This is a genomic window from Streptomyces sp. NBC_01474 (assembly GCF_035918215.1).
GTDB lineage: Bacteria > Actinomycetota > Actinomycetes > Streptomycetales > Streptomycetaceae > Streptomyces > Streptomyces aureus.
The window spans coordinates 9805612-9861204 of sequence record NZ_CP109449.1 but is presented as its reverse complement, the minus strand read 5'-3'; the positions used below and the strand labels follow the sequence as shown (position 1 = coordinate 9861204).

Genomic DNA, 55593 nt, shown 5'->3' with positions numbered 1-55593 from the left:
GCTCACCGCAAGTGATCCCAGCACCAGCAGCTGGGTGCCGAATGCGAGAATTCCCCATTTCTCATGCCAGTTGGCCGCGTCCCGGGCCCCGAAGAAGTTGCCGATCGCCGCTACCACCAAGGCGGTGGCCACGGTATCGCTGGTGATCACGGTACGGCGGTACCGCTGTTCCCAGTCGCTCGCCGGCTGGCTGATCGCCCCGTTCGCCAGACGCTCGCGCGCCGACGGAAAAGGGCCGACTAATCCCCCCTGCCGCACAGAACCCCCCTGGTCCCCATTGGTTCGACGTGGTCGCCCAACACTGCCCCTCCCCCCGGGAGGCCCCCACCCCCCGCACGCTTCCGCCCCTCGGGAGGCCCCCGCCGCCCGCGCCGCGCTGTTCCCCTCCGTGGGAGGCCCCCGCCTCCGCACGTGACATCCCGACTACTTCAGCGCCACTTGAACAACCCGCCCCAACGGCAGCAGGCACGCATGTCCAGCCGGACTCTCGAGGTACGCGCGAACCCGTCGAAACCTCAGGTGCACCCCGCACCCAAAGCCCCTCTCGGGCTCCAAGAATCGATCACCCCCACGTCTGGCGCCACGGACGCGGCTGCTGCCCGTCCGTAGCGCCGGACCTATAGATCATCTTTTGTCGCCTGGTGTCCCACCATGCGAAGCACGGTCAATCTAGACCATGAAGGCCCCCCTGAAGAGAGGGATGTGTTCAATTTGTGCTGAAGCTTTGAAGGAGGATCCACAGAAAGGTCACGCCTGCGGGCGCCTCGACGACGAAGAGGGGCCCTGTGACCTGTGATGACGCGAGCTTTCCGGGCTGCCGACACCGGCAAGCCCGTGACGTCCCGCACGGCCAACTGGGCCGCATTCAGGGCCTGTCCGGCGGATCTTGTCGGCGTGTACGGGGCAATGGTCGCGGATGCGGGCGGACCAGCACGCCACCGGACCCCACCCAAACGGACCCTGGCCGGCAAGCCGCATGACCACGCCCTCGGACGCTCCCGCGGCGAACCGACCACGAAAATCCACCTGGCGGCCGACGGCCGTCACCACCAGCTCGCCTTCCAAGCAGGCCACGGAGGCACTGGCCTCCACAGATCATGACCGTTTGCGTATGCACAGGCGTGAGTCGCGACGTCGCCCGTGCAACTCAATGTGCCGCCCGCCGGCCCCACCGGAAAGACCTTCGGCCGCGTGGGGTGAGATGGACAGGAAGCCAAAGGCGTCGTTGCATCGCCCCGCGCGGTTAGGGGCCGCCAACGCATGAGCCACGTCCTGGCATCGGACGGCCGAGGAGTGGGCCACCTACCGATAGGCCTCCAAACGCATTGTTTACGACTCGCTCTCCTGCGAATGGGCGGCACGCCACGCTGCCGTCTACGCGTTCCACTCGTCACCGGACGGCCCGGTCAGCGACGCCGGGAAGAGCCCGTCCTCTTCCTTGGCGATGTCGCGGTGCAGCGTCGACCGCCCTGTCGGGCAGGACGTCTGGAGGCCCCTGACCAGGATGATGACGAATTGCCTGCCCTCACGCTTCCCGCAGCCTGCGAAGCAGTTGGTCACCGATCCGGCGGGTCTCCTCCTTGTAAGGAGTGTCGGACAGCACGAAGTGCGTGATGCCGAGCGCACGGAAGGCGTTGAGTGCCGCAGCCACGTCGTCGGGTGAGCCGACGAGCCACGTGGTCGCCGCTCCCCCACCGCCGAACCTGCCCGGCGCGGTGTACAGGCAGGTGTCGAGGACCTCGCCGCGTTCGGTGAGGTCGAGCAGCCGCCGTTGGCCGACCGCTGTCTTGCGGTTGCCCATCCAGGTGTCGATCTCGCCCGCGTCGGCCGCCAACTTCGCGACCTTCTCCTCCGCCGTGCGCCACGCCTCCTCCGTGGTGTCACGTACCACGGTGGTGATCCGCAGTCCGTACTCCAGCGGCACATGGCGGCGCCCCACCTGCTCGCTCAACTCCTTGAGTCGGGCGATGCGTTCGGCGATTCCGTCGAGCGGTTCGCCCCAGAAGAGCTGGACATCGGCTTCGGCCGCCGAGACGCGTTCGGCGGCTTCGGACGCGCCGCCGAAATAGAGGGTCGGCTGGGCCCGCTCGGCGGTGACGTAGGGGCGCGGGCTGACCGTGGAACCGGTGACCTGGAAGTGCTCGCCGTGGAAGGTGACGTTCTCCTCGGTCCACAGGCGGCGTACGAGATGCAGGAACTCCTGGGTGCGGGCATAGCGCGCGGCGGGTTCGACGGTGGTGTCGCCGTAGGCGGCCGGGGTGTCCAGGCCGCTGACGCTGTTGACCAGGACGCGCCCGCGGCTGAGCTGGTCGAGAGTGGCGGCCGCACTCGCGAAGTTCGCGGGCTGCCAGTACCCGGGGCGGACGGCGATCAGGGGCTTGAACGTCGTGGTGCGCGCGGCCAGGGCGGTGGCGACGGTGAAGGTGTCCGGGCGTCCCCATCCGGTGCCGAGCAGCGCGCCGCCCCAGCCGTGGGCCTCTGCCGTGCGCGCGAGTTCGGTCGAGTACTCGATGGATCCCCAGCCAGATGTGGTGTCGTCACCACGGTGTCCCGGCTGGACGGTGTTGGGGATGTACCAGAGGAATTGCGAAGTCATCATGCTTCCGATCGTTGTTCGGGTGATGGCGGGTGGCGGCAGGGGTCGCCACTAGCGGCGCTCGGGAGCAAGTGAGCTTGTGAGCATCGCCCCCGGCGCGCTGACCAACAGGCCGAAGGACCAGCCCAGTTGGAGGCCGAGACCCGCGACGAGCGCGCCGCCGAGTGGTGACCCCAGGGCAGTGGCCACGCCTGCCGTCACCGCGCACAGGCACAGCGCTCGACCCCGGTCCTGGCCGCGGGAAGTGTCCTGGAGGGTGCCGATCACCTGGGCGTCGACGAGCCCCGCAGCGGCGCCTTGCACCAGCCGCGCGGTGATCACTGCGCCGGCCCCGCCGCCGGTCGCGGCCGCCACCCCGCGAGGAGGAGGAAGACGGCCACGCCGACGAAGAAGACCGCTTGCCCCCGTACCCGTCACCGAGGCTGCCGCCCTGCACGAGCGCCGGACCGAAGGCCAACGACTGTCCGGCCACGATCCACAGCACGTCGCCGGCACCCGCCCCCAGCAACTGTCGCATGCTCGGCACGGCGATGTTCACAACTGCCGGGTCCAGCATCGTCGTCGCGCCCGTGGCCAGGCAGACCAGCAGTACGCGCCGGGCGGCGCGGCCTTCTCCCCCGGGAGCATTCAGGAACGCGCCTCCGGCACGCTGCCGGCTTCCGGCTCCACGCCGATGACCTTGCGGTAGACGCGCGCCCCGTCGCCGTAGTCGTCGACGGCGTAGTGCCAGGTGGCGCGGTTGTCCCAGAGGACGAAGTCGCCGGGCTGCCAGCCGAAGCGGATCGTGTAGTTCGGCGAGGAGGCGTGTCGCAGCAGGTGATCCAGCAGGGCCTTGCTCTCAGCGGGGGTCACGCCGGTGAGGCCGATCGCCGAGGTGCTGATGAACAGGCCCTTGCGGCCGGTAGCCGGATGGGCCAGGACGACCGGGTGCTCGACGTTCGGTCCGCTCGCGGTCTTCGTACTGCCCTGCGCGTAGTTCTCCGCGTTGCCGTCGTACACCGCGCTCACGGACTCCAGGAGCTCCTTGAACGGCTCCGACAGATCGTCGTACGCCGCCTGCAGGTCCGCCCACAGCGTGTGGCCGCCCAGCTCGGGCACCACCTCGTACGTCAGCGACTCGATGGCGAAGACCGGGTCGCGCCACAGACCGCCGATGTGCCAAGTGCTGGCCTTGCCGGTCTGCCGCACGTTGTACGGGTAGACCAGCGGATTGGCAGCGTCCTTCGCGGCGGTCGGATGGTCGAAGGGCTCGGCGAAGAGCCGTACGGCGGCAACGTGCTGATCGGGGGTCAGGTGCTGACCGCGGAACACCAGCACCTTGTGGTCCCGGAAGGCCTGCCGCAGTGCTTCGGCGGTGGTCTCGTCGACGGGGGCGGTCAGGTCGACGCCGGTGATCTCCGCGCCGAAGCGCGGTCCTGCCCTGAGGATGTCGAAAGTGGCGACGGTGGTCATGGCTTCTTCTCCTCTTTGTACGGTGTGGGTTGTGCCGGGGTGAGAAGTGCTGGGCTCCCCCGGCCGGGGGCGGTCAGCTGGTTGCTTCCACGCCGAGGCGGGCGAGGAGACGATCCCGCAGCGCCGCGTACTCCGGGCCTCCGTGGCTGCGCCGCGCGGACAGTTCGACCGGGATGTCGACGGCGATCCGGCCCTCGTCGAGGACGGCCACCCGGTCGGCCAGGGCAATGGCCTCGTCGACGTCGTGGGTGACCAGCAGCACGGCGGGCCGGTGCCGCTCGCACAACTGGCGCAGCAGGGTGTGCATCCGGATGCGGGTGAGGGCGTCGAGTGCGCCGAACGGTTCGTCCGCCAGCAGGAGTTGGGGTTCGCGGACGAGGGAGCGGGCGAGCGAGACCCGCTGCTGTTCCCCGCCGGACAGTTCGAGGGGCCAGGCCCGCTCGCGGCCTTCGAGGCCGACTTCGGCGAGGGCGGTGCGGCCCTGCTGCGCGGCGTCCGGGCCGGGCAGGCCCAGAACCACGTTCTCGAGCAGCCGCTTCCACGGCAGCAGCCGCGCGTCCTGGAAGACGACCGACACGTCATCTGGGGCGGCCAGTTCGCCGCTGCCCGCCACGTCGTGGTCGAGGCCGGCCAACGCCCTCAGCAGGGTGCTCTTGCCGGAGCCGCTGCGTCCGAGCAGGGCCACGAACTCGCCCGGGACGATGCTCAGTTGGAGGTCGTCGAGGACACGGCGCCCGCCAAGCGTGCGTACCAGATTCTTGATGCGGACCGTCGTGCGGTCCTCGGTTGCGGTCAGCCCGCCAGCGTCCGCCGCCATGCCAGGGTCCTCCTCTCCACGAGCCGTACCAGGGCGTCGGAGACCAGCCCGAGGAGTCCGTACACGACGAGACCGACGATGATCACGTCCGTCTGTCCGTAGGTCCGCGCGAGCTCCATCATGTAGCCGATGCCGCTCGTGGCGTTGACCTGCTCGACGACGACCAGCGCCAGCCAGGCGGCGGTCACCGCGAACCGCAGTCCCAGCAGGAACCCGGGCAGGGCACCCGGCAGGACGACATGCCGGACGAACTGGATCCTGCTCAGCCGCACCGTTTCGGCGAGTTCGGAATAGCGGTTGTCGATGGTGCGCAGCCCGTTGTGGGTGTGGATGTAGATCGGAACGAAGACACCGAGCGCGATCGTGATGACCTTCATCGTCTCTCCGATGCCGAACCAGAGGACGAGCAGAGGGATCAGCGCCAGCGAGGGGATCGCCCGCTTGATCTGCACCGGCCCGTCGACGATCCCCTCACCGAGACGGCTCAGTCCGGAGACGAGCGCGAGCAGCAGACCCGCTGCCGTGCCGAAGAGCAGTCCGAGCAGGGCACGTTGGGCGGAGGTCGCGAAGTTGGACTGCAGCCTGCCGTCGGCGATGAGGTCGCCTGCGGTGCCGGCGATGGTCCATGGTGCGGGCAGACTGCGGGCGTCGATGAGTCCGGCGCCGGAGCCGGCCGCCCACAACGCGAGGAGCAGCAGCGGGCCGAGCGTCCAGCCGTAGGGGATGGGGCGGCCCGGCCCCAACCTCTTGCGTGCCCGTGCCCGTGCATGCGGGCGAGGAGAGGAGACCGCGGCGTCGTCCGTCGCCGTCGCGGCCGCCGCCCTCGGGTCGAAAGCCGTGGTGCTCATGGCGTCTTCCTTTCACCGGCAACGGCGTCGGCGGCGACGCGTTCGTATCGGCGGTCGAAGAGGATCCCCGCGTCGAAGGCCTTGTGCTTCTGCTCCTTCGCCAGCAGGTCCACGGTCTGTTGCTGGCGCTCGATGGCACCGGTCCAGTCGGCGGGAAAGTCCGGGTGACCGGACCTTTCGACGAGGTATTCACCGTCCTCGTGGCTCAGTCCCTGATTCTTGACGTAATAGCCGTCGATCCATTGCTTCGGGTGATCGTCGATCCAGATCTGCGCTCGCGCCCAGAACTTGATGAGTTCTCTAATGGCAGCGGACTTCTGCGCATTGCTCACGGAATCGGTGAGCGCCCACAAGTGCCCCGGGTCGTCGCGCAGACCGTGCTTGATGGTCGTGCCGCCGTCCCTGCCGTATTTCGTCAGATAGCGCTTGATATTGACGTCGGCGATGGGCGCGGCATCCACCTGACGGTTTCCCAGAGCGGTGGGATAGACATCACCGGTACTGGCCAGTTCGACGAGGTCGACGTCCTGCTGGGTGAGACCGGCCTTCTTGAGGATCCGCAGCACCAGCGCCCCCTGCGCCTGCCCAGGGCTGTAGGCGATCTTCTTCCCGCGCAGGTCGGCGAGGGTCTTGATGTGAGCGCCCGGCGCGATCCCCAGCTCGTAGATCGGGTACGCGATCGGATTCTTGCGGAACTTCGCCGCCACGAGCTTGGTGTCCAGGCCCGTCCAGTGGGCGTTGATCGACGGAATCTCCGCCGACGAGCAGATGTCGAGCGCGTCGGCCCGGAACGCTTCGGAGCACTGTGGTCCGCCGCTGATATTGGCCCACTTCACCTTGAAGGGCAGCTTGTCGATCTGACCCGACAGTTCCAGGGCGACCTTGAGATCAGGCGCGCCGACGGTCAGCGAGGTGCCGGCGGAGACCTTGGCCGGAATCTTCTTCGCCGCGACATTCTCACTGGTAGCCGTGGATTGCGCGGTGCTCACACAGGCGGTCAGCAGAAGGGATGCGGCGACAGCGGTCATCGCGCCGATGCGCGGGGATGCGGGTATGGCGGTACGTAGCGACATTCGTGCCTTCACGGGACGAGGGGCACGCCTCAGCGCACAGCGAAAAGGAGGGGAGGCGTGAAAAGGGAATCGAGCGGAGCAACGCGGCGGGGCGCCGAGCGACCGGCTCAGCGCAGAGAGGAGGTCAGCTACACACCGCGGTGGCGACGCGCATCAGATCGATGGCCCGTCGCTTCCGGAACCGCCTGCAGATCCACATGTCACCGAAGCTATCCACCGGCCAAGCCCCCTTCAAGAGTGAGGAGTTGACTGTCACCGCGCTGCAATACCACCTTCATGGCCCTGCCATGTGCGCGCAGTCGGGTTGTTCCCGGTCCGCGCCGCCGTCCGACAGGCCGACCCCGATCCCGTACGGCGTGCCCAGCGGCGGATGATGACGGCGGGTGACGGCGCGGGTCGTTCATGGTGGCACCCGTCGCATCGTGAGCGGGAGGGTTGGGCGCGGGCATCGGCGAGCCGGCGCCGCGCGGCGACCAACTGATCCTGCGCGTCCTCCAGGTCCTGGCGGGCGGCACCTAGCGCGGCAGCGGCCTGACTGGACTACAGGTCCGTAGGTGGCCGCCTGCCGACGCGCGTGTTCAGCCGGTGACGGCGTTCCAGTCCGGGGCTGGATCGGCGCCGCGCAGGAACGAGAGGATCAGCGAACTGACGAGTTCTGGGCGCTCGAGCGGGAGGGTGTGCGTGCCCGGTTGCACTGCCAGACGCGCCTCGGGCAGCGCGGCAACGACGGCCAGGGAGTGTTCGACGGTGACCTCGTCCCGGTCGCCTTGAAGCACCAGGGTGGGGGCGGCGATTTCGGCCAGAGTGTCCAGCGCCCCGTTCGCTCCACCCGCCCAGGTGAGCCGGCTCGCCGACTTCCCGGTAACCCAACGCGACGCGACATCGTGCCTTCATGACTGACGAGCAACCCACCAAGAAGCGACCTGACGGCACTGGGCGTTAGGCCGCGGTCCGCCCGGAGGTGCCGCTCCTCGCCTCCGGGCGCAACTCGCTGGACAGGTCACCCCGCGTTGTCCAGAGCGCGCCTGCACAGGTCGCGGCCCCAAAGGACGCGGCAAGCCCCAGGAGAGCACCGTGCACCGGGGCCTGCGGTCGCCTTACGGCGTGTAGACGGCGTCACTGCCGTACAGCTCCCTGGTGAATGCGGAAACATCGGCACTGCGATCAGCGCCGTCGAGGTTGTACGTCAGATAGACGCCGTACCCCTCGCTGACGGTGCGGCGGGCGAGGTCTGCAGTTGTGCTCTGCGAGGTCCGGCCGATCTCGACTGCCGCCGGCGACAGCTTCGACTTGGGCAGGGCGATGCCGGGGACCTGCCAGCTGCCGTAGTACGGGTTCCAGGCGTAGTCGAACTTGGACGAGACGTCGACGCCGCCGTAGGAGAGGCGCGTCGCGGACGGGCCGATGTTGTAGAGACTAATGATCTTGTCCGGCATGTTCGCGCGCAGCGCCGTCACCAGGTACACGAACGAGCTGTCGTTGGGCTGGCCGGTGCCGTTGTTGCCGTACTCGGCGTACTCGTCGTCGATGTCGATGCCGTCGAGACCGTACTTGGCCACGGTGTCCGACAGTTGTTTCGCGAACGCCGAAGCCGTCTGCTGGGACGGGAAGTTGGCGAAGCCCGCGCCCTGGTGGTTGCCGAGCACCGAGAGGACCACCTTGATGCCCTTCTGCTGCAACGGCCGTATCTCCGTGGCGGCATTGTCGAGGACGCGTTGCACGTTCTCGTTGAAGTACAAAGACCCCGTCTTCGTGCCCGGGTCGTAGTTGATGTTCGCCGCAAAGATCACGGCGACGTCGAAGACGTTGCCGCCGCCGTTGGCGAGGGTGTACTTGCCGACGTTGAGCATGCTGTTGTTGTTCACCTCGACGTACGCCACCGAGGTCGGCCCCTCTTTCACGGGAGCGGGAGCGGGAGCCGGAGCTGGGGCCGCTGCCGCACCGGTGGTGGCGGTCGTTCCGAAAGCGAGGGCCGCGACGGCCGAGAGCGCGAGCGCGGCCGCCCGCACTCTGCTCCGCATCAGAGTGAACATCGTTGATCGGTCTCCCATCGCATGGGTCGGCGCCCGACCTGTTCGAAAGCGCCGAGTGAGCCCTCCGAGTTTTCCGCTCCCATGACCGAATCCCGAGAATCATGCGCACACTCTTCACGACTCCCACGCACGCCCCACCCCCAATCCGGCACGCTTACAAGGGAGTTGAAGCGTCCAGCTGTACAGTCGACATGCTCCTGATGAGGACCGCCGACGGGCCCCCGGGGACCCGGACCGTGTTGCGCAAGACCGGTAATGACGTGACGCGCACGTCACCACCAAGGTCGTCGCCAGCCGCAGCCGAGCCGCACTGGCCGAGATCGATCCCGCGCTGACACGGCGCCTCGTCCAGGAGGCCGTCGAACACGCCGATGCCGAGGACCGCTCCGACTTCCGCGGCCTCCTCGCGCCGGCGTTCGCCACTCTCGGCGACCTCGACCGCCTCGTCCAGCACCTTGCCACCCTGCACCGGGACGGCAGGAAACGAGCCCCCCTCACCGCCTGCAGCGAGCGCCTCCCGAGCGAGGCTCTCGCCCTCATCGACGACCTCGAGGACGACGCGGTTTACTGCCTGGCCCTCACCGCGGCGGTCACCTCCCCGACCTCCCCGCCACCCGTCGGCCTGGTCAAGCGCTCCCTGGCCCACGGCTTCGCCGAGGACGTCATCGCCCCACTGACCGCCCTGAACACGGCGCGCCTGCAAGAGATCGCAGCTCAACTCGGTTTGTCCGGCCGCCCGCCGAACAGATGGAACAGTTCATGACCAAGCGACTGGAAAACTCTGATGAAGGGCTCCATCCCACGATCGCCAAGGGCCGTCGAAGCAGCGGTTGAGGGACCGCGTCCGCAGACGGGAGCCCCCTTCGGACGGCGCCGGACCGTCGCCGTCCGCGAAGCCCGACGGCACGGACTCATCCCACTGATGCCCGCCCACGACAGGCCCAGCGATGCCGAGTACCGCGACGGGGACCGCCGCTGGCCGTTGGAGAAGGCCGGTGAATGACGTCACCCCGAGCCGGGCGGCGGCACCTCACCGGGGCTGTCGTCCGGCTCCACAGCCGGAGGGGGAAGCGCCTCCTCAATCGCCTTCCGGCGGTACGACTTGCCCCTTGCCATTCCGGCAGCGGAACGGGCCAACTGCGCTTGCAGCTGGTCGAACGCCGCCGGACCTGACAGGTCCCGCAACCTGCGACTTCTGCTCATGCATGTTTCAACGCCCCAGCGCGCCGTCCGTAACTGCAATACCGCCGAATGGAGCATTCGGCGACGTCACATCCCCCGGCTGCCCCCTCTGCCATCGCGGCCCGCAAGCCGATGGCCCTGGTCGGCCTCCAGATGCTGGCATCCACTGAGGTTGGGTGGCGCCTGTCGGGGCATCGGCCCGATCAATCGGGTTCGGGAGCGACAGGGGCGGCGAACGATGAGACAGACAGGTGGGCTAAGTTCGTGGTCGCCTTCACATTCCCCACTGCCTGAGGAACTACCCGTGTCCCAAGTACCGCCCCCGGGCGGCCTGAACGCCTCGTACACCTCGGCGCAGATACGACGCAACCGTCTCATCTTCCTCGGTCTGGTCCTGGTACTCGCGAGCATGGTGGCGTTCTGGGCCTTCGGCCCGTACGACACGAAGGACCAGTCCGCGACGCTCAAGCGTGGCGACTGCTTCCAGAACATCGGGACGGACAAGGAAGCGAAGACCAAGAAGCTCGACTGCACTGACCCGCACGCCGACTACAAGGTCCTCAAGATGGACAAGGACAGCGTCGTCGATACCTTCTCGTGCTCCGACGTTCCGGGCACCACCGGCTCACTCACGCAGTCAGGCTCCGGAGAATGGTTCGTCGTCTGCTTCAAGGAAAACGACGACAAGGGCAAGAAATAGCCCGGCGCCCCCTGCTAAGAGTTGTCCCCGTAGTGGCTGGTCACACGTGCACACAATCTTGGTGTGGCTCAAGCGTGCCGACGGCAGGCACTAGTCCCTCCTGAACAGGCTGCTGCACCGGAACGGTCACCATGGCCTCCGGCACCGGGATACGGTCGAGCAGCGGCGCGACGCAATCCCTCAACCATGCTGCGAAAAGGCCGAGTTGGAGGTGCGTCTGGGCGGCGCGGTGTCCGACCTCAGCTCGACGCCATCGGTGCGCAGCCTGGTGGTCGACGAGACCGGCGACCTGAAAAAGAGCACGCACACGGTCGGCGTGCGGCGCCAGTACACCGGCACCGCCGGGGGCATCGAGAACAGCCAGGTCGCCGTCTACCTCGCCTGTTCCACCCCGCGACTCGTCCTGTCGGGCAGGCCGTCTCTCGTCCCGGGTTGGTCCGACTGGTCGGATCTTCCGGTGGGTCGCGCCGGGACGTTCCGGGCGGCGGCAGACCCGAGGTTATGAATGCGTCACCCGACCATCCATGAGCATCAACCTCAGGAGCCACACGATGCGCCCCGTCAGAGCAGCCTGCCTCGGCACGGCCACTGCCCTGGTCACCCTTCTCGCCTGCGCCCCTGTCGCAGCGGCCGCGACGGACACCGCTCTCGTCCACGCCAAGGGCGGAGACCGAGTCATCACACTCTTCGGTCAACTCGCGAAGCAGACGCGCTTCCCCATCAACCCCGGCGGCGACCCCGCCCAGGGCGATCGGACCGCCTTCCGCTCGGTCCTCTACTACGACGAGGCCGAGACCCATGTCGCCGGCGAAACCAACGGTACCTGCACCACCACCTGGGTCCCCGAGGTCAACCACCAACCCGACGTCGACCACCAAGCGGAGGTGTGCGTCGTCACCTACACCCTCCCAGGCGGCCAACTCGCCGTACAGGGGATGATCTTCGGCAATCTCACAGCGACCCCTCCCCCTCCGTTCGACAACGCGATCACCGGCGGCACCGGGGTATTCGACCGGGCTCGTGGCATGGTCCACGCCGAAACGGTCGGTCCGGGCAAGAGGCGCTTCACGATCGACCTCGACAACTGACTGCCCCTGCCCCAGCCCTGTGAGAAGGCTGGGCCGTCCACTGGCACGGCCCACCGGCTCGATTGGTCCCGCTGGCGACGCCGCCACCACTCGATCCCAGGCCATCCACAATCAGCGACAAGCCGCCCAGGCATGAAGATCACGAGCTACAGCTGGAGTACTAGGGTCATCCAATCTCGCAGAGTCGCAACAGAGCGACTCTGCGAGATTGGATGCCACCGTGGCGCCGGCCTGAGCTGGCCCCCTGGTTGAATCTATTCGCACTGCTCGACATTGCAAGGGCGTTTCTTGTTGCCACCCGTGCCTGTCTGGCGTGGCCGGTGGACCTCAACTCCTGACGGCTTCTGCGATCTGCAGGGCGGCCTGGGCGGGCGTGAGATGCGTGGTGTCGACGACCTCGGCCTCGCTGTGCAGCCACGTGCGGGCTGCTTCGGCGTAAGGCTCAAGGTATTTGAGACGGAAGGGGGAAGGGCCGAGAACAGTGTCCCCCTCGATACGCCCGCGGAGGGTGTCCTGGTCAGCGTGGAGGACGAAGTGCCGTACGGGAATGCCATGTTGGGCGAGCCCTGAGCTGATCTCGCGCCAGTACTGCTCGACCAGGACAGTCATGGGCATCACCAGAGTGCCGCCGGTGTAGTCGAGTACGCGGCGGGCGGTCTCGACTACGAGCGGGCGCCACGGCGCCCAGTGCTGGAAGTTGTCCGTCCCTGGCAGCCCTGGCTTGATGTCCATGAGTGTCTCGCCGACTTTCTCGGCGTCGAACACCCGTGAATCCGGGATCAGGGGCTGCAGAAGTGCACTGGTCGTTGTCTTGCCTGCGCCGTGGGTGCCGTTGAGCCATACGATCATGCGGCCGACGTTAGCGCTGTGCGGGTCGCGGGAACGGGCACAGCAGAAAACCGGTACGGCTTCGGCGTATTCCGTGACGGGTGCGGGGTGGCGCCAGGACATGGTGTTGTTCCTCCCCCCCAGGTGCCCGCGCAGCAGCAGCCGCGCAATGAGCCGCGGTTGGGCGTGTGTTCATCGGTCTCGCGTCTGGTCAGCGCGGTCCGCGGATGCTGTCGATGATGCGAGTCCAGTTGTCGCTGCCATGTCCGTCCTTGATTGCGCGCCGGTAGTGGGCCTGCACGGCCAGTGGGAGCGCGAGGTCGAGGCCGAGTGACGTGCTGGTCTCGACGATGTGGTCGGACGTCGCACCCATCATGGTGACCGTGCTGAGGTCGCCGGGATGCTTTCCGGCATCAAGTGCGGCGCCGGGGTTCTCTTCGCCGGCCCTCAGCATGGCGCCGATCGAGTCGGCGGCGGACAGCAACTCCGGCAGCGCTTCCTTGGCGTTCAGTCCTGCGGTGCCGAGCATCGCGGTGGCGTGCATCAGTGCGGACAGGGTGGTGAGGAATACCGCGAGTTGGGCTTGGTACATCATCTGGGCGAGACCCGGGTCTTCGCCCAGATGCTTTGGTGTTCCGAGCGGTGTCAACGTCGCCAGGTGGCTCTCCATCGCCTCACCCCGGCCGCTGTAGTAGACATACGCTGCCTCCGTGCCGACCATCGGCGCAGGGACCATGACACCTCCGGTGAGGAAGGTCGCGTCGTGGCCCGCCGCCCAGGTGGCCGCCTCGCGTGTGCGGTCAGGAGTGTCAGAGCTCAGATTGACCAGCGTCCGGCCGGCGAGCGATTCGGTGGCGCTGCCGAGGACGTCGTACATCGCCTGGTAGTCGGTGAGGCTGAGGATCACGAGGTCACTCGCTTCGACCGCCTCGCCGGGTGTCGACGCGAGCCTTGCTCCGGCGGTGACGACACCGTCCGCACGACTGGCGGTGCGGTTCCAGACGGTGACCGGGTGGCCGGCGGTGAGGAGGGTGCGTGTCATCGCCTGGCCCATCGGGCCGAGCCCGATCACGGTGACAGCGCTGTTCTGCCTGGTGGTGTGGTTCTGTTGTTCGTTCACCCCTCCATGCTCGGAGAGCGTCACTAATCTCGGAAGTACCCACTATTTTCTGCGGTACTTACCTTTTTGTAAGGGGATCAGTGATGGCCAAGGCGCCGAGGAGCGGGCCCTACATCTGCGGAATCGACGCTGCGCTCGACGTGGTGAGCGGCAAGTGGAAGGGGCTGATCCTGTGGGAACTTGATGCCCACCGCGTACGCCGCTTTGCTGAGCTGCGTCGCGGTCTGCCAGGAGTGAGCGAGAAGATGCTGACGCAGCACCTGCGTGAGATGGAGGCGGACGGTCTCGTGCTCCGGAGGGTTTATGCCGAGGTGCCCCCGCGGGTGGAATACTCCTTGACTGAGCACGGGCGCATGCTCAATCAAGCGCTCGGGCCTCTCGGCGCGTGGGGGGCTGAGCGGATACGTCGCGAGGGCCACGAAACGGCCGACGTGGCCGAGACATTACGAGACTAAGTATCCGGGTCCCCAACCCCCATTGGTGCGGGCGCGCGGTTCCTGAGGTCTGAGTGTTGCGGGCTGCCGCACTGTACAAAGGCGTCGACAGCATCCCACGCGGTACGGGAGTTGCACGGTTCGTGACTCTTCCGATCGGTCACCGGTGACTGATCGGAAGAGTCACGAACCGGCCCCTGAAGGGGCATGGAAACGGGGAGCCTTCGGGCGGCTTCGTCCCCTAGGTTTCACCCCATGGCCTCATCCGTCGGTCCTGAGGACCGAGTTGCCGAGGCGCGGCCGCGTCTGATGACCCGCCCGCTGCTGCTGCGCTTTGTGACGGTCGTCGGCTCCTCGGCGAGCTTCTTTCTGCTGCTGTCGGTCGTCCCGGTGTACGCGCAGAGCGCGCCGGGCGGGGGCAGTGACAAGGCGGGCCTGGTCACCGGTGCGCTGATGCTGGCCACGGTGGCCGGCGAGCTGATGGCCCCATGGCTGGCCGCACGCTGTGGCTGTCGCGTGATGTTGGGGGCTGGGTTGTTGTTGCTGGGTGCCCCGGCACTGGCCCTGACCGTGTCGCGGAGTCTGGCGTGCATCGTGACGGTGTGCCTTGTCCGGGGGCTCGGCTTCGCGTTCACCTTGGTGGCGGGTGGGGCGCTGACGGCGTCGCTGATCCCGCCCGAACGCCGCGGGGAAGGACTGGCCCTGATCGGCGTCATGGCCGGTGTGCCGTCGCTGGTGTGCCTGCCGCTCGGGGCCTGGCTGGCGTTGCACACGGGGTACGGGCCCGTCTGCTGGGCGGCGGCACTGATCGCACTGGTCTCCCTCGCCGCCGTCCCGGGCCTGCCCGGCCGGGAAGCGGCGTCGGGTCCGCCCTTGGGAATTTTCGCAGGGGCCCGTTCCGGCGCGCTCGGCCGCCCCACGGCCGTGTTCGCGGTGACGGCTGTGGGCGCGGGGATCGTCGTCACCTTTCTGCCGCTGGCCGTGGCACCGGGCAATTCCGGCGTGGTCGCGGCGGCACTCTTCATCCATCCGGCCGCCGCGACCGCGTCCCGCTGGTTCGCCGGTCGGCGTGCCGACCGGCGTGCCGACCGGCGGGGAGCCGCCGGGCTGATGGTGCCGGGGCTGGTCGCCTCAGCCGCCGGCATCCTCGTCGTCGCCCTCACGGGCGTTCCCGTCGCGGTCGTCGTGGGTGCGGCCGTGTTCGGGGTCGGCTTCGGCATCGCCCAGAGCGCAACCATCACGCTGATGTACTCCCGGGTCCCGGCCTCCGGGTACGGGACGGTGAGCGCCCTGTGGAATGTCGCCTACGACGCGGGCATGGGCATCGGCGCGGTCGGCTTCGGCACGGTGGCCGGCCTGACCGGCTACCCCTGGGCATTCGTCCTGACCGCGTTCCTGATGCTGACAGCGCTCGTCCCGGCCCGGTGGGACCTGACAGCAGCGCGCAAACAACGTGCGATGGGCAGGGAGGATCAGGCTGTGGCGGAGCAGGGACAACGGTGAGCCATTGCCTGCACACTGTTCAACTACCGCAGACTCGCAAAATGAGATGACTTGTAGGTGCAAGGAGTAACCGGCATGACGAACGAAGTGCGGCTGGTATGACCACAGCAGACGAACGTGCGACGCGGGTTCGCGAGGTACGGCGCCGACTCGCACAGGAAGGGCCACCGCGGACGCGAGACCACGAGAGAGACTTCGAAACCGTTACGGTGCCCGAACGCCACTGCGATCAACTGCGCGATCTGCTGGTCGCCGAGGGGGTCGAGAAGGTTGTCGAGATCGGTCTCGCGTACGCCAGTTCTGCCCTCGCCATCAGTGAGGCTCTGGCAACGGTCAATCCTCCGCTCCCCCGGCATGTCATCATCGACCCGTTTCAACAGCGGGAGTATTCCAACGCCGGTTGGGATCTGCTGTGCTCTGCAGGGCTGGACTCGATCGCCACGCTCATGCTCACCCCGTCGTCGACCGCGCTCCCCCAGCTCCTCAGCGAAGGCTTCGTGGCTGACGCGGCATTCGTGGACGGCAGTCACCGGTTTCACGAAGTCTTCGTTGATCTCTACTTCTTGCGCAAGATCGTCCGGCCCGGGGGCCTGATCGTCATCGACGACGACTGGTGGCCGTCCGTGCACACGGCCGCGCAGTACTACGAGCAGAACACGGGATGGAAGGCGATCCCCGACGCCTTTCCCGGCGAAACGATCGGTGTCGGCCCTCAGGGCGAACAAAGGCCACGGTGTGTGGCTTATCGCCTGCCCAACCCCTCGTTCGAGCCTTCCTTCGAAGACTTCCACGCGTGGTTGCGTACAGGGAAATGAGGTACGGGTTCGACCTGATCCGGGGGTTTGCTCCTGCGCCCTGAGCGGGGCTGTCCCTCGACTCCACGTGGCCGAGCGCCGCCCCGACCGGCCGGTACCGCCGATGGCCGGTACCACCGCGATCGGGGCTGTTGTGCATCTGCCGGCCACCGCCATCGAGGAGGGCCGGGAGCTGTCCTCGATGACGGCATCCTGGCCGACACCGCCTACCGTCTGCTGCTCGCCAGACGGCCCGGCCTCACTTCAGGTGTCGGTCCAAGAAGCGGCACCCGTCCTCCAGCTCGAACCACGGGGTGCCGGTGTGCCCGCCCGGATTGGCGTGCAGCGTCTTCTCCTTGCTGCCGAAGGCGTCGAACAGGTCCAGGGCCCGTTGCCGGGGGTTCCCTTCGTCGTCCCACTGCAGCAGGAACAGCAGCGGAATGGTGACCTGCCGGGCCTCCTCGCGCTGGGCACGGGGCACGTAACCCCCGGCGAAGAAACCGGCGGCCGCGATGCGCGGCTCGACCACCGCGAGCCGAATGCCGAGGGCGGTCCACCCCCCGGAGTACCCGACCGGGCCGCCGATCTCGGGCAGCTCGAGGAGGGCGTCCAGAGTGGTCTGCCATTCCGGGACCGCCTTTTCGACGAGCGGGCCGATGAAGGACTCGAAGATCTCGTCGACCGGCTCACCCGCCTGCATCGCCCGGCGGAGGTCGGCACGGGCCTGCTCGTCGGCGGCGGAACGGGGCCGGTCACCGCACCCGGCGGCATCGATCGTGGCCACCGCGTAGCCGCGCGCCGCGGTGTACCGGGCCCGGGCCACCAGCCGGGGTTCCGCCTTGGGCAGGCCGTTGTTGTGGGCCATCAGGATCAGCGGGGCCGGTGCGGTGGATCCAGGCGTCCACAGGGTGCCGGGGATCTCGCCGAGGGTGAATTCGCGCTCGAGTACGGCGTCGTCGAGGCGCTGTTCAGAAGTGAAGTGCATGGTCGTGCCTTTCGGGAGTGCTCTTGAACGGCGCTCCCGGACGACCTATCGCCCGACCGTGACCCCGGAGGGGAGCACCCACGTCGATACTGCGTTCACGGGTACCACCTCCTCGTTCTCTCGCACGGCCTCCGGAAAAGTAGCAGTGGTCGCCGTGGCCCGCCAAACGGTTTTTTGCGGAGGCTCCGTGGCCGGACGGCACGAAGCCACTCCCCTAATAACCAAGGCCGTGTGGTCCAGGGCTTGATCAAGTTCCGTTGAGGTCGGGCTTGTAGGTGATGCCCAGGATGGGGAGGGCTCGTTCGGGTTGGTCGCGGATGGCGCGAGTGGTCTTGGCGATGTTGGTCGCTCCGAGGGCTTTGAGGGCTCCGATTGCGAGGTTGCGGAGGGCGGCCATGACGCGGGGTGCGTTGCCGGCGTGGACGGTGGAGGCGTCTTCGGCGAAGGTACGGTCGCGGATGTGGTGCTGGGCTTCCACGATCCAGTGTCCGCGCAGGTGGGAGGCGAGTTCGGCCGGTTTCGCCTGGTGGGCGTCGAGGCTGGTGACCGCGTAGACGGTCTCGCGGGTCTCCTTCCTGCCGGTTGCTTTGCGGCGGCGGTGGACGCGGAGGGCGAGCTTCGCGTGGGGGAAGGCGATGCCGCCGAGGTTGTCGGCGATGGCGAGAGTCTTGACCGAGCGGGACTCGCGACGGCCGTGTCCTTTGTTCGAGGCGGTGTGCTGGATGGCCACCGCGTGCCAGTCCAGACCGTCCAGCTGGGCCCAGGCGGTGGGCTGATTGGGCTTGATCACGGCCACGTAGTGCGCCTTCTTGGTCTCCACCAGCCAGGCGACATTGGCCTTCACGGAGTGCAGCGCGTCGAAGGTGACCACGTCTGCGTCCAGGTCGAGCGGTGCAAGCAGGGGCTGGAAGTGCCGTGTCTCGTTGGTCTTGGACCCGACCTCGGCCTGGGCGAGGGTGACCGGGCGGCCGTGGGTGACGGCGGACAGCAGGTGGCGGCGGGGCTGGCTCAGACGGGCGGAGCCGCGCAGTGCCTTGCCGTCCACGGCGATCACCCGTCGTCTGCCCGGGGCTGCGGCGGTATGGCGGTGAGCCAGCCAGGCTCCGACGGCCGCATCGAGTGCGTCGGCGTCGAGGCGCTCGAGGACCCTCCCGATCGCCGATCTGGACGGTGCATGCCGCCAGTGCAGCAGGTGACGGCGCACGTCGAGCGCGGCGAGCAGCCCGGCGTCGGCACGGGCACCCCACTCGGCGAGCTCGTCGATGGTCCGGGCTCCTGAGACCGCGGCGGCCGCGCAGACCAGCAGGATTGAGGCCAACGAGTACCAACGGCCCCGCCGGGAGCGAGGATCGGGCACCGCCTCCAGGAAGAACCGCAGGTCAGCCACGTCGTCCGGGTTGAGCGGACCCAACTTGGCCAACACGGCAGGGATCGGGGAAGATGAGACAGCGGACACGGGAACCCTCTTGATCACTCGGCTTAGACACCTGAATGATCACGGATTCCGTGTCCGCTCTGTCATCCACCCCAACCCGCGGCATCCTCACGCCAGTTGGGCGAACCCGGGAACTTGCGCAAGCCCTGCGTGTGGTCAAGGACTTCGGGCCTGTGACCTGATCGCTGCGAGGCAAAATCGGAACACTACGTAGAACCACTTGGGGTCTCATCGCAGCTTCCCGAGTGGAGGTTGGCCGTTTGGTTCTCGTGCCGCAAGACCCTGGTTTCACGGCGCCCTCGAATGTGAGCAGCGCGGGCGCACCATGATGGCCGGTGGACTTCGAGCCGTACCGGGGTGAGTTGGTGGCCTGCTGCTACCGGATGCTGGGCTCGTTCCACGAGGCCGAGGACCTGGTGCAGGTGAACCTTCCCCTTGATCGTGGACACCTGGAGACTGGGACCTGAGGTTCCAGAGGAAGTAGCGCCAGGTGGGAAGCAAGTACACGAAGCGGTACACCGAGGAGTTCAAGCGGGACGCGATCGCGCTCGTCGACTCTTCGGGCAAGACGGTCACGGCGGTCGCCCGGGATCTCGGCATCAGCTCCGAGTCCCTGCGCGGCTGGTATCGCCGGGCCAAGGCAGATCGGGGCGAGGGAGCCCCGGGTGAGCTCACCACGGCCGAGCGCGAGGAGCTCAGGCGGCTGCGTCGGCAGAACGTCGAGCAGGCCAAGACGATCGAGGTGCTGCGAAAAGCCGCGGTCTTCTTCGCGAAGGAGAGCGATCGGTGAACGACACGTACGCGTTCATCGAGGCGGAGAAGACCACCCACGGCGTCGCTTTCCTCTGCGGCTGCTGAAGGTTGCCCGCTCCTCCTTCTACGCCTGGCTCGCCGCGGCCAGGACCCGATCAGTCCGCAAGGCCGCCGACGAGGCCCTGGTACACGAGATCACCGTCATCCACGTCGGCTCACGCCAGACCTACGGCGTCCCGCGCATCCATGCCGAGCTGCGGCGTCTGGGGCGGCGTGTGAACCGCAAGCGGGTCGCCCGCCTGATGCGCGAACACGGTATTCAGGGAGCCCATCGCCGCAGGCGGCGGTCGCTGACCCGGCCGGATAAGAAGGCGAAGCCGGCGCCGGACCTGATCGGCCGGGATTTCCACGCCGAGATCCCCGGCACGAAGCTGGTCGGCGACATCACCTGCCTCCCGACCGCCGAGGGCTGGCTCTACCTCGCCTGCTGGCTGGACCTGGCCACCCGCGAGGTCGTCGGCTACTCGATGGCCGACCACCACCGCGCAGACCTGGTCGTGGATGCCCTGAAGATGGCCGCCGGCCGTGGGCGGCTCCGGCCCGGCTGCATAGCGCATTCGGACCGCGGCAGCGAATACACCAGCAGTCAATTCCGCTGTGAAATAGGCGAGTTGAACCTCCGGCAAAGCTGCGGACGCACCGGATCATGCTTCGATAACGCCGCCGCGGAGAGTTTCTGGGCCCTACTCAAGGAAGAGATCGGCACCAGAGTCTGGCCCGACCGGGCCACCGCCCGCGCCGACGTTTTCGACTTCATCGAGACGTTCTATAACCGCCGCCGACTACGCAAGCACAAGGCCTTCGGCTACCTCACCCCAGCCGAGACCCGGCAACGGCACCAACACGGCCTCGCAGCATAGAGATCAAGTGTCCAAGATCACGGGGAAGCTTCAAGGAGACGATGCTGCGCGCCTGGAAGGCCCGCGACCGGTACGCACGCACGCGTGCGTGCGTGCGTGCGTGCGTGCAACCTGGCCGTACCGGATCGCGACCAACGCATGCCTGACCGCGTTCCTCCCGGGCCGAACGGCAGTCCATCGCCCTGACCGGACCCGACATCGCCCGGCCTGCTCGCGGGGCGGGACAGACGCACCTGGTACGACCTGGAACCAGACGGCCTGCGCTGCTTGGTCCTACAGCGCTGACCTGACGCGGAACGCCTCAACGTCGGAGTACTCAGCGGTCCCGGCACCTGACACCGCCCACACCTCCGTACAAAATAGGGTCGGCTCTCGCTGCTGATCACGGTGCAACGTGCGCACTGTCGGGGGTCGTTGATTCTTGACTTTCCCCACCCCATGCTCAAGAGCGCCCCAGACATGCTCGCCTTCTTCCCCATCCGTCAGATGCCGTCGTTCCGTCCTCCCTCGGCCGGGTGGAAGCTGGGGCTGACGGGGATGTCGGCCGAGGGTCTTAGGTCCGCAGCCCCATGTGCCCACCGATCTTGCTGGCTAGGTTGGCGACCATGCAGAACACGGAAATCGTCCATCGCTCGGTGGCGGAACGAAGGCACGAGACCCTGGACCGCCTTGCCACGGAGCGGGACATCTGGGTGGCGACAGCCCATCCCGATCACGGCCCCCACCAGGTCCCCTTGTGGTTCTCATGGGACGGGCAAGCAGTGTGGGTCTGCACCGGTGCGGCGTCCGCGACGGTGCGCAACATCCGCAAGGAACCGCGGGTGCGCCTGTCCTTGCCGGACACCTTCGATGTGGTGCTGCTCCAAGGGGTGGCGGAGTGCTTCTCGCACCAGGACGTGCCGACCGACGCAGCAGACGCATTCGCCGGCAAGTTCGGCTGGGACCCGCGCACGGAGGACGGTCCCTTTGTGTATGTGCGCCTCATACCGAAGGTGGTCCATGCCTGGCGCGGCGATCCGGAACTGCGCGGCAGGGGCATCATGCGTGATGGTGCGTGGCTGAAGTAGCGGCTCGATCACCGCCCACAGCACGACGGCCGGCGCAACGCGCCGCGAGGTCTATCTGCCGACGGGCGCACGCTGGAGGTGCGCCTGGACGGACACGACGTACGAGGGAGGCTCTCGGCACACAGTCGACGCCCCACTCGACCGGATTCCACTCCTGCTGCGCGACGACGCCCAACTGCCCGTGAGCGCCTGACTGGACGGGCCGGTGGGAGGGTGGGCGCGTGATCTCGTCGACGTTGGCTCGCTTGATCACAGATCGGACGCCGCCCGACCACGCCGAAGCCTTGCCACTCAGACATTCTCCGACGACGTCCGGGGGCGTGGGCCCCGGCTCGCGTAGACGGCGGTTCCGACGGCGGCGAGCACCGCTGCGACCACGGCCGCCGGTCGGCTGTCAGGCGCCTGGGTCTGCCAGGTCAGCGCCTCCCCCGCGGTGCCCACGCCCGGGAAAGTCGCCGCGCCGAGCGTCCACCCCAGAGGCAGGAACCACGACCGAGCCGTACCGACCGTGACCGCCCCCAGAGCGGTCAAGCCCAGCAGGCCGGCAGCGTCACGGACGACGAATCCGAACGGCCCGAACCGCGTGCCGGTGACCAGCGTGGCCAACAGGAGGACGAGCACGCATCCCAGGGCCGTGGCCAGGTGGAACATCCGCAGCCACACCCACGGCCTCGCCGCCGTGCGGTCCAGGGTGTCGTCGGGGCCGCCGAGCGTGGCGGTGACGACGGCCACGAGGAGCAGCACCGTCAGGACGAGCACGGTGCTGCTCACCTCGCCCTTGTCGCCGAAGACCGTCGCCGGCAGCCACACGAGGGCGGTGCTCGCGAGCGCCGCGCCGAGCGCCGCCGGCACCCGGCGCGAGCGGACGTAGAGCGTCAGCTCTCTCATCGGGCCCCTCGGGTCAGGAGGTCGGTGGAGTCCTTGCACTTCTGCGCCGCCTGGTAGACGGCAGTCACCCGGGCACCGGCCTCCGCCCGCGGCAGTGCCTTCAGCCCCTTCCAGAGCTGGACGGCCTCCGGGTCGTCGAGTTCGAGGCCATCGGGACCGACGGTCGGCTCCCGGTCGAGCAGCCAGTAGGCCGCAGCGGTGGCGACCTGGAAGTTCCGGGCGTCTCCGCAGCTGAGAGGGCCGGTGAACACTCCGGTGAGTATCGCCGGTTCGAGCCGGCCCGGGTTTGCGAGGCGACCGTGCGTGTCGACCGCGATCGTCATCAGCGCGGTGTCGGCCCGCGACCTCGGAGAGGTGGGAGGAGAGAACGTGGAGGTGTCCTCGTGCACCTCGACAACCGGTGTCTTCGACAGAAGTTCCAACGCGTGCCGGGCCTTGGGGGCCGCCTCGGGCAGCAACCCTTCGTGCGCCCGGCTGACGCAGACCCGCGGAGCGTCGTCGGTGCACACCAATTCCTGGGCGACCGGGTCGAGCGTCCCTTGGTCGTAGGCATCGCCGGTCGGCACGACCAGGGCCGTGGCCGTTGCCCCGATGGCCAGCGGCAACAGCGCGGCGAACGCGAACTTGCGGTTTTCAACGGCGAAGAGCACGAGACCGGCCATGGCGACCGCGACCATCCAGAGTGCCTGGGCGACGCTGACTTGGCCCCCGACGGTGTCGTAGTCGCTGAACATGCTCATCCCCATGCTCGGGGAGAACGCCGCCGTGACACCGCCGTCGGGAAGGGCGTGGGGCGCGAAGATCAACAGCGCGAAGCCGATCACGGCCAGCGCGGGTGCGGTGGCGAGCGCCGGCACCAGGCGTCCGACGGCCAGCCCGAGCCAGACCGAGGCGATCATCGCGACCAGCCCGACGGCCACGACGACGAACGCGGCCGGCGGCAGGTAGCGCGCCGTGTCGGCGATCCGTGGTGCCGCCGCGAGGAGCGTGACCAGGTACGCGAAAAGAACCGCCAGCCCGGTTGCGACCAGGATCGGCACGATCTTCCGCGGTCGCGGGCGGGGCGCGCTGGCGAACAACTCGGCGACGTTCGCCCGGTGCTCACGAAAGGACTGCCAGGCACCGGCGGCCATCGCAAGGGGCGACAGAACCGCGAGGTATTCGCGCTGAGTCATGACCAGTGCCATCCACCCGGAAGACCATCGCCCCGCGGTGGCGTGGAGCACAATCGTGCCGGCGACGGCGATCAGGAGCGCGGCGCCGAGAGCGGCCGACCGCCGGAGCTCGATGCCGATGATGCGGTTCATCCGTTGCTCCTGTGCTGACGCAGGAGTGCGGAATATCCGCGCTCGGCCGGGCTGTCGCCCGCATCCCCCTGCCCGCCGCAAGCGATCAGGTCGTCGGGGGTGCCCTGGAAGAGGAGTCGGCCTTCGTTCATGAGGATGACGTCGGTGCAGGCGGCGGCGACGTCCTCGACGAGGTGGGTGGAAACCAGCACACAGCTGTCGGCACCGAGGTCACGCAGCAGGTCGCGGAAGTCGAGACGCTGTTCGGGGTCGAGTCCGACGGTGGGCTCGTCGAGCAGCAGCAGCTCGGGATCGTTCACGATGGCCTGCGCGATGCCGGCCCGACGCAGCATGCCGCCGGACAGCGTCTTCATCCTGGCATCGGCCTTGGTGGTGAGACCCACCCGATCGATCGCGCGTTGTACGGCGTCGGGTGTCGCGGCCTTGGGCATTTCCTTCAGCCAGGCCATGTACGCGACGAACTCACGCACGGTGAACCGCGGGTAGAAGCCGAACTGCTGCGGCAGATAGCCCAGTTGGCGTCGCACAGCGCGCAGATCGGCGCGGCCGCCCACCTGCGCGCCGAGCAGCGTCAACGCGCCGCCGGCCGGCTTGACGACGGTGGACAGCGCGCGCATCAGCGTGGTCTTGCCGGCACCGTTCGGGCCGAGCACACCGTGCACGCCGGCTTTCAGAGACAGGTCGAGGCCGTCGACGGCCAGGTGCCGGCCGGCCCGGACCCGCAGTTCTTGCGCGTGGACGGGCCAGGGATGAAGGGTGGGGGCCGTTTCGGCAGCGTGCACCGCTCGCATGGGTGTCTCCTGTTTACGGGGGTTCAGTTGCCGCTGGTCAGGCGGCGGAAGTGGGTAGCGGCGAGAGGGGTGATCGCGGCAAGGGCCACGGTGATCACCCCCCAGACGGCAGTGCTGCCCGGCTGCAGTACCGGGGACAGGGATTGGGCCGCCACACTCGGCACCAGGACGGCCGCGGACCAGGCCGCTGCGAGTCCGATCGCCGCGCGCCGCACGCCGATGAAGGCACCGAGCGCGAGGGTGGCAGCGGTAAACGCCAGGCACGGCAGCAGGGTGAGGGCCAGTGAGGTTTCGGTGCACACACCCGCCACCAGCAACGCCGGAAGCATGACCACGAGCACCGCGAGCGTGCGCCGCAACACCATCGCGAGGCCGGCTGCGGGTGTGGTGGCGATCAGTTCCCAGACTGGGTCGGTCCGCCGACTCCAGGCCACGGCGACGCCGGGCAGCGGAGCCACCGGGGCCAGCAGCAGCACGAGCGACGGCAGGCTCGGCTCGGCGGAGTCGAGAAGCACGCCGCAGCCCAGCACCGCGACGGCCATCGCGAGCCAGGGCAGCAGCGTCCAGGCGAGCCAGCGTCGGTGCACGGCCACTGCCTGTGTGTGTGGCCGGGCAGGAAGCGGGCTCGTTTCGATGGCCTGGTCGAGCGAGACGGCGACCCGGTCGAGCAAATCCTTCGTGGCGGGGGTGGCGTTTTCGGCCAGTTGCTCACGGCAGTCGGCGCACGCGTCGAGATGGACCTCGATCGACCAGAGCGCGGCGTCATCGAGCCCGTGCCCGCCCTCTGCGTAGCGGGCCAGAATCATGGTGGTGGGATGAGTCATGAGAGCGCCTCCCGCAGCGCGATCCGGGCCCGCCGCGCGCGGGTCTTCACCGTGCCCTCCGGCATGCTGAGCAGCACCGACGTCTGCCGGACCGACAGGCCGTCGAGCACCATCGCCTGCAGCACCTGCCGCAACTCCGGTGGCAGCCGCAGCAGCGCCTGTTCGAGGTCCTGGCCGACGCGGTTCGCCATCACCTCGTCCTCGGCGGCCGGCGCGGTCGTCTCGACCAGGGCAATGGTCGGCACCCGCTCCTGCCGGGCGCGCCGGCGAAGCGCGTCGACGAGACGGTTCGCGGCGATCGTCCAGAGCCAGCCGACCGCACTGCCCCCGGTCACGGAGCCGGCGTAGCTGCCGGCTGCCCGCCAGACCGCCAGGTAGGTCTCCTGGAGCACGTCGGCGACGACGTCGTCGTCAGCGCAGCGGCGACGGAGCCGCACCGTCATCCAGGGCGAGGTACGCCGGTACAACTCGTCGAACGCCGCCCGGTCACCGGCGGCAACGCGCCACACAAGTTCTGCCTCGTTGAGGTCTGCCATGCCTTTCACGATCAACAAGACGACGCGATCGTCGATTCAGGTTCTCGGGCGGTTCGGCACCGACCGCGAGTGATGGTGCTTGGCACCAGAAGTTGTCCGGATCGCCGATCGGCCGGAATCGCCCGTGGGCATCTGCCGAGCGGCCCGGACGCAGCGCGCGAACTCGCCACTCACACCGGTCAAGTGGGCCTGGATCGCCTCGACCACGGGGAGCCTCGCGCCCGTCTCCGTCGTCGCCGGGCGCCAGTTGGACCGTGACGGCAAGGAGACGGTCGGCGGCAGATGAAGGCCCCGTCATTTCTGACGGGGCCTTCGCGCGGCATCGGACGCGAGGCTGCCGGACAGCGACGTGTGGACAGCGGCGTGTACCAGCCGGACGCCGAGCGACAACGGCGCAACCCGGACATGACGGGGGCCTCGCCTGCGCGACGAGCGCCCTCGGCACGTCCTGGAGCTGCGAAGGACGGCACGCACCGCGGCACCGTCCGCTTCCGTTGGAGTGAAGAACTCGACGGGCTGCCGCCCCTCCACGCCTCGACGCGTCATGGTTCATCTGAGGCAAACATGATCGAAAGGAGCAGGGTTGTGCATATGAGGCGTATCGGAACAATCTTGAGCGCTGCCGTGCTCACCGTGCTGGCCATTCCGGCGAACGCTCACGCCGCAGCAGTCGCCTGCGGCGGCGGTGTGTCGACCGGCCGGATGGCGGTCAATGGCTGCATCAGCGCCCAGCGCGGCAAGGAAGGCAGGGTCTTACACCCGGGAGATCACGGCGTACATCAAGGCGCGCAACACGGGGCCGAGGGCGGTGAACGTCTCCTACGAGGCGTTCTTTCGTGTCGTCGACGGTGGTTACTGGGTGAAGTTGGGCAGCGGTCGCACCTACGTTCCGGCGGGTGGGACCGTCGAACCCACGGAGGTGGGAAGCTCGACCCGGGTGTGCGCGCCCGGTGTGAAGGTCGAGATTCGCGTACACGCCCGCGCCGACGGGGGCGTCTGGAGCGGCTGGTCCACCGCCGGCACGGCACAGTGCCAGACCTGAGCGACTGCACACGCGATGCCTGAGAGTCGGGGGTAATGCCGGCGAACTGACCTAATCAACAGTCTCCAGTCCCCTACTGCGGTCGGCCGGCCTATTAGTGACGTGCCGTTATATCCAGGGCAGCCGGACAAGGGTCACGTCCGTGGACGTGACCCGAGCCCCGCCGCGTGCCAAGGGCTCCCAGCCCGTGGCACGCGCCTCTTGCCTCGACTGGTCCGCCCGTTCCTGCGGATCAGCCTCCCCGAACGTACTCCGCACGCAGGCCGCTGCGCCTGTGTTCATGCCGCCAAAGACACCGCATCATCAACGGAGTCCGAGCAGCCGCCCTTGCAGGGCCACAGACTTACTCGCCCTGGCAGTGCCCTTGAGCTCGGAACCCGCGGCTTGATTCTGTCAGCCGCCGGTCGGCCCCGGCTCCCCTTCTTGCAGAGACGGTCAGCAATTCACTTCTGCTTGACCGGCGGGCACGTGCCCGTGTCCTCGCCGATGGAGTTGATCTCTGCGTTGGAACGCGGGTCACCCGCGTAATTGAGCTGATCCGTGCACTTCATGCCGGGGTCCTTCGGCGTACCCGACGCCCCACCGGACTTCTGAGGCTCGGGGCACGTGCCCGTGCTCGCGCCAATGGAGTTGATCTCGGCGTTGGAGCGGGAGTCGCCCGCGTAGTTGAGCTGGTCGGTGCACTTCGTGCCGGACGGCGACTTCTGAACCGGAGGGCACGTGCCCGTGCTCGCGCCGATGGAGTTGATCTCGGCGTTGGAGCGCGGGTCACCCGCGTAGTTGACCTGGTCCGTGCACTTCGTGTCGGACTTGGCGGGTGCGCCCGACGGCTTGTCCTTCGCCGTGTCGGACTGCGGGGTGCTCGTGGCCACCGATGAACTGCTCGCGGAAGAGGAAGCGTTGTCGGCGCCGTTGTTGTTGCATGCCGTCAGCGCCAGTCCGAGGGCTACTGCGGTCATGGTCAGTGCCGAGATCTTCCGAGTGCGCATGCTGGTGTCCTTTGCGTGGGGGCCGTCGCTCCTGGGGAGCGGCGAGTGAGCTGGGCGGGTTCGTCCGCGTGGCTTTCTGCTCTCTCAGACAGACGGCGTGGTTGCCCAGTTGCATCTTGATCGTGCTCAGGACACTTTCGTGACATGACAGTCGTCGTGTCGTGAAGTCCGCGCCGGGCGTGCTGCCTACCGAGTGTTCAACCCTGATGCCTCGGACCAGGCGGGGCCGGACCGGACGCCACCGATGAGCTGGGTGACGTCATTGCGACGTCACCTGAGTTGCTGCTGCGTCGCTGATGCTGTCGGACTGGGACGACGGTCCAGGCAGCACCGAACCACCCTGCGAGTGGCACAGCGAGAATGCCCGAAGGCGCTCCGTATCTCGCTCTTCCTTCCTACGTGTCTGATCTGCCGATGCGTCACGTCGCGGGACGACGCACGAGCGAGCCGGTGATGACGAAGCACCAGGCATCCAGAAGGGCCCGCGACGCTACGGCTCCCTCAACGAGACCGGCGATCTCCACGACGCGTCGGTGGAGCATCCTGTGACGTGGATACGGCAGCATCCCAGCTACGCCGCGCAGCCCTACGAGCAACTGGCCGCCTGATACTGGCAGATCAGCCACGCCGACGACGCCCGACGCGTCCTGCCGGCCAAGCAACGCCAACACAGGAAGACCCTCGGCCTCCCCGCCCGCCTGTGGGTCCGCCGAACGTGACCTGGTCCGTCATTGGCCCGAGAGGAGCTCAGCCAGGCGGCTTTCGATTTCCTCCACCGGCACGTCCTGCACATGCTGGTCGAATGCCCAGCGGTGGCCGGAAGGGTCCAGCACCTCTCCCGTACGTACGCCCCAGAACGCGTCGTGGACCTCAGCGCTCACGGTGGCGCCGGCGGCGAGGGCCTGCCTCATCGCCGCGTCGGCGTCCTGGACCCTGAGCAGGTAGGCGGCCACCGAGGTACCGCTCGAGGAGGGGCTGGCCAGCGTGGTGCCGGGTACGGGTGCAGCCATGGCGAGGGGCAGACCGTGAACGTCGAGATCAGCAGTGGCAATGGACGCATCCGGAAGTCGCAGGATGCGGGTCACCGTGGCGCCCAGTGCCTCCTCGTACCAGGTGATGCTGCGATCGACGTCGTCGACGATGAGGTGCAACGCGAAGCCGGGGACGGCCTTGGTTGATGTATCCATCATTTCCTCCAGGTCGGGCTCAGGCATCTCATGAGTACGACGACACAGCCGCCGGGAATGTCAGGGGCGACGCCAGGTGCCCCAGCGCAGTGCCGGTGAGGACATTCAGCCCCGCATCCACACACGGAGCTTCACGGGGTTGCGCACGACCCAGAGCCGCTGAATGTGATCGCCGGCGATCTCGAACGCGTACACCGCGACCGTCTTTCCCTGGTCGGTGGCAACAAGTCCTGCCTGGCCGTTGACGGTTCGCTCCAGCAGATTCAAGGCTCCCGCCTGTCGCGCGAGACCGACGAGGAACCGGGCGATCTCGGCGGCACCTTCGATCGGGGTCAGCGACGCAGCGACCCGTCCGCCACCATCGGCTGTCGCGGTCGCCGACGGGTCGAGAAGTTCGATGAGGGCCCCGATGTCCTGGGCCTCCCATGCCTGCTTGAAGTCCCGGACGACTCGTGCGCGGGCGACCGGCGCCGCGACCGGCCGCGCGTCGCCGACACGGCGGCGCGCCGATGACGCGAGCTGGCGGCAGGCCGCCGGCGTGCGCCCGACGATCTCGGCGACCTCGGTGAACGGGTAGCGGAACACATCGTGCAGGAGGAACGCCACCCGCTCAGCGGGGGTCATCGAGTCGAGCACGACGAGGAAGGCCATGGCGACGGACTCATCGAGCGTGATCCGGTCCGCCGGGTCGATCCCGGCGCCGGGCCGCCTGCCAGACCACTCCCTCGCGTCGGGCACAGGCTCGGGGAGCCACTCGCCGACGTAGCGCTCGCGCCTGACCCGAGCCGAGCCGAGCAGGTCGAGGCACACGCGACTCACGACGGTGCTCAGCCACGCACCCGGTGAACTGATGGCGTCTTGCTGCTCTGGCGCGAGGGCATACCACCGGGCGTAGCCCTCCTGGACCGCGTCCTCCGCATCGGCAAGAGAACCCAGGAGGCGGTAGGCGAGATTGATCAGCGGCCCCTGCTCATTGACGATCGTCGACCGCCGCGCGGCGGCACCGTCGCGACCCGGTTCGGCTTGCTCGGAGCGAATGTCCATGCTGCCCGCATCTCCTGCTCGCAGTTGTCCTTCCCCCATACGACGAACCAGCTGGTCGAAATGTGAGCCCAGCGTGCACCGCCCTGGCACTTTGGCCGCGCGATTCATCGGACAAGCAACCCAACAACGAAAGGCAGGCACCGGTAAAGACCGACTTCCGAACGAGCACCGTTCGCGTGGCCATCGACGTCGTGCAGGCAGAATTCACCGACGCGGCGATGACGTGTGCGCGCTTGCCGTGGCAGACGCCGCGGGCGAGCTTGTGGCCGGACTCCTGGGCGTGAGCTGACGGTTCACCTGTCGCCGGTGGGTGTCGTCGACCGGGTCGACCACGCGCAGCAGGTGCAGGGTCTTGGCGGTGCGCCCGTACTCGGCGCACTTGGTGTCCAGCGGAGATGGACCCACGGGCCCTGGGCTACCGGGGCCACTTGGTCAACGATCAGTTCCGGGCACCACCGAGGGGCCGGCAAGATGATCGAGCCGCTGAGGCGGCAGGGGTGGGGACGTTGTTGTTTTCGATACCCGAGCGTGGTTGGTGGCTCATTGCAGTGGTGGCGACGGCCTTCTTCATGATCGCCGTACCGGCGCTGGGCACCGGGATGAAGTACCAGGCCGATCCGCGACGCACGCCGGAGCAGCAGGACAAACAGCGGAAGCGAGCGTTCTACATCGGTGGACCCGTGCTCTTCGCTGCCCTCCTGGGAGCGAGCCTGCTCCGGCACGGTCCGGCATCACCGATCCTGTTCATGTACAGCACCGTCCTCATCGCACTCCCGATCGCCATCGCTCCGGTCCGCGGCCGACTGATCAAGCAGTCCATCGCCCAACAGCACGACCCAGGAACCAAGATGAAGGTTGACCGGCTCACGGCGGTTTGGCTCTACAGCTTCCTGTCCGTGGTTCTGCTGGCGGTCGTGGCCGTGATGACGGCGACGACGTACAACAAGTGACTCTAGGGATCATCAATGGGGGCCCGGAGGTCTCACGTGTTTCTGACGCCTGGCCAGTCGCCACCTCGTCTGCCGACGATCCTCCACGCACCACATCCGCCACGTTGCTGAGAAGACCTCAAGGACCACAGGCCATAGCCACGACGGCACAGGATCCGACAGGGTCACCACTGTCGGTGACTCTTTCGCGGCATCTCTTGCCCTCACACCAGCGTGGGCTGCGGCAGTGGCCGCTGCCGACGGAAGTCGTCGGCTGCGGCGAGGTGTTGGGTACTGCGGAGCAGACCGGAGCGGACCACCTGCCGGTCCTTGAGCCGTGGGGTGAGTCGGGACTGTGTGAAGGCGTGGATCCTGCACCACAGCCCGACGTACGCCCAGTTGGGCTCCTGGGCCTGCGGTGCGACCAGCCTGCCGATCACCTCCAGTGGGGTGTGCGGCCGGTTCGCTCCGGCAGGAGCTGCTGGTCCATCAGGGCCCGGTTCAGGGTCAAGGGGGAGAGCGTGGTTACGACAGGCGCACCGAGACATTGCCCTGGTAGGAACCCTGAAGCAGGGAGAGGAACGCCTGCGGCACGTCCTCGATCCCGCCCGCGACCACTGTCTGCGGGTAGACGAAGCGGCCCTCGTCCAGCCAACTGCTGAAGTGCTCCCGCCAGGCGGCGATCTGATCGGGCGTGTGGTGGCAGGAGAACGGCAGGAGCTCGACGCCCTTGGCCTCGGCGGCCGCACGGTCGGGCTGTGGAAAGCGCTGCGCCGCGCCGCCGAGCTGGCTGGACAGTGAGCCGCACAGGGCGAAGCGCGCTCCGGGCCGGGCCGCGTGGAGCGCGCCCTGATACTGCTCGCCGCCCACGACATCGAAGAAGACCGAGATGCCCTCGGGAACGAGCTCTTCGAGCCGGTCGGCCGTGGGGCCGTCGTGGTAGTCGAACGCGGCGTCGTAGCCGAGCTCGTTCACCAAGTAGTCGGCCTTCGCCGGGCTGCCCGCGCTGCCGATCACCCTCGCCGCACCGAGGCACTTGGCGATCTGCCCGGCCAGCGATCCAACGCCACCCGCCGCGCCGGAGACAAAGACCACGTCGCCTTCGCCTACGGCCGCTACCTCGGCCATCCCGTAGTAGGCGGTCGGGCCCTGGCCGAGGTGATAGCCGGGGTCGGCGAAGAGCGCGCAGTTGAGCTTGAGGTACGAGTCGGCCGGGCCGGCCGAGTGCTCGCTCCAGCCGGTCATCGACTGGACGAGGTCGCCGGCCTCCAGCTCGGGGCTGTCGGACCGGACCACGGTGCCGATGGCGGCCACCCCTACCCGCTGCCCCGGCTGCCAGGCCGGGACCGGAATGGTGCAGTCGGCCCGCATCAACTCCAGGTAGGTGGCGGCGAGCCCGATCTGGTCAGTGCGTACCAGGACCTCGCCGTCCACCTCGGTCTTGACGACAGTGAAATGGTCGGGTGTGGGGGTGCCGGTGATCTGGGCGGTCAGCTGGATCTCACGGGTGATCATTTTTCTGTCCTTGCCTCGGGTGCGGCCGTCGAGATCGACCCTAAAGAGGCTTCCGGCCAGTTTCTGACCGGAAGCCGGGGCAGGATGTCGGCATGGCGAACACCAGCTCACGGACCCTCAGACTGCTCTCGCTGCTGCAGACCCACCGGCACTGGTCCGGCCCGGAACTGGCCGACCGGCTCGGAGTCTCCGAGCGGACGCTGCGCCGCGATGTCGGACGGCTGCGTGAGCTCGGCTACCCGGTCGGCGCGGCCCGGGGTACGGACGGCGGCTACCAGCTCGCACCCGGCGCGGTCCTGCCGCCGCTGCTGCTGGACGACGAGGAGGCTGTGGCGCTCGCTGTGGGCGTCGGTGACGCGGCGCAGAGCGGGATCGTGGGGATGGAGGAAGCGTCGCTGCGCGCGCTCACCAAGGTGGTGCGGGTTCTGCCGCCCCGGCTCAGGGCCAGGGTGGACGCCCTGCGGGCGGTGACCCTCTCCGCCGTCGCGTCCGGGCCGGTCGTCGGCGCGGGGGTGCTCACCACGGTCGCCCAGGCCTGCCGGGACGAGGAGCGGCTGCGGTTCGGCTACACGGCGCGGGGCTCCGCACCCACCGAGCGCGAGGTCGAGCCGCACCGCGTCGTCGCACTCGGCGGACGCTGGTACCTGGTCGCCTACGACCTGGGCCGCCACGACTGGCGCAGTTTCCGCCTTGACCGGCTGACCGATCCGACGGCGACCGGCACGCGCTTCCGGCCTCGACTGCTCCCCGCCGAGGACGCCGTGGCCTTCGTCCAGGCAGCGGGCGGGGCCCCGGCTCCGTACACGGTCGAGGTCCTTGTGCACGCACCCTGCCCGCGCGTGCGGCAGGTGGTCGGCTCCTGGGGCACAGTCGAACCGCTCGATCAGGGCAGTTGCCGGCTCACCATGACCTCGGCCTCCCTCGACTGGCCGACCCAGGCACTGGGCAACGTGGGCGCCGAGTTCGAGGTCCTGGGGCCGCCGGAGTTCGCCGCGCACGTCCAGGAGTGGGGCGCCCGCTTCCTCCGAGCCACACGCGCACCCGCATGACCTTCCTCGCCGTGACCCGCGACGGTGGCGCGCCGTTCGCGGCAGCCCACGGCGTAGCGGAATTGGCGCTCTGCCAAGAGTAGGAGGGCTCGAAAATCGGTCCGCCACAGCGGTTCGGTCAGTCATGACGCGCGGACAGGCACGGGTTTCCCCGGTGATCAGAGAGCGTCGCAACACCGGGGTCGCAAAGACCTGTGGCTGTCTTGCCTGCCAGGGAAGCATCCTGCCTTGCTGCCGCGGCCGCTTCGCCACGTAGTACCCGGCGACGGCAGTCGCGCCGTGCCTGCGAGCCTTGAAATGGATGGTGAGCGCCATCTCCAGGCTGGCAACGTGGGGCCGTATGACCTGTGTGTTCTGCCGCTTGATCACCGAAGACGCCGCTCGTTGGATATTCCGCGGGCCCGTAGTATCCGCGTTCGCTCCACTTGATCCGCTCGCACCAGGGCATGCCCTGGTGCTCCCGACATCCCACTACGCGGACATCTTCGATACGCCTGCGCAGGTCCTCGCCGAGAGCATGGTGCTGGTCCAGCGCGTTTCTGGCGCAATGCGGACGGCGTTGAAGGCCGGAGGTGTGAACATCCTCGGTGCGAGCGGTCCCGGCTCGGAGCAATCCGTGCCTCATCTGCACTTCCATGTGGTTCCTCGGTGGACAGATGACGGGTTCTCAACCTGGCCTACGGAGCAGTCTCAACGCCAGATCGCCAGCGATCCCATCGCCCAGCTCGCCAACGCCATGGCAGCCACTCACTCAGCCTGATCGCTCCACAGAAGTTGAGCCAGAACCGGAGAGCGGACAGCGCCTGCTCATGGCATCGGGAGGCGCACGCGCATCAGCTGCGTCGCGTTCGGTCTTCACCACCTGGGACAGCGCCTGCCGTCTTCCTGGGAGGGCTGCTGTCGTGGTCCAGAGGATTGTTCCGCACCTGTCCGCGCGTGTGGCGGGTGGGTGTGGGGGCGGTGAGGACGGCGAGGCAGGCGATGACGAGGGCGATGCCCATCCAGCCGGCTGCGGGCAGGAGTTCGCCGACGACCAGGACGGCGAGGACGGCAGCGACGGCCGGTTCGAGCAGGGACAGGGTGGTGGCGGTGCTGGCGGGTACGTGGGCAAGGCCCCAGCCGAAGAGGACGTACCCGGCGAGCATGGGGACGAGCGCCATGTACGTGCCGACGGCCGCATTGGACCAGGAGGCGAGGAGCGGGGCACCGGTGGCGAGGAGGACGGGCACCAGGAGCAGTCCGCCGAGTCCGAAGACGGCGCCCATCGCAGCCCGGGAGGGGATCTCGCGGGTGATGAGCCGGTGTGCGGCCCAGGAGTAGAGGGCGTATGTGGCGGCGGCGACCAGCCCGAGGCCGATGCCGAGCAGCGTGCCGGCCATGGAGGTGCGACCTGTGCCGTCGGCGGCGTGGGCGGCTTCGGCGACGCACAGGGGGGCGGTGCCGAGCAGGCCGAGTGCGGCGGCCAGCGTCCAGCGGCGGGTGAGCCGGCGGCCGTCCACGACGCGCTCGATCAGGGACGATGCCAGCGGGGCGGTGCCGATCGAGACGACAGTGCCGACGGCGACTCCGGCCAGGTGCATGGAGCTGTAGAACGCCAGGGGGTAGACCGCCACCGAGACGGCACCGAGCAGGACCGTGCCGCGCTGGTCGCGCAACCGGGACGCGTGGGCAGCGATCTGCGGGGCGGCCATCAGGGCCTGGAGGAGACCCCCGAGGCCCATGGCGACGGCCCCGATGGCGAGCGGGCCCACGTCCGGGGCGAAGGTGGCGGCCGTGCCGGTCGTCCCCCACAGCACGGAGGCGGCCAGCACGCACAGGGCCCCCGTTCCTGCGGACCGGCCGCGGCCGGGGCCCTTCACAGCCGGTCCAGCAGGGCCGCGGCCATCGAGCGGGCGTGCTGGACACGCTCGCCGTCGCCCTCCAGGCCGGCACGGGCCATCGCGCCCTCCAGCAGGAAGGAGAGATGCTCGGCCGTCGCGCGGGCCTCGTCGGGCCGGCCGGGAAGCAGCTGCTCCAGGTGGTCGGCGATCAGCCGCTCGACCTGCTCCTTGTGGGCGCGGACCACGGCCCGGCCCTCGTCGCCGGCAGGCAGCTCGGCGGCGGCGTTGAGGAGACCGCAGCCGCGGAAGCCGTGCTCGTAGGCGAAGCCGGCGTGGTCGCAGTACGCGTCGAAGACTGCCAGTACTCCCTCATGGGGGCCGTCGGCGTGCTCCAGGCGTGCCCGGTACAGGCCGAGCCACTCCTCGTGCCGGGCATCCAGGTAGGCCCGGACCAGGTCGGCTTTGGAGGAGAAGTTGTTGTACAGGCTCATCTTCGCCACGCCGGCCTCGGCCGTGATCGTGTCGATACCGGTCGCCGCCACACCATCGGCGTAGAAGCGCCGGGCCGCCGCCTCCAGGAGCCGTTCCCGGGCCGGCCGCCGCCCGCGCCCCGTCACGCCCGTATCGGTCTCACTCATCACAATCCAAACTAGGTAGGTAGGTCTACCTAGACTAGTCGACCTGGATGGATGCTGCGCCAGTCGTAAGCGTTCGACCCCGGCGCGGGGCGCGGGCTGCCGCATGCCTCCCCATTCGCCGCGTGGGGGGCCGGCCCCGGGACGGCCCGTGGCGCTGCGACCTGCGACCGGGCTGCACCGCAGGCGATGCACGGCGGCGTACGGCGGCACATGAGACCGGCGCACAGACCCTGCGGCGCGCTCGCCGCCGCAGGTCGGGCACAACCATGCGGCCCGGCGCCCGCAGGACACCGCGCCGGCTGGCCGCTCGGCAAGCGCAAGGTTTGTGCACGACAACGACGCGGCGATTCCCCGGCGAGATCCGTCCTGCCGGGGTGCCGGATGCGCTCGGGGCGCGGCCGGCCAAACCGCTTCGGCCCGGGGTGCATGTCACCGCCGGCTTCGATCGATGGCACCGGCCGTGGCCGAGCCGCCGCCGGGGGACGCAAGGAAAGCGATGACCGCCGCGATGTCGGCCGGGACATCGAAGCCGACACCGGCAGGGGCGGCGGATCGGGTGTGACGGGCATCACTTTGTACTTCGCGACGTCCGCAGGTCATCATATGACCCGATCGCTGCTTGTGACCGGAGCAGCACAACGACACGTACGAGTCGACGAGTCAACGATGACGAGGGCGGACATGAACGACCAGCAGCGGCCGGCGCGGGCGCGTGTGGGCGTGGTGGGGCTCGGGGCCATGGGCCTCGGTATGGCCCGCAGCCTGCGCACGGCCGGATACGACGTGGGGGTCAACGACCTGCGGCCGGAGGTGGCCGCCGACTTCGCCCGCGGCGGCGGGACGGCGTTCGCCTCCCCCGCCGAGCTGGCGGCCGGGGTGGACGTCCTGATCGGCGTCGTGGTCAACGCGGCGCAGGTCGAGTCGGTCCTCTTCGGCGACGGCGGGGCGGCAGAGCGGCTGCGCCCCGGTTCCGTCTACGTGATGTGCTCCACGGTCGACCCGGACTGGTCGGCCGAGCTGGAGGACCGTCTGGGCGAGTTGGGCGTGCTCTACCTGGACGCGCCCATCTCCGGCGGCGCCGTTCGCGCGGCCGCCGGTGAGCTGACGATGATGACGTCGGGCTGCGCCGCGGCGTACGACGTCGCCGACCCGGTACTCGAAGCCATGAGCGCCACCGTGTACCGTCTCGGCGACCACGCCGGTCTTGGCTCGAAGGTCAAGATCGTGAATCAGCTGCTCGCGGGCGTGCATATCGCCGCCGCCGCCGAGGCGATGGCTCTGGGGATCAAGGCCGGCGTTCCGGCCGAGGCGCTCTACGAGGTCATCACGCACAGCGCCGGCAACTCATGGATGTTCGAGAACCGTATGGCACACGTGCTGGCGGGCGACTACACGCCGCTGTCCGCCGTCGACATCTTCGTCAAGGACCTAGGGCTCGTACTGGATTCGGCACGGCCGCAGAAGTTCCCGCTGCCGCTGTCCGCCACCGCCCACCAGATGTTCCTGCAGGCGTCCGCCGGCGGGCTCGGCGGCGAGGACGACAGCGCCGTCATCAAGATCTTCCCCGGCATCGACCTGCCGCAGCCCGTGAACGAGCCCCAGCCGACCAATCAGCCCAAGAAGGAGGACTGACGTGAGCGTCCGCCTCGGGTGCATCGCCGACGACTTCACCGGCGCCACCGACCTGGCCAACAACCTGGTGCGCGCGGGCATGCGCGTGGTCCAGCTGATCGACGTACCGGCGGAGGGCACTGACCCCACGGCTGATCCCGCGGCCGACGCGGACGCGGTGGTCATTGCCCTCAAGTCGCGTACGGTCCCCGCGGCCCAGGCCGTCGAGGCGTCCCTTCGCGCTCTTGAGTGGCTGCGCGCCGCGGGCGCCGAGCAGATCTACTTCAAGTACTGCTCCACCTTCGACTCGACGCCGGCCGGCAACATCGGCCAGGTCACCGAGGCCCTGATGGACGCGCTCGGCACCGACTTCACCGTCGCAACGCCCGCGTTCCCCGACAACGGGCGCACCGTCTTCAAGGGTCACCTGTTCGTCGGCGACGTCCTGCTCAGCGAGTCCGGCATGCGCCACCACCCGCTCACGCCGATGACCGACTCCAACCTGGTGTCCGTGCTCGACGCGCAGACGACGCGGCCCACCGGCCTCATCGACCACGAGGTGGTGGCACAAGGCGCTGACGCGGTCCGGGCCCGGATCGCGCAGCTGCGGGCGCAGGGGGTCGGCGCCGCGATCGTCGACGCCGTGTCCAACGACGATCTCGTACGGCTCGGTGCGGCGGTCAAGGAGCTGGCGCTGGTGACCGCCGGTTCGGGCCTGGCGATCGGGCTGCCCGCGAACTGGGGTTTCGAACCGTCCTCGGCCGCCGCCCAGCTGCCGCCCGCCTGCGGCCGGCAGGCCGTCGTCGCCGGTTCGGTGTCCGCCGCCACGAACGGCCAGGTACGGGAGTTCCTCAGCACCGGCCGCCCCGCGTTCAGCGTCGACCCCCTGCGGATCGCCGCCGGCGAGGACGTCGCCGCCCAGGCGCTCGCCTTCGCCGACAAGCACCTCGCCGACGGGCCCGTGCTCGTCTACTCGACCGAGTCGCCGGACGCGGTCCGCTCGGTGCAGGGGCAGCTCGGCGCCGCCGAGGCGGGTGAGCTGGTGGAGCAAACGCTCGCCCGCGTCGCCCAGGGGCTCATCCAGCGCGGCGTACGGCAACTCGTGGTCGCGGGCGGCGAGACCTCCGGCGCCGTCGTGCAGGCGCTCGGCCTCACGGGCCTGCGCATCGGAGGGCAGATCGACCCCGGGGTGCCGTGGTGCGCGGCGCCGCTGCCCGGCGGCGACACCCTCCACATCACGCTCAAGTCGGGCAACTTCGGCGGCCCGGACTTCTTCACCGCAGCCTTCACCCTCCTGACCGGGGAATCCAAGTGACACAGGACCGCGAGACCCAGAACCGCGGGACAGGGGACATCGCCACGGCCGCCGACGACGCACGCGCCGAGATCGTCCGCATCGGCACCAGCCTGTTCGCCCGCGGCTACGTCCACGCCAGCGCCGGCAACATCAGCGCGAAGCTCGACGACGGCCACCTGATCACGCCGACCGATGCGGCCCTCGGCTTCCTCGACGCCGGCCGGCTCGCCCGGGTCGACGGCAACGGCGAGCAGATCGCGGGCGACCGTGCCAGCAAGACGCTCACGCTGCACCGGCGCATCTACGCAGCCGACCCCACCGCCCGGTTCGTCATCCACACCCACTCCACGCACCTGGTCGCGCTGACGTTGGCCGGCGTGTGGCAGCAGGACGACGTGCTCCCGCCCCTCACCCCGTACTACGTGATGAAGGTGGGCCACGTCCCGCTGGTCCCCTACCACCGGCCCGGTGACCCGCGCGTCGCCGACCTGGTCACCGAACGCATCAACTCCCGTGCGGCGAACGGCACTCCTATCCGGGCGGTGCTGCTCGACCGGCTCGGCCCCGTCGTCTGGGGCCCCGACGCCGCGTCCGCGCTGGCCGTACTCGAAGAACTGGAGGAGACCGCACGGCTGTGGCTGACGACCGGCCGCAGGTCCGAGCCCCTGGCCGACGACGCCATCGCCGAACTGAGGACCGCCTTCGGCGCCTCCTGGTAGAACCCCGCTCCCGTCCCCATCCGCTCGAGAACCACTGAGCCGCACAAGGAAGTGCCCCTCATGTCCACGACCGTGACAACGGCCGAAACCCCTGAACTCGCCCGCGAGAACGCCGTGTACCGCAAGGTCATCCGGCACATCGTCCCCTTCCTGATCCTCTGTTACGTCGTCTCCTACCTGGACCGGGTCAACGTCGGCTTCGCCAAGCTGCAGATGTCCCAGGACCTCGGCTTCAGCGAGGCGGCGTACGGCCTCGGCGCCGGCCTGTTCTTCATCGGCTACTTCCTGTTCGAAGTCCCCTCGAACCTGATGCTGCAAAAGGTCGGCGCCCGCACCTGGATCGCCCGGATCATGATCAGCTGGGGCGTGGTCTCGGCATTGTTCGTCTTCGTCAACAACGAGGCGACGTTCTACGTGCTCCGGTTCCTGCTCGGCGCCGCCGAGGCCGGGTTCTACCCGGGCGTGATCCTCTACTGCACGTACTGGTTCCCCTCCGCGCGGCGGGCCCGGGTGATCGCGCTGTTCATGTCGGCCATCCCCGTGGCGGGCATCTTCGGCAACCCGCTCTCGGGCTGGATCATGGACGTCTTCGAGGGCACCGGCGGCTGGAACGGCTGGCAGTGGCTGTTCCTCATCGAGGCGCTGCCCGCCATCGCGGTCGGCGTGATGACGCTGTTCTACCTGGACAACAGTGTGCGCGACGCAAAGTGGCTGAGCGACGACGAGAAGACCGTGATCGAGCGCGCACTCGCGAAGGACACCAAGCACCACAGCGAGCACGGCAAGACGTGGGACGCGTTCCGCGACCCCAAGGTGTGGCTGATGTGCCTCATCTACTTCTTCTTCGTGATGGGCCAGTACGCGCTCACCTTCTGGATGCCCACCTTCGTCGAGTCCACCGGCATCAAGGGCGGCTTCGCGATCGGCGCGCTGAGCGCCGTGCCGTACCTGGCCGCGCTCGTCGCGATGAACCTCTTCGGCCGCTCCGCCGACAGGCGGCGCGAGCGCCGCTGGCACCTGATCATCCCGAGCCTGATGGGCGCCGTCGGCTTCTCACTGGCCGCGAGCTGGACCGGGTCGACCGCTCTGTCCCTTGTCGCGCTCTCGATCGCCGCCGCGGGCGTGCTGACCTGCGCGCCCCTGTTCTGGTCGCTGCCGACCGCCTTCCTCAGCGGCACCGCGGCCGCCGCCGGGCTCGCCGTCATCAACTCGGTGGGCAACCTGGCCGGCTTCGTCAGCCCGTACATGATCGGCTCACTCAAGGACGCCACCGACTCGACGGCGATCCCGATGTACGTCCTGGCGCTGGGCCTGGTCATCGGCGCCGCGGCCGTCCTCGTCACCAAGAAGAGCGTCGTCAACCGCTGACCGAGCCTGCCTCACACCCTACGGAGTCACCATGCCGAGGTTCGCCGCGAACCTGTCCACCCTGTATCCCGAACACGACTTCCCCGACCGCTTCGCCGCGGCCGCGGCGGACGGCTTCGAGGCCGTCGAGTACCTCTTCCCGTACGCGTACGAGGCGACCGAACTGCGGCGCCGTCTCGACGCGCACGGCCTGCAGCAGGTGCTGTTCAACGCTCCGCCCGGAGACTGGGACGCGGGTGAGCGCGGGATCGCGGCGCTGCCCGGACGCGAGGCGGAGGTGCGTGAGGGCGTCGACCGCGCCCTGGAATACGCCGCCGCGCTCGACTGCCCGCGCGTGCACATGATGGCGGGCCTGGTACCGCAGAACGCCGACCCGGCGCCGTACCACGCGACATACCTGTCGAACCTCGCCTACGCCGCAGAACAGGCAGCGACTGTCGGCGTCGACATCCTGATCGAGCCGATCAACGGCCGCGACATGCCGGGCTACTTCCTCAGCCGACAGGCCGACGCCCACGCCGTCGTGAAGGAGGTGGGCGCCCCCAATCTGAAGGTCCAACTCGACCTCTACCACTGCCAGATCGTCGAGGGCGACCTCACCGCCACACTCCGCCGCGACCTGCCCACCGGCCGCGTCGCCCACCTCCAGATCGCAGGCGTGCCCGACCGTCACGAGCCCGATGCCGGAGAACTGAACCTCCGTCATCTCATGTCCGTCGTCGACGAGCTGGGCTTCGACGGCTGGATCGGCTGCGAGTACTTCCCCAAGGCCGGCACGAGCGAAGGTCTCGGCTGGCGACACAAATTCCAAGGAGAGAACGCATGAGGATCGTCATCACGGGTGGCTTCGGCTTCCTCGGCCGCCAGGTCGCCGAGGCCCTGCTGGAGCAGCGCACGTTCGACGGCGCCCCCATCACCCGCCTCGTGCTCGCCGACCTCTTCGTACCGCAGCACTCGCCGCTGGCCGCCGACCCGCTCGTGGACGTGGTCCAGGGCGACCTGACCGAGCACCTCGGCGACCTGTTCGCGCAGCCCGTCGACGTGGTCATCCACCTCGCGGCCGCGGTCTCCGCCGAGTGCGAGGCCGACTTCGACCTCGGCATGAGCGCCAACCTGGACACCACCCGCGCCCTCCTTGAAGCCGCACGCGCCCAGTCGGCCGCCGGCGGTGTGACGGTACGGGTGGTCTTCGCCAGCAGTGTCGCCGTCTACGGCTCGGACGCAGCGCTCCCGCTTCCGGAGGTCGTCAGCGAGTCGACACTGCCCACGCCACAGTCCAGCTACGGCGTCCAGAAGCGGATCTGCGAGCAGCTGATTGCCGAGTACACCCGCCGCGGCTTCCTCGACGGCCGCGTCACCCGCCTGATGACAGTCTCGGTGCGCCCCGGCAAGCCGAACGCGGCGGCCTCCGGTTTCCTGTCCGGCATCGTCCGCGAGCCGCTGGCCGGCCTCGAGGCGACCTGCCCGGTCAGCCCGGACCTGCGAGTCGCCCTCGCCTCCCCGCGCCGTACGGTCGAGGGCATCCTGCGCGTGGCCCAGGCCGAGCGCGGCGAGGGGCCCGGACAGCTGTCCGGCACCCTCCCGGTCAACCTCCCGGCCCTCACTGTCACGGTCGCCGAGATCCTCGACACGCTGCGCCAGGTCGCCGGGGACACCGTCGCCGACCTGGTGAAGGTCGCGCCGGACCCGGCCGTCGAGTCCATCGTCGGCTCCTGGCCGGCCGCCTTCGACAACGCCCGCGCGGCCTGGCTCGGCCTTGAGCCCGACGCGGACTTCGCAGCCGTCGTGCACCAGTACGTCGCCGACCACGCGCAGGCGGTCACCGCCAGGGCGGCCAAGACCACGCCGATAGACTGACGACCATGTTTACCAAGGTGGACGGGCCGGTCCGGCTCGCGGACCGCGTCGCCTCGATGCTCGCGGACGAGATCGAGTCCGGACGGCTGACCACGGGCGACAAGCTGCCGACCGAGGTGGAACTGGTCAAGCAGCTCGGCGTCAGCCGCACCGTGATCCGCGAGGCCGTGTCCCGGCTGAGCAACGCGGGCCTGGTCGAGGCGCGCCAGGGGCGGGGCGTCTTCGTCCTGCCCCGGCGCACCCGTCCACTCGACCTCGAAGCCGACACCACCGGCACCACCGACACCAAGGCCAAGGTGCTGCAGATCGTCGAGGTCCGCCGCGCCATGGAGGGCGAGGCGGCCGAAATAGCCGCCACCCGCGCCACCGCCGCCGACCACGCACGGATGCGGCAGGCCCTGGCCGCGATCGACGCGGCGGTCGCGGCGGGCGGCGACGGCGCCGACGAGGACCTGGCCTTCCACCGCTCCATCGCGGAGTCGACCGGCAACGCGGTCATGGTCTCCACCGTCCGCTACCTCGGCGAGGTCTCTCGCGGCGGCATCCGCGTCACCCGCGCCAACGAGGCCCGCCGGGGCGACTTCTTCGACGCGGTCCGCGAGGAACACCAGGCCATCCTGGCCGCCATCGAGCAGGGCGACGCCAAGGCGGCCCGCACGGCCGCCCGCCGCCACCTCAAACACGCGGCGGCCCGGCTCCAAAAGGCGGGCCCCGAGTTCTGGAACACGGCGCAGGACCTGGGCGTAAAGCTCGACGCGGCTGAGTAATCCCCTTCAAGGCCCCCGCCCATCGACGCCGCCCACCCCCAGCCGTACCTCCTCCCCCGCTCGCCCTGTCGGCGCCATGTCCGCGCCTCGCTCATCGAAACCCGACGGAGCGAAAATCGGTGAGCGGCGAGCACCCACCGGCACACAGCGGTCAACTTGACGCGGCCCTGAAGGACTTTGTTGGCGGATTCGGTGTGTTCAGGCGGCCAGTTCCAAGCCGAGGCGGGCGAACCGGCTGATGTGGGTGGTGCCGATGGGGATCCCGCTCCACCAGGTGTTGAGTCGGTGGAGGTTGAGTGCGGCGGCGGTCAGGACGTGACCGAGGTGGGTCTTGTCCAGCCCGCGGTAGGGGGTGGTGCGTGTGCGTGTCACCCGGACGGCCTGGGAGATGGTGCCTTCGACACCTGCGCGGGTGCCGTAGGCGGCCTTCCACTCATCGGTCTCCTGCTCGCGTCGGCGCTGGTCGAGGGCTTGCTGCTGGGGCTGGGTGAGCAGGGTGAGGCTGCGCCCGTGCTTGGGGTTGGTGGCGCTGGTGCACTGGGCGCGGACCGGGCAGGCGTCGCAGTCCGTCTTGGCGAAGTGGACCCGGATGATCTCGGTGCCGGTGGGTTTACGCTGCTCAGACCAGCTGGCACTGCGCCGGCCGCGGGGACAGGTGACGGTGCGGGCCGGCCAGTCGATGGTGAAGGCGTCCTGTCCCAGGCCCTGTCCGGCGCGGCCTTGGGCGGTGGTGTCGGCGAAGACCGGTCCCATCAGTTCGATGTTCTGCCCGGCGGCGGCGACCAGCAGTGCGGCGGAGGTGTAGCCGGAGTCGACCAGGTGGAGGGCCGGCAGCAGGCCGCGTACGGCCAGAGCGTGGTGGACGGGCTCGGTGATCTGAGCGTCGGGGACGGTGGCGTCGGTGGTGACCACGTTCGTGATCAGGTGCGGGGCGTCCGGTTCGCAGGTCTCGGTGAAGTGGACCTTGTAGCCGTCCCAGCCCGCGCCGCGCTTGACGCTGTAGCGGGCGTCGGTGTCGTAGGGGCTGGACAGCCTCAATCTGCCAGGCGGGAGATCTTTGCCCTCCCGCCAGCGCACCCCCTTCTCATCACGGTGATATTGCTGCACCCACGCAATCCGCAGGACCTGCACCGCCTCGATCTCCCGCAACCAGACCGATGCGCCGGGTGCGTAGAGGGCCTCGAGCAGCGCGAATCCGTCCTCTCCCACGGTCAGCGCCCACTGCTGCCGGGCGTCGGCTCCTTTGGGAAAGCGGAACGAATCGATGCGCTTGCCGTAGCGTTCGAACCACTTCGCCGCGGCGGTCTGCCGCAGCCAGCCGGGCGCCGCGACGGCCAGTGTCTCCAGCGCGGCGCGCAGCGTCTCGCCGACGAACTCCATCCGGTTCAGCGTCCGCACCTGGGCCAGCACGTGCGTGGAGTCGGTGCGTTGGCGGCCTCCCGCCCGCAGCAGCCCCAGCTCACTCACTCGTTCCAGCAGCCGGTCAAGGACCAGTTCCTCCAGGCCGTGCGCGATCAGCCGGTCCCGGAACTCGCTGAGCACGGAGAAGTCGAACCCGGGATCGTCCAGCTCCAGGCCGAGCGCGTACTTGACGTCGATCCGCCCGCGCACCGCGTCGGCAGCCTGCCGGTCCGTCAAGCCCTCCGCGAACTGCAGCACGCTGACCATCGCTAACTGGCCCGGCGACCACGCCGGACCACCCCGGCGCGGAAATGCCCGGGCGAACTGCTCATCCTCGAACAGCGGACCGAGTTCATCCCGGATCCGCATGGCCAGGCAGCCTTTACGGAATGCGGCGCGAGCCACCCGCGTGGTGGCCTCCGGGACGGACAGAGCAGACACAGGGCGCAGCGACATCGCAGCCCCTCCTTGCCTCCCCGCACGATGGAACCGAACCACCAGACTGCCCGACCGAACAAGATCGCCAAGAGCAGTTACCGAATCCGCCAACAAAGTCCTGAAGGACCGGGCTTGGAGGTAGTTCCCAACTGGCTGCTGGGTTGGCTCCTCCGTCCAGACACCCGCTATGGGGTGGCAGGGACGCGTGACTCACGCCCCGCAGTCCACACAGCAGCGCCACGTGCGGCGATGTTGTGGGAAGCATTCCGGTCGGCGTGGGCAACGACCCCGCACCCCCGGCAGATGAAAAGCCCCTGGTCCACACGGTTGCGCTTGTCGATGTACCGGCACTGCGAGCACATCTGCGACGTGTAGGCGGGATCGACGTAGACCAGGGGCACGCCCGCCCGCTTGGCCTTGTAGACGATGAAGTCTCCGAGCTGGGAAAACGCCCAGGAGTGGAGTGCGACCCGTTGGGGCTTGCGGAGCCGTACCCGAGTGCGGATGCCCTTGAGTTCTTCGAGGGACAAGCCGCGCCCGGTGCGTTCAGCCTCGGTCACGATCGTCTTGGAGATGATGTGGTTGGTGTTCGCGGCATGCCGTGCTTCCTTGCGGGCACGCGCCTTGAGCCGCCGCTTGGCGGACTTGGTGCGCTTCTTCTGCAACTTCCGCCGCAGGTCAAGCTGGCGCTTGCGGTACCGGTTCAGGCCGCGCCCGGCGGCCTGGTAGCCGGTGGACGTAGTAGCGATGTTGACGATGCCGAGGTCCACGCCGATGAAGCCGTCCGGCTCGTACCGCTCGGCCTCGGGCACCTCGCACGTGGCGACGAGGTAGAACACGCCGTCGCGCTCGATGAGGTCAGATTCGCCCTTCCGGTACTGCTGGAGCGTCTTGAGCGCGTCGCAGTAGCCGACGAAGCGGACGTTCTTGAGCCGCCCGGACGTGGTCCAGATGGACACGGTCTGCTGGTCGTACTGCCAGCTCAGACACCGCTCGTCATACGGCTGCGCGGCCTCGGCGCGGAACGCGATCGGCTTGGACTCCGCCCTGACCCGGCGCCTCGACTTCGGCTTGCCGAGATTTCCGGCGCGCAGGTTGGCGTGCAGCGTGGTGTACGCGTCACGCACCTTCTTGATCACATGCTGCGCGGCCTGCGCCCCGAGCCCCTGCGCCTTGAGGTGCGGATACGTGTGCTTACGCAGCTCATACTCACGCGGCACGCCGCGAGCGAACGCCACCTGGGACACCCAGCACGCCAGATCGTTGACCGTGCGCAGCGTGGAGCGCAGCGCGGCGGCCTGTTCGGCCTCCGGCATCAGCTTCACCTGCACCACGATCTTCATACCGGAACCCTATGCGGAGGCACTGACAACAATGCAGACCCGTACTTACGCGCAGGTCACCCCTACTTCGAGAAGTGATTCCTCCCGGGCCTGAAGGCCCGGGGATCCTCACTAGATCCCGCTGAAGCACGGACCAGCCATTCCCGAACTACTCCCCGCCGAGGAGGAGTTGAGCCCCGCCCGGACCGCCATGTCCCACACCCGCTCTCGGGCCTCAATGTCTGGGGGCGGCAGCGGCGGCTCCGCAGCCTCGGTCAGCAGAAGTCGTTCAACGTCGCAGAGGTCAATGCCCGCCGATCAGCGGGGACAGACCGCGCCGGTCACCCGGCGCCGGTTCTCGGGGCTGCGTGGGATGCGCGCCGGGCTGCCGCGCAGAAGCGCCCGGCCGAGTGAGACGGGCGCGGATGAGCGCGTTCCGGCGAGCGGTGCATCGGTTTTTGCGAGACCTTGAGGTGGAGCGCGCCCCACAGTGGCGACGCATGTCCAGGGTGACACCCACACCCAGCAAGGAAGGCGGGCCGTGGTGAGCGATGCGGATACGGGCGCCGCGGGGCGGAGCCAGGGCGAGATGGCGCAGCTCTCGGCGATCGAGTTGAACGTCAACGATCAGGTGCGACGGCTTGAGGTGGATCCACGGACCTCGCTGCTCGACGCGCTGCGCGAGCACCTGCGCCTGAGCGGTACCAAGAAGGGGTGTGATCACGGGCAGTGCGGCGCCTGCACGGTGCTGATCAACGGCCGACGCGTCAACTCCTGTTTGACGCTCGCCGTGATGCATGAGGACGACGAGATCGTGACGATCGAAGGCCTGGGCGTTCCCGATGGTCTGCACCCCATGCAACGCGCCTTCGTCGAGCGTGACGGCTTCCAATGCGGCTACTGCACTCCTGGTCAGATCTGTTCGGCCGTCGGCATGCTCGCCGAGGTGGAGGCGGGCTGGCCCAGCCACGCCACCGCTGACGTGGCCTCGCCGCGGATCGCGTTGACCGATGAGGAGATCCGCGAGCGGATGAGCGGCAACATCTGTCGGTGCGCCGCCTATCCGAACATCGTCGCGGCCATCCGTGGCATCGCGGTGGGAGGCTTGGAATGAGGTCCTTCACGTACGAGCGGGCGACGGACGCGCGGGCCGCCGTCGCTGCGGTGTCCAGAAACGGCGCGAAGTTCATCAGCGGCGGCACCAATCTGCTCGACCTGATGAAGCTCGACATCGAGAAGCCCAGCCATCTGGTCGACATCAGCCGGCTTCCGTTGCGGGACATCGAGGAGCTCCCGGACGGCGGGCTGCGCATCGGCGCCCAGGCGGCGAACTCCGATGTGGCCGCCGATGCCCGAGTGCGTACGCGCTACCCGGTGCTGTCGGAAGCGCTGGTCGCAGGTGCCTCGGGCCAGCTGCGCAACAAGGCGTCCACCGGGGGAAATCTGTTGCAGCGCACTCGCTGCCCGTACTACTACGACACGGCTGCGGGCTGCAACAAGCGAGATCCCGGTTCCGGGTGCTCGGCGATCGGCGGGTTCAACCGGATTCACGCCCTCCTCGGCGCCAGCGACTCCTGCATCGCCACCCACCCCTCGGACATGGCCGTCGCGATGACCGCGCTGGAGGCGGAGATCGAGCGGCTGGACGCCGACGGGTCGGTACGCCGCGTCGCCATCGCAGACTTCTACCGGCTGCCGGGCGACACGCCGCACATCGAGACCGTGCTGCGTCCGGGCGAGATGATCACGAGCGTCCTCCTGCCCCCGCCCCCGGCCGGCCGGCAGATCTACCGCAAGGTCCGAGACCGGGCTTCGTACGAGTTCGCGCTGGTCTCCGTGGCGGCTGTCGTCGCGACCGACCAGGGAACGATCAGTGACGCCCGGGTGGCTTTCGGCGGTGTGGCGCACAAGCCCTGGCGGTCCGGTGAGGCGGAGGCCGCGCTGACCGGCCGTCCCGCCACGATGGTCACCTATCGCGCCGCCGCCGAGGCCGCGATGCGCGACGCCGTGGGGCAGGGGCACAACGACTTCAAGATCGAGCTGGCCAAGCGCACGCTGTGCCGCACTCTGGCGCAAGCGGCTCAGGCGAGCTGAGGAGACGAGATGATCGGGCAAGCTCTGAACCGCGTCGACGGCCCGTTGAAGGTCGCCGGCCAGGCCACCTACGCCTACGAGCAGTGGGGGGCCGGCCAACCTCTCTACGGGTTCATCGTCGGCGCGACGATCGGCAAAGGCCGCATCACCAGGATCGACACCGAGAACGCCGAACGCGCACCTGGCGTAAAGATGGTGATGACCCATCACAATGCCCCCGCGCAGGGTGTCCGTGATGAGTCCATTCCGTTCGAATACTGGCGCGCCCAGCCAGTGCTGACGGGCCCCGACGTCCACTATTACGGCGAGCCGGTGGCACTTGCCGTCGCCACGACCCTCGAGCAGGCCCGAGCGGCCGCCGATCTGGTCGAAGTCGAGTACACCGGCGGGCGGGGACGTTTCAACTTCGCCGAGCAGGAAGACGAGGTGTACATCCCGAAAGTGGTCAACGCCGGTCTCCCCACCGACACTGCGGTCGGCGACTTCGATGCCGGGTTCGACAGCGCGGCGGTGAAGGTCGACCAGCTGTACACAACGCCGTACGAGCTCTCGATGCCGATGGAACCGCACGCGTGTCTGGTGGAACCGCGCGACGAGGAGCTGACCGTCTACGTCAGCTGCCAGATCGTCGACGCGGCGCGGGCCTCGGTTGCCGCCACGCTTCGGCTCGACCCGGAGCGGGTCCACATCGTCACCCCCTTCGTCGGCGGGGGATTCGGCTCCAAGCTGGGCATCCATTCCGAGACGATCCTGGCGGCGCTCGCCGCTCGCGAGTTGCGCCAACCGGTCAAGGTCGCGATGACCAGGCAGCAGATCTTCCAGCTCGTCGGCAACCGTCCCACAACCAGCCAGCGGGTTCGACTGGGCGCGGAGCAGGACGGACGGCTGAGCGCGATCGCCCATGACGTCACCATGCACACCAACCCCGACGTGGAGTACGCCGAGCAGACCGCCGCCACGACCCGCAGCCTCTACGCCGCGCCCCACCGGTTGACCAGCCACCGCCTGGCGCCGCTCGATCTGCCGCCCGGGACGGACGTACGCGCACCGGGCGAGGCGCCGGGCATGCTGGCGGTCGAGTCGGCGATGGACGAGCTGGCCCATGCGATCGGGATGGACCCCGTCGAACTGCGGATCCTCAACGAGCCCACCGTCGATCCCGAGCGAGACGTGCCGTACAGCGACCGGCACCTGGTCGACTGCCTGCGCGAAGGCGCGCGCCGGTTCGGCTGGGAGCACCGCCCCGGCACCCCGGCGAGCGTGCGCGACGGGCGCTGGCTGGTCGGCTACGGCATGTCGGCCGCCATCCGTGGGCACTTCCAGGGGCCGACAGCGGTGCGTGTGCGGTTGGAGGCCGACGGCACCGCCGTCGTCCAGACGGACATGACCGACCTCGGCACGGGCACGTACACCGTTCTGACCCAGGTCGCGGCCGAGGGGCTCGGACTGCCGCCCGATCGGGTGCGGATCGAGCTCGGGCGTTCCGAGTTTCCCACCAGCTGGGGGTCCGGCGGCTCTTGGGGCGCCGCCAGCTCGTGCAATGCGGTGCATGGTGCGTGTATGACCCTGCGCGAGCAACTCCTGGCCGCGGCGCGCGGAGACACCCGCTCGCCGCTGCACGGCCTGGACCCGGAAGACGCCGTGTTCTCGGATGGCAACGTGGTGGTCGGCAGAGCGTCCGAGGCGCTGAGCGAGATCGTCGCCCGCAGCCACCCGGAAGGGTTCGAGGCGGAGGGCGGTACCCGCTTCATGGGCGACGATCCGAACTACACGGACTACTCGATCAACACCTACGGGGCCCATTTCGCTGAAGTGGGGGTCGACGCGGACACCGCCGAGATCCGGCTGCGGCGGATGCTCGGCGTGTTCTCGGTGGGCCGCGTGCTCAACGCGAAGACGGCTCGCTCGCAGCTGATCGGCGGCATGATCTGGGGAGCCGGCGCGGCCCTCGAAGAAGAGGCCGTGGTCGACCTGCGAACCGGCGCCTTCGTCAACCGGGACTTCGCGCAATACCTGGTGCCGGTCCACGCCGACATCCCCGATGTCGAAGCGGTCATCCTTGACGGGTACGACGACAAGGCCAATGTCCTGGGCGCGAAGGGCGTCGGCGAGCTGGGCATCTGCGGGGCCGGTGCGTCGATCGCGAACGCGGTGTTCAACGCCACCGGCGTGCGCGTACGCGACTTCCCCATCACCATCGAGAAGGTGCTCCCCGGTCTACCACTGATGGAGACCTGAATCCATGACAACGGTGCCGGTTCGCCCGCCAAAGCCCTGATCCGAAGCGGCCCGCCGCATGGGTCCGGCTGAGGGCTGAGGGCAAGTCAGGTGGTGCTGTCCTTCGGCGGTTCGGGTTGGGTATGGAGGATGTCGCGGGCCTGTTCCGCCGCGCGCGCCATGCTTTCGGAGACGAAATCGAGGAAACGGGCGATGTTCTCCAGCCGGGTCGCCGCCGGAGTGCCTGACCCGAGAACACCGACACCCTGTCGCGCAATATCAACCATGTGGGCGGTGGAACGGGCGGACGCCATCATCGACTGGTACATGATGTCGTTGTCCACGACATAGCGCTCACGGCGGCGCTCGTCGCGCTCCCGGCGGACCATGCCCTGACTCTCCAAGAACGCGACCGCCTTCGAGATCGACGCGGGGCTGACCTGCAGACGCTGGACGAGTTCGGCGGCTGTGAGACTGCCCGTGTCGGTGAGGGTGAGGCAGGACATCACCCGCGCCATCATCTTCGGCGTGCCCGACTGTATGAGGACGGTCGTGAACGTCTCCTCATACGCAAGCACCGCCTGGGCGTCACGCCCGTAAGCCTGCGCGGGCGTCTCCGCGTCCCGGGGCGTGGCCTGTTTGCGGCGGGAGCGCTGTTCCGTAGCCCGGTGCGCGAGGTCCGCACGGTAAGCGGTCGGGCCACCGTTGCGCATCACCTCACGCGTGATCGTCGACGTCGGCCGCTCCAGGTTTCTGGCGATCTCGGCATAGGCGAGGCCATCGGCCAGCCCCAACGCGATCTGCTGGCGTTCCCGCTGGGTGAGTCTGCCTCCCGGCATTACGTTCTCCTTCTCCTTGGCGGCCCTGCACCGGCCCCCGGCACCCGCGCGCGGCGGCCGGCGTCCGTGCCCGGCGGCCGGGCTCGTGTCCAGCGCCCGTGCACGGTCTCCGGCGTCTGGCGTCAGGTGTCCGTGTTTTGAGGTCCGGCGGGTCGACTATAGCGTTCACTCTCAATTCATTGCAACGACCGGGGGCGAGACCTGTTGCATTAGAGCCCAGACCATTGCAATGAAATCCCTGCAACTACCTGCACTTATAGGGTTCTTGCGCAACAAGACTGTTGCTCGATCCTTGAATGCAACGTAGCGTTTCGCCCATCAGAAACAACGGATTCAAGGAGCACACCATGCAGAAGTTCGACACCCCCTCCCCCGTCACCGCCGTCCTGGACATCCCCGCGGGCCGCATCCGGTTCATCGCCGCCGACCGCACCGACACATGCGTCGAGATCCTGCCCGCCGACCAGTCCAAGAGCCGCGACCTCAAGGCCGCCGAGCAGACCACGGTCACCTACGCCGACGGCGTTCTGCGCATCGAGGCCGCCGCCGCGAAGAACCGGATCCTGGGCAACTCCGGCTCCGTCGAAGTGACCGTTCAGTTGCCCGCCGGCTCCCGCGTCGAGGCGAAGGCCGCCGCCGCCGAACTGCGGGGTGTGGGACGTCTCGGCGACGTCACCTTCGAGGGCGCGCAGGGCGTGGTCAAGCTCGACGAGACCGCGAGCGCCCGCCTCACCCTTCAGGCCGGTGACGTCTTCGTCGGCCGCCTGAACGGCCCCGCGCAGATCAGCACGCAAAAGGGCGACCTGAACATCGCCGAGGCCACGAGCGGGACGGTCGAACTGCGCACCGAGTCCGGTGACATCACCATCGGCGCCGCCCGCGGCACCTCCGCCACCCTCGACGCCGGCACCACTTACGGCCGCATCCACAACACCCTGAAGAACACCGAAGGCACCGACGCCGGGCTGAACATCCACGCCACCACCTCCTACGGCGACATCACCGCCCGCAGCCTCTGACCCACCCACAGGTCTCGAAGGAGCGCCTTTCATGAGTACTTTGGCCATCGCGGCGAACGGGCTGCGCAAGTCCTACGGCGACAAGACCGTCCTCGACGGCATCGACCTCGCCGTCCCCGAGGGAACGGTGTTCGCCCTGCTCGGGCCGAACGGCGCCGGCAAGACCACCGCGGTCAAGATCCTTTCCACTCTCCTCTCCCCCGATCCCGCCTGTGGCGAGATCCGCGTCGGCGGGCACGACCTCGCGACCAAGGCGCAGGCCGTGCGCGCCGCGATCGGGGTGACCGGGCAGTTCTCCGCCGTCGACGGCCTCATCACCGGCGAGGAGAACATGCTCCTCATGGCGGACCTGCACCACCTGCCCAAGTCCGAAGGACGGCGCGTCGCCGCCGAGTTGCTGGAGCGGTTCGACCTCGTTGACGCCGCGAAGAAGCCCGCCTCCACCTACTCGGGCGGCATGAAGCGCCGCCTCGACATCGCCATGACGCTGGTCGGCAACCCGCGGATCATCTTCCTCGACGAGCCGACCACCGGCCTCGACCCCCGCGCCCGCCACAACATGTGGGGCATCATCCGCGAACTCGTCACCGACGGCGTCACCGTCTTCCTCACCACCCAGTACCTCGACGAAGCCGACGAGCTCGCCGACCGTATCGCCGTCCTCAACGACGGCAAGATCGCCGCCGAGGGCAGCGCCGAGGAACTCAAGCGGCTCATCCCCGGCGGACACATCCGGCTCCGCTTCACCGACCCCGACGCCTACCAGAACGCCGCCCTCTCCCTGAACGAAGCCCACCGCGACGACGAGGCCCTCGCCCTGCAGATCCCCAGCGCCGGCAGCCAGCGCGAGCTGCGCTCCATCCTCGACCGGCTGGACTCGGCCGGCATCGAGGCGGACGAGCTGACCGTGCACACCCCCGACCTCGACGACGTGTTCTTCGCCCTCACGGGCGGCGCCGGCATCCCCAACCAGCCCAACCAGCCCAACCAGTCCAAGGAGGAAGCCCGATGAGCTCCCTGTCCCTCGCCGTGCGCGACTCGTCCACCATGCTGCGCCGCAACCTCCTGCACGCCCGCCGCTACCCCTCCCTCACCCTGAACCTGCTGCTCACCCCGATCATGCTGCTCCTCCTCTTCGTCTACATCTTCGGCGACGTCATGAGCGCCGGCCTCGGCGGCAGCGGCGCCGACCGCTCCGTCTACATCGCCTACATCGTCCCCGGCCTGCTCCTGATGACGATCGGCTCCACCACCATCGGCACCGCGGTGTCCGTCTCCAACGACATGACCGAAGGCATCATCGCCCGCTTCCGCACCATGGCCATCCACCGCGGCTCCGTCCTCATCGGACACGTCATCGGCAGCGTGCTGCAGTGCATCGCGAGCGTGGTGCTCGTCGGAGCCGTCGCCGTGGCGATCGGGTTCCGGTCCACCAACGCCACCGCCCTGGAATGGCTGGCCGCGTTCGGGCTTCTCGTGCTGTTCGCGACGGCGCTCACCTGGATCGCGGTCGGTATGGGACTGATCAGCCCCAACGCCGAAGCTGCCAGCAACAACGCCATGCCCCTGATCCTGCTGCCCCTCCTGTCCAGCGCCTTCATCCCCACCGACACCATGCCCGGCTGGTTCCAGCCCATCGCCCAATACCAGCCCTTCACCCCCGCCATCGAAACCCTCCGCGGCCTCCTCCTCGGCAGCGAGATCGGCAACAACGGCTGGCTCACCATCGCCTGGAGCCTCGGCCTCACCGTCCTCGGCTACTACTGGTCCAAAGCAAAGTTCAACGACGACCCGAAGTAGCCCGCATGACCACGCGGGCCACCACCCGCAAAGCCCACACCACCTCGTGGCGGCGCGCCCCGACACCACGTCGGAGTACGCCGCCACACCCGTATCTCCTCAGCGCGCCCACAGGCCGGCACCCGCAGATCACTGCCCCGGCAGGCCACCACCCGACCCACGCACGACCAGACCCGTGACGAGACCCACGGCCAGAAGCGCAAGATCCCCCTCTGATCTGGCCCCGCTCGTCCGGCTCGCGTCGGCTCCGACGGACGCGTTCGAGGTGCAGAGCGAGCCGGCCTCGCCCTGCAGGTCGGAGACGGGGCTACTTCGGGCCGGAGTTGAACTCGGAACCACCTGGAGCCAATTGGGGCCAGGGGTCCGGGGGCGGCGTGCGGCGCGGGCCGATGTCAGCGGCGGGACATGTAGAGGTTGAATGCCTTGTGCAGAACCTTGTTGAGTGGGAAGTCCCATTCCCCAAGGTATTCAACGGCCTGTCCGCCGCTGCCGACCTTGAACCGGAGTAGGCCGAGGAGGTGGTTGTCCTCCTCCAGCGTGTCGGTGATGCCACGGAAGTCGTAGATGCCGGCGCCGAGTTCGTAGGCATCGGACATCATTCGCCACTGGATGGCGTTGTTGGGCTGGACCTCACGTTTACGGCTGGTGGAGGCCCCG

59 protein-coding genes and 2 pseudogenes (2 of these 61 cut by a window edge) are annotated in these 55593 nt (G+C 68.7%); 29 read left to right on the top strand and 32 right to left on the bottom strand.

Going from position 1 to position 55593, the window contains the following annotated elements:
• The 11 genes from OG758_RS45150 to OG758_RS45100 all read right to left on the bottom strand — a co-directional run.
• Positions 1-258, bottom strand: the 5' end (the start) of a protein-coding gene (locus OG758_RS45150; protein ID WP_326715232.1) for a sugar transferase. It extends 1221 nt beyond the left edge of the window; 258 of the gene's 1479 nt are visible here — the first part of the coding sequence; its start codon is at positions 256-258; the stop codon falls past the left edge of the window.
• A gap of 1116 nt (positions 259-1374) precedes the next feature.
• A complete protein-coding gene (locus OG758_RS45145) occupies positions 1375-1560 on the bottom strand; it encodes a hypothetical protein (protein ID WP_326715231.1) in 186 nt (61 codons plus the stop codon).
• Positions 1526-2599, bottom strand: coding sequence for an LLM class flavin-dependent oxidoreductase (locus tag OG758_RS45140; RefSeq protein ID WP_326715230.1), 1074 nt, complete (start codon positions 2597-2599; stop codon positions 1526-1528). The genes OG758_RS45145 and OG758_RS45140 overlap by 35 nt, the downstream gene beginning before the upstream one ends.
• 48 nt (positions 2600-2647) lie before the next feature.
• On the bottom strand, positions 2648-2917 hold the full coding sequence (locus OG758_RS45135; RefSeq protein WP_326715229.1) for an MFS transporter: 270 nt from the start codon (positions 2915-2917) through the stop codon (positions 2648-2650).
• Positions 2918-3223: 306 nt separating this feature from the next.
• Positions 3224-4048 (bottom strand): TauD/TfdA dioxygenase family protein, encoded by an 825-nt coding sequence (locus tag OG758_RS45130; protein WP_326715228.1) that lies wholly within the window; start codon positions 4046-4048, stop codon positions 3224-3226.
• Between the two features lie 73 nt (positions 4049-4121).
• Positions 4122-4865: an ABC transporter ATP-binding protein gene (locus OG758_RS45125; protein WP_326715227.1), complete on the bottom strand. Its 744-nt coding sequence runs from the start codon at positions 4863-4865 to the stop codon at positions 4122-4124.
• Positions 4841-5713 (bottom strand): ABC transporter permease, encoded by an 873-nt coding sequence (locus OG758_RS45120; protein WP_326715226.1) that lies wholly within the window; start codon positions 5711-5713, stop codon positions 4841-4843. Before OG758_RS45120 ends, OG758_RS45125 begins: the two co-directional genes overlap by 25 nt.
• Positions 5710-6741, bottom strand: coding sequence for an ABC transporter substrate-binding protein (locus OG758_RS45115; RefSeq protein WP_326715225.1), 1032 nt, complete (start codon positions 6739-6741; stop codon positions 5710-5712). Before OG758_RS45115 ends, OG758_RS45120 begins: the two co-directional genes overlap by 4 nt.
• A gap of 623 nt (positions 6742-7364) precedes the next feature.
• Positions 7365-7562, bottom strand: a complete 198-nt coding sequence (locus OG758_RS45110; protein ID WP_326715224.1) for an alpha/beta fold hydrolase — start codon at positions 7560-7562, stop codon at positions 7365-7367.
• 321 nt (positions 7563-7883) lie between these two features.
• On the bottom strand, positions 7884-8819 hold the full coding sequence (locus tag OG758_RS45105; RefSeq protein ID WP_326715223.1) for an endo-beta-N-acetylglucosaminidase H: 936 nt from the start codon (positions 8817-8819) through the stop codon (positions 7884-7886).
• 154 nt (positions 8820-8973) lie between these two features.
• A complete protein-coding gene (locus OG758_RS45100; protein ID WP_326715222.1) occupies positions 8974-9537 on the bottom strand; it encodes a hypothetical protein in 564 nt (187 codons plus the stop codon).
• Positions 9538-10305: 768 nt separating this feature from the next.
• On the opposite strand from OG758_RS45100, the gene OG758_RS45095 reads away from it, so the two are divergent.
• From OG758_RS45095 to OG758_RS45080, 3 genes and pseudogenes are all read left to right on the top strand, one after another.
• Positions 10306-10701 carry an LppU/SCO3897 family protein gene (locus tag OG758_RS45095; protein WP_326715221.1) on the top strand — a complete coding sequence of 132 codons (396 nt, stop codon included), beginning with the start codon at positions 10306-10308 and terminating at the stop codon, positions 10699-10701.
• 205 nt (positions 10702-10906) lie between these two features.
• Positions 10907-11098, top strand: a pseudogene (locus OG758_RS45085) (transposase); the annotation flags it as partial.
• A 127-nt stretch (positions 11099-11225) separates the two neighbouring features.
• On the top strand, positions 11226-11789 hold the full coding sequence (locus tag OG758_RS45080) for a hypothetical protein (RefSeq protein WP_326715220.1): 564 nt from the start codon (positions 11226-11228) through the stop codon (positions 11787-11789).
• Positions 11790-12116: 327 nt separating this feature from the next.
• Here the strand turns inward: OG758_RS45080 and OG758_RS45075 are convergent, their stop codons facing one another.
• Both OG758_RS45075 and OG758_RS45070 read right to left on the bottom strand, forming a co-directional pair.
• A complete protein-coding gene (locus OG758_RS45075; RefSeq protein WP_326715219.1) occupies positions 12117-12638 on the bottom strand; it encodes an ATP-binding protein in 522 nt (173 codons plus the stop codon).
• A 190-nt stretch (positions 12639-12828) separates the two neighbouring features.
• Positions 12829-13737: an NAD(P)-dependent oxidoreductase gene (locus OG758_RS45070; RefSeq protein ID WP_326715218.1), complete on the bottom strand. Its 909-nt coding sequence runs from the start codon at positions 13735-13737 to the stop codon at positions 12829-12831.
• Positions 13738-13820: 83 nt separating this feature from the next.
• Here OG758_RS45070 and OG758_RS45065 point away from each other — a divergent pair, with 83 nt between their 5' ends.
• The 3 genes from OG758_RS45065 (at position 13821) to OG758_RS45055 (ending at position 16489) form a co-directional block, all read left to right on the top strand.
• Positions 13821-14192 (top strand): winged helix-turn-helix transcriptional regulator, encoded by a 372-nt coding sequence (locus OG758_RS45065; protein ID WP_326715217.1) that lies wholly within the window; start codon positions 13821-13823, stop codon positions 14190-14192.
• A gap of 234 nt (positions 14193-14426) precedes the next feature.
• Entirely contained in the window at positions 14427-15674 is a 1248-nt protein-coding gene (locus tag OG758_RS45060; RefSeq protein ID WP_326715216.1) for an MFS transporter, read from the top strand.
• 98 nt (positions 15675-15772) lie between these two features.
• The gene (locus OG758_RS45055; RefSeq protein ID WP_326715215.1) at positions 15773-16489 is read left to right on the top strand and encodes a class I SAM-dependent methyltransferase; all 717 of its coding nucleotides are present in this window, start codon (positions 15773-15775) and stop codon (positions 16487-16489) included.
• Positions 16490-16727: 238 nt separating this feature from the next.
• Here OG758_RS45055 and OG758_RS45050 read toward each other — a convergent pair whose 3' ends face one another.
• Complete coding sequence (locus tag OG758_RS45050; RefSeq protein ID WP_326715214.1) at positions 16728-17453, bottom strand: dienelactone hydrolase family protein; 726 nt, start codon at positions 17451-17453, stop codon at positions 16728-16730.
• Between the two features lie 247 nt (positions 17454-17700).
• Positions 17701-18876 (bottom strand): ISAs1 family transposase, encoded by a 1176-nt coding sequence (locus tag OG758_RS45045; RefSeq protein ID WP_326708336.1) that lies wholly within the window; start codon positions 18874-18876, stop codon positions 17701-17703.
• Between the two features lie 347 nt (positions 18877-19223).
• Here OG758_RS45045 and OG758_RS45040 point away from each other — a divergent pair, with 347 nt between their 5' ends.
• The 5 genes from OG758_RS45040 (at position 19224) to OG758_RS45020 (ending at position 21821) form a co-directional block, all read left to right on the top strand.
• On the top strand, positions 19224-19355 hold the full coding sequence (locus OG758_RS45040) for a hypothetical protein (protein ID WP_326716305.1): 132 nt from the start codon (positions 19224-19226) through the stop codon (positions 19353-19355).
• A gap of 23 nt (positions 19356-19378) precedes the next feature.
• Positions 19379-19678, top strand: coding sequence for a transposase (locus OG758_RS45035; protein ID WP_114041739.1), 300 nt, complete (start codon positions 19379-19381; stop codon positions 19676-19678).
• Positions 19671-20561, top strand: a complete 891-nt coding sequence (locus OG758_RS45030) for an IS3 family transposase (protein ID WP_326716219.1) — start codon at positions 19671-19673, stop codon at positions 20559-20561. The genes OG758_RS45035 and OG758_RS45030 overlap by 8 nt, the downstream gene beginning before the upstream one ends.
• Before the next feature lie 605 nt (positions 20562-21166).
• Entirely contained in the window at positions 21167-21628 is a 462-nt protein-coding gene (locus OG758_RS45025) for a pyridoxamine 5'-phosphate oxidase family protein (protein WP_326716245.1), read from the top strand.
• A 7-nt stretch (positions 21629-21635) separates the two neighbouring features.
• A complete protein-coding gene (locus OG758_RS45020; protein ID WP_442810439.1) occupies positions 21636-21821 on the top strand; it encodes a hypothetical protein in 186 nt (61 codons plus the stop codon).
• A gap of 98 nt (positions 21822-21919) precedes the next feature.
• Here the strand turns inward: OG758_RS45020 and OG758_RS45015 are convergent, their stop codons facing one another.
• From OG758_RS45015 to OG758_RS44995, 5 genes are read right to left on the bottom strand one after another with little or no spacing between them, the layout of a single operon-like run.
• Positions 21920-22516: a hypothetical protein gene (locus tag OG758_RS45015; RefSeq protein ID WP_326715213.1), complete on the bottom strand. Its 597-nt coding sequence runs from the start codon at positions 22514-22516 to the stop codon at positions 21920-21922.
• Positions 22513-23823, bottom strand: coding sequence for a hypothetical protein (locus OG758_RS45010; RefSeq protein WP_326715212.1), 1311 nt, complete (start codon positions 23821-23823; stop codon positions 22513-22515). The genes OG758_RS45015 and OG758_RS45010 overlap by 4 nt, the downstream gene beginning before the upstream one ends.
• Entirely contained in the window at positions 23820-24614 is a 795-nt protein-coding gene (locus OG758_RS45005; RefSeq protein ID WP_326715211.1) for an ABC transporter ATP-binding protein, read from the bottom strand. Before OG758_RS45005 ends, OG758_RS45010 begins: the two co-directional genes overlap by 4 nt.
• A 23-nt stretch (positions 24615-24637) precedes the next feature.
• The gene (locus tag OG758_RS45000; protein ID WP_326715210.1) at positions 24638-25438 is read right to left on the bottom strand and encodes a hypothetical protein; all 801 of its coding nucleotides are present in this window, start codon (positions 25436-25438) and stop codon (positions 24638-24640) included.
• A complete protein-coding gene (locus OG758_RS44995; protein ID WP_326715209.1) occupies positions 25435-25974 on the bottom strand; it encodes an RNA polymerase sigma factor in 540 nt (179 codons plus the stop codon). Before OG758_RS44995 ends, OG758_RS45000 begins: the two co-directional genes overlap by 4 nt.
• A gap of 124 nt (positions 25975-26098) precedes the next feature.
• Here OG758_RS44995 and OG758_RS44990 point away from each other — a divergent pair, with 124 nt between their 5' ends.
• Complete coding sequence (locus tag OG758_RS44990; protein ID WP_326715208.1) at positions 26099-26260, top strand: hypothetical protein; 162 nt, start codon at positions 26099-26101, stop codon at positions 26258-26260.
• A gap of 426 nt (positions 26261-26686) precedes the next feature.
• Positions 26687-27016 carry a hypothetical protein gene (locus OG758_RS44985; protein ID WP_326715207.1) on the top strand — a complete coding sequence of 110 codons (330 nt, stop codon included), beginning with the start codon at positions 26687-26689 and terminating at the stop codon, positions 27014-27016.
• A gap of 443 nt (positions 27017-27459) precedes the next feature.
• On the opposite strand, the gene OG758_RS44980 is transcribed toward OG758_RS44985, so the two are convergent.
• The 4 genes and pseudogenes from OG758_RS44980 to OG758_RS44965 form a co-directional block, all read right to left on the bottom strand.
• Positions 27460-28005 carry a hypothetical protein gene (locus OG758_RS44980; RefSeq protein WP_326715206.1) on the bottom strand — a complete coding sequence of 182 codons (546 nt, stop codon included), beginning with the start codon at positions 28003-28005 and terminating at the stop codon, positions 27460-27462.
• Between the two features lie 728 nt (positions 28006-28733).
• Positions 28734-29219: a VOC family protein gene (locus OG758_RS44975; RefSeq protein WP_326715205.1), complete on the bottom strand. Its 486-nt coding sequence runs from the start codon at positions 29217-29219 to the stop codon at positions 28734-28736.
• A 78-nt stretch (positions 29220-29297) separates the two neighbouring features.
• Positions 29298-30236 carry an RNA polymerase sigma factor SigJ gene (gene sigJ / locus OG758_RS44970; protein ID WP_326715204.1) on the bottom strand — a complete coding sequence of 313 codons (939 nt, stop codon included), beginning with the start codon at positions 30234-30236 and terminating at the stop codon, positions 29298-29300.
• A 220-nt stretch (positions 30237-30456) separates the two neighbouring features.
• Positions 30457-30620 (bottom strand): annotated as a pseudogene (locus OG758_RS44965) (Tn3 family transposase); the annotation flags it as partial.
• 44 nt (positions 30621-30664) lie between these two features.
• On the opposite strand from OG758_RS44965, the gene OG758_RS44960 reads away from it, so the two are divergent.
• The gene (locus OG758_RS44960) at positions 30665-31186 is read left to right on the top strand and encodes a hypothetical protein (RefSeq protein WP_326715203.1); all 522 of its coding nucleotides are present in this window, start codon (positions 30665-30667) and stop codon (positions 31184-31186) included.
• 203 nt (positions 31187-31389) lie between these two features.
• Here the strand turns inward: OG758_RS44960 and OG758_RS44955 are convergent, their stop codons facing one another.
• On the bottom strand, positions 31390-31605 hold the full coding sequence (locus OG758_RS44955) for a DNA glycosylase AlkZ-like family protein (protein ID WP_326715202.1): 216 nt from the start codon (positions 31603-31605) through the stop codon (positions 31390-31392).
• Between the two features lie 85 nt (positions 31606-31690).
• Positions 31691-32680: an NADP-dependent oxidoreductase gene (locus tag OG758_RS44950; RefSeq protein ID WP_326715201.1), complete on the bottom strand. Its 990-nt coding sequence runs from the start codon at positions 32678-32680 to the stop codon at positions 31691-31693.
• A gap of 92 nt (positions 32681-32772) precedes the next feature.
• On the opposite strand from OG758_RS44950, the gene OG758_RS44945 reads away from it, so the two are divergent.
• Both OG758_RS44945 and OG758_RS44940 read left to right on the top strand, forming a co-directional pair.
• A complete protein-coding gene (locus tag OG758_RS44945; protein ID WP_326715200.1) occupies positions 32773-33729 on the top strand; it encodes a helix-turn-helix transcriptional regulator in 957 nt (318 codons plus the stop codon).
• A 361-nt stretch (positions 33730-34090) separates the two neighbouring features.
• A complete protein-coding gene (locus tag OG758_RS44940) occupies positions 34091-34489 on the top strand; it encodes an HIT family protein (RefSeq protein WP_326715199.1) in 399 nt (132 codons plus the stop codon).
• Positions 34490-34562: 73 nt separating this feature from the next.
• On the opposite strand, the gene OG758_RS44935 is transcribed toward OG758_RS44940, so the two are convergent.
• Together OG758_RS44935 and OG758_RS44930 are read right to left on the bottom strand one after the other, a co-directional pair.
• Complete coding sequence (locus tag OG758_RS44935) at positions 34563-35540, bottom strand: DMT family transporter (protein ID WP_442810393.1); 978 nt, start codon at positions 35538-35540, stop codon at positions 34563-34565.
• 44 nt (positions 35541-35584) lie between these two features.
• Entirely contained in the window at positions 35585-36187 is a 603-nt protein-coding gene (locus OG758_RS44930) for a TetR/AcrR family transcriptional regulator (RefSeq protein ID WP_326715197.1), read from the bottom strand.
• A gap of 681 nt (positions 36188-36868) precedes the next feature.
• On the opposite strand from OG758_RS44930, the gene ltnD reads away from it, so the two are divergent.
• The 7 genes from ltnD to OG758_RS44895 are packed head-to-tail and all read left to right on the top strand — an operon-like array spanning position 36869 to position 43806.
• Positions 36869-37819 carry an L-threonate dehydrogenase gene (ltnD, locus tag OG758_RS44925; RefSeq protein WP_326715196.1) on the top strand — a complete coding sequence of 317 codons (951 nt, stop codon included), beginning with the start codon at positions 36869-36871 and terminating at the stop codon, positions 37817-37819.
• A gap of 1 nt (position 37820) precedes the next feature.
• Positions 37821-39113 carry a 3-oxo-tetronate kinase gene (gene otnK / locus OG758_RS44920; protein ID WP_326715195.1) on the top strand — a complete coding sequence of 431 codons (1293 nt, stop codon included), beginning with the start codon at positions 37821-37823 and terminating at the stop codon, positions 39111-39113.
• Positions 39110-39814: a class II aldolase/adducin family protein gene (locus OG758_RS44915; RefSeq protein ID WP_326715194.1), complete on the top strand. Its 705-nt coding sequence runs from the start codon at positions 39110-39112 to the stop codon at positions 39812-39814. Before otnK ends, OG758_RS44915 begins: the two co-directional genes overlap by 4 nt.
• A gap of 60 nt (positions 39815-39874) precedes the next feature.
• A complete protein-coding gene (locus OG758_RS44910) occupies positions 39875-41182 on the top strand; it encodes an MFS transporter (RefSeq protein WP_326715193.1) in 1308 nt (435 codons plus the stop codon).
• A 31-nt stretch (positions 41183-41213) separates the two neighbouring features.
• Positions 41214-42008, top strand: a complete 795-nt coding sequence (gene otnI, locus OG758_RS44905) for a 2-oxo-tetronate isomerase (protein WP_326715192.1) — start codon at positions 41214-41216, stop codon at positions 42006-42008.
• A complete protein-coding gene (gene denD, locus OG758_RS44900; RefSeq protein ID WP_326715191.1) occupies positions 42005-43039 on the top strand; it encodes a D-erythronate dehydrogenase in 1035 nt (344 codons plus the stop codon). The genes otnI and denD overlap by 4 nt, the downstream gene beginning before the upstream one ends.
• 5 nt (positions 43040-43044) lie before the next feature.
• Positions 43045-43806, top strand: a complete 762-nt coding sequence (locus tag OG758_RS44895; RefSeq protein WP_326715190.1) for a FadR/GntR family transcriptional regulator — start codon at positions 43045-43047, stop codon at positions 43804-43806.
• Positions 43807-44004: 198 nt separating this feature from the next.
• Here OG758_RS44895 and OG758_RS44890 read toward each other — a convergent pair whose 3' ends face one another.
• Together OG758_RS44890 and OG758_RS44885 are read right to left on the bottom strand one after the other, a co-directional pair.
• The gene (locus OG758_RS44890) at positions 44005-45663 is read right to left on the bottom strand and encodes an IS1182 family transposase (protein ID WP_326715189.1); all 1659 of its coding nucleotides are present in this window, start codon (positions 45661-45663) and stop codon (positions 44005-44007) included.
• Positions 45664-45830: 167 nt separating this feature from the next.
• Complete coding sequence (locus OG758_RS44885; protein ID WP_326715188.1) at positions 45831-46988, bottom strand: RNA-guided endonuclease InsQ/TnpB family protein; 1158 nt, start codon at positions 46986-46988, stop codon at positions 45831-45833.
• A 523-nt stretch (positions 46989-47511) separates the two neighbouring features.
• Here OG758_RS44885 and OG758_RS44880 point away from each other — a divergent pair.
• Genes OG758_RS44880 through OG758_RS44870 form a run of 3 tightly spaced genes read left to right on the top strand, consistent with a single transcriptional unit; the run spans position 47512 to position 51299 of the window.
• Positions 47512-48081 carry a 2Fe-2S iron-sulfur cluster-binding protein gene (locus tag OG758_RS44880; RefSeq protein ID WP_399687320.1) on the top strand — a complete coding sequence of 190 codons (570 nt, stop codon included), beginning with the start codon at positions 47512-47514 and terminating at the stop codon, positions 48079-48081.
• The gene (locus tag OG758_RS44875; protein ID WP_326715187.1) at positions 48078-49061 is read left to right on the top strand and encodes an FAD binding domain-containing protein; all 984 of its coding nucleotides are present in this window, start codon (positions 48078-48080) and stop codon (positions 49059-49061) included. The genes OG758_RS44880 and OG758_RS44875 overlap by 4 nt, the downstream gene beginning before the upstream one ends.
• Positions 49062-49070: 9 nt before the next feature.
• On the top strand, positions 49071-51299 hold the full coding sequence (locus tag OG758_RS44870; protein WP_326715186.1) for a xanthine dehydrogenase family protein molybdopterin-binding subunit: 2229 nt from the start codon (positions 49071-49073) through the stop codon (positions 51297-51299).
• Between the two features lie 86 nt (positions 51300-51385).
• Here OG758_RS44870 and OG758_RS44865 read toward each other — a convergent pair whose 3' ends face one another.
• Positions 51386-52117, bottom strand: coding sequence for a helix-turn-helix domain-containing protein (locus tag OG758_RS44865; protein WP_326715185.1), 732 nt, complete (start codon positions 52115-52117; stop codon positions 51386-51388).
• Between the two features lie 347 nt (positions 52118-52464).
• On the opposite strand from OG758_RS44865, the gene OG758_RS44860 reads away from it, so the two are divergent.
• Genes OG758_RS44860 through OG758_RS44850 form a run of 3 tightly spaced genes read left to right on the top strand, consistent with a single transcriptional unit; the run spans position 52465 to position 54936 of the window.
• Positions 52465-53136 (top strand): DUF4097 family beta strand repeat-containing protein, encoded by a 672-nt coding sequence (locus tag OG758_RS44860; RefSeq protein ID WP_326715184.1) that lies wholly within the window; start codon positions 52465-52467, stop codon positions 53134-53136.
• 31 nt (positions 53137-53167) lie between these two features.
• The gene (locus OG758_RS44855; protein ID WP_326715183.1) at positions 53168-54148 is read left to right on the top strand and encodes an ATP-binding cassette domain-containing protein; all 981 of its coding nucleotides are present in this window, start codon (positions 53168-53170) and stop codon (positions 54146-54148) included.
• The gene (locus tag OG758_RS44850) at positions 54145-54936 is read left to right on the top strand and encodes an ABC transporter permease (RefSeq protein WP_326715182.1); all 792 of its coding nucleotides are present in this window, start codon (positions 54145-54147) and stop codon (positions 54934-54936) included. The genes OG758_RS44855 and OG758_RS44850 overlap by 4 nt, the downstream gene beginning before the upstream one ends.
• 392 nt (positions 54937-55328) lie before the next feature.
• On the opposite strand, the gene OG758_RS44845 is transcribed toward OG758_RS44850, so the two are convergent.
• Positions 55329-55593, bottom strand: partial view of a lipid II:glycine glycyltransferase FemX gene (locus OG758_RS44845; RefSeq protein WP_326715181.1) — the 3' portion only. 857 nt of this gene lie beyond the right edge of the window; only the last 265 of its 1122 coding nucleotides appear in the window; its start codon lies off the right edge, out of view — the gene reads right to left on this strand; the stop codon is at positions 55329-55331.

What these genes read in the sequence shown, in the direction of transcription:
- OG758_RS45000 (WP_326715210.1), bottom strand. Translation starts at nt 25,438, where the DNA reads ATGACTCATCCCACCACCATGATTCTGGCCCGCTACGCAGAGGGCGGG.
- otnI (WP_326715192.1), top strand. Translation starts at nt 41,214, where the DNA reads ATGCCGAGGTTCGCCGCGAACCTGTCCACCCTGTATCCCGAACACGAC.
- OG758_RS44855 (WP_326715183.1), top strand. Translation starts at nt 53,168, where the DNA reads ATGAGTACTTTGGCCATCGCGGCGAACGGGCTGCGCAAGTCCTACGGC.
- OG758_RS44860 (WP_326715184.1), top strand. Translation starts at nt 52,465, where the DNA reads ATGCAGAAGTTCGACACCCCCTCCCCCGTCACCGCCGTCCTGGACATC.
- OG758_RS45055 (WP_326715215.1), top strand. Translation starts at nt 15,773, where the DNA reads ATGACCACAGCAGACGAACGTGCGACGCGGGTTCGCGAGGTACGGCGC.
- OG758_RS45120 (WP_326715226.1), bottom strand. Translation starts at nt 5,713, where the DNA reads ATGAGCACCACGGCTTTCGACCCGAGGGCGGCGGCCGCGACGGCGACG.
- OG758_RS44895 (WP_326715190.1), top strand. Translation starts at nt 43,045, where the DNA reads ATGTTTACCAAGGTGGACGGGCCGGTCCGGCTCGCGGACCGCGTCGCC.
- OG758_RS44995 (WP_326715209.1), bottom strand. Translation starts at nt 25,974, where the DNA reads ATGGCAGACCTCAACGAGGCAGAACTTGTGTGGCGCGTTGCCGCCGGT.
- OG758_RS44885 (WP_326715188.1), bottom strand. Translation starts at nt 46,988, where the DNA reads ATGAAGATCGTGGTGCAGGTGAAGCTGATGCCGGAGGCCGAACAGGCC.
- OG758_RS44870 (WP_326715186.1), top strand. Translation starts at nt 49,071, where the DNA reads ATGATCGGGCAAGCTCTGAACCGCGTCGACGGCCCGTTGAAGGTCGCC.
- OG758_RS44910 (WP_326715193.1), top strand. Translation starts at nt 39,875, where the DNA reads ATGTCCACGACCGTGACAACGGCCGAAACCCCTGAACTCGCCCGCGAG.
- OG758_RS45015 (WP_326715213.1), bottom strand. Translation starts at nt 22,516, where the DNA reads ATGAGAGAGCTGACGCTCTACGTCCGCTCGCGCCGGGTGCCGGCGGCG.
- OG758_RS45080 (WP_326715220.1), top strand. Translation starts at nt 11,226, where the DNA reads ATGAGCATCAACCTCAGGAGCCACACGATGCGCCCCGTCAGAGCAGCC.
- OG758_RS44980 (WP_326715206.1), bottom strand. Translation starts at nt 28,005, where the DNA reads ATGCGCACTCGGAAGATCTCGGCACTGACCATGACCGCAGTAGCCCTC.
- OG758_RS45075 (WP_326715219.1), bottom strand. Translation starts at nt 12,638, where the DNA reads ATGATCGTATGGCTCAACGGCACCCACGGCGCAGGCAAGACAACGACC.
- OG758_RS44985 (WP_326715207.1), top strand. Translation starts at nt 26,687, where the DNA reads ATGGCTGCATCAGCGCCCAGCGCGGCAAGGAAGGCAGGGTCTTACACC.
- OG758_RS44890 (WP_326715189.1), bottom strand. Translation starts at nt 45,663, where the DNA reads ATGTCGCTGCGCCCTGTGTCTGCTCTGTCCGTCCCGGAGGCCACCACG.
- OG758_RS45050 (WP_326715214.1), bottom strand. Translation starts at nt 17,453, where the DNA reads ATGCACTTCACTTCTGAACAGCGCCTCGACGACGCCGTACTCGAGCGC.
- OG758_RS45005 (WP_326715211.1), bottom strand. Translation starts at nt 24,614, where the DNA reads ATGCGAGCGGTGCACGCTGCCGAAACGGCCCCCACCCTTCATCCCTGG.
- denD (WP_326715191.1), top strand. Translation starts at nt 42,005, where the DNA reads ATGAGGATCGTCATCACGGGTGGCTTCGGCTTCCTCGGCCGCCAGGTC.
- OG758_RS45010 (WP_326715212.1), bottom strand. Translation starts at nt 23,823, where the DNA reads ATGAACCGCATCATCGGCATCGAGCTCCGGCGGTCGGCCGCTCTCGGC.
- OG758_RS44930 (WP_326715197.1), bottom strand. Translation starts at nt 36,187, where the DNA reads ATGAGTGAGACCGATACGGGCGTGACGGGGCGCGGGCGGCGGCCGGCC.
- OG758_RS45140 (WP_326715230.1), bottom strand. Translation starts at nt 2,599, where the DNA reads ATGATGACTTCGCAATTCCTCTGGTACATCCCCAACACCGTCCAGCCG.
- OG758_RS45105 (WP_326715223.1), bottom strand. Translation starts at nt 8,819, where the DNA reads ATGTTCACTCTGATGCGGAGCAGAGTGCGGGCGGCCGCGCTCGCGCTC.
- OG758_RS45065 (WP_326715217.1), top strand. Translation starts at nt 13,821, where the DNA reads ATGGCCAAGGCGCCGAGGAGCGGGCCCTACATCTGCGGAATCGACGCT.
- OG758_RS44950 (WP_326715201.1), bottom strand. Translation starts at nt 32,680, where the DNA reads ATGATCACCCGTGAGATCCAGCTGACCGCCCAGATCACCGGCACCCCC.
- sigJ (WP_326715204.1), bottom strand. Translation starts at nt 30,236, where the DNA reads ATGGACATTCGCTCCGAGCAAGCCGAACCGGGTCGCGACGGTGCCGCC.
- OG758_RS45115 (WP_326715225.1), bottom strand. Translation starts at nt 6,741, where the DNA reads ATGACCGCTGTCGCCGCATCCCTTCTGCTGACCGCCTGTGTGAGCACC.
- OG758_RS44975 (WP_326715205.1), bottom strand. Translation starts at nt 29,219, where the DNA reads ATGCCTGAGCCCGACCTGGAGGAAATGATGGATACATCAACCAAGGCC.
- ltnD (WP_326715196.1), top strand. Translation starts at nt 36,869, where the DNA reads ATGAACGACCAGCAGCGGCCGGCGCGGGCGCGTGTGGGCGTGGTGGGG.
- OG758_RS45125 (WP_326715227.1), bottom strand. Translation starts at nt 4,865, where the DNA reads ATGGCGGCGGACGCTGGCGGGCTGACCGCAACCGAGGACCGCACGACG.
- OG758_RS45130 (WP_326715228.1), bottom strand. Translation starts at nt 4,048, where the DNA reads ATGACCACCGTCGCCACTTTCGACATCCTCAGGGCAGGACCGCGCTTC.
- OG758_RS44875 (WP_326715187.1), top strand. Translation starts at nt 48,078, where the DNA reads ATGAGGTCCTTCACGTACGAGCGGGCGACGGACGCGCGGGCCGCCGTC.
- OG758_RS44945 (WP_326715200.1), top strand. Translation starts at nt 32,773, where the DNA reads ATGGCGAACACCAGCTCACGGACCCTCAGACTGCTCTCGCTGCTGCAG.
- OG758_RS45060 (WP_326715216.1), top strand. Translation starts at nt 14,427, where the DNA reads ATGGCCTCATCCGTCGGTCCTGAGGACCGAGTTGCCGAGGCGCGGCCG.
- OG758_RS45025 (WP_326716245.1), top strand. Translation starts at nt 21,167, where the DNA reads ATGCAGAACACGGAAATCGTCCATCGCTCGGTGGCGGAACGAAGGCAC.
- OG758_RS44865 (WP_326715185.1), bottom strand. Translation starts at nt 52,117, where the DNA reads ATGCCGGGAGGCAGACTCACCCAGCGGGAACGCCAGCAGATCGCGTTG.
- OG758_RS44850 (WP_326715182.1), top strand. Translation starts at nt 54,145, where the DNA reads ATGAGCTCCCTGTCCCTCGCCGTGCGCGACTCGTCCACCATGCTGCGC.